Source organism: Methylobacterium sp. ap11 (genome assembly GCF_900110515.1).
Lineage (GTDB): Bacteria > Pseudomonadota > Alphaproteobacteria > Rhizobiales > Beijerinckiaceae > Methylobacterium > Methylobacterium ajmalii.
Genome location: NZ_FOEB01000019.1, coordinates 1 through 56,613 on the forward strand (window position 1 = coordinate 1; position 56,613 = coordinate 56,613).

Below are 56,613 nucleotides of genomic sequence, written 5' to 3' on the forward strand. Positions count from 1 at the left end.
AACCTCCACGGCTTGCACCACTGGTACCTGAAACCAGCGCGTCTACCAATTCCGCCACCTGGGCCCTAGAGCGTCGCCTTGGCGGCGCCCCGGTGTCAGTCGTGTAGTCGGCGGCGGAGCCGGCGTCAACGCCGAACTCCGCCGCTTCGTCGGAAGGGCTCAGAGGCCCGCCGGCCACTCGCGGATGTCGACGAAGTGGCCCGCGATCGCCGCGGCGGCCGCCATCGCCGGGGAGACGAGGTGCGTGCGGCCCTTGTGGCCCTGGCGGCCCTCGAAGTTGCGGTTCGAGGTCGAGGCGCAGCGCTCGTGGGGCTTGAGGCGGTCGGCGTTCATGCCGAGGCACATCGAGCAGCCCGGCTCGCGCCAGTCGAAGCCGGCGGCGATCAGGATCTTGGCCAGACCCTCCTCCTCCGCCTGCTGCTTCACCAGGCCCGAACCCGGCACCACCATGCCCGACACGTTCGGGTGGATCGTCTTGCCCTCGACCATGCGGGCGACGATCCGCAGATCCTCGATCCGGCCGTTGGTGCAGGAGCCGATGAACACCTTATCGAGGGCGATGTCGGTGATCTTCTGGCCCGGGGTCAGGCCCATGTAGGACAGGGCCTTCTCCTTCGACACGCGCAGGTTCTCGTCCTCGATCGAGGCCGGATCCGGCACCCGGCCCTGGACCGAGACGACGTCCTCGGGCGAAGTGCCCCAGGTCACGATCGGCGGGAGGTTTGCGGCATCGAGCCGGATCTCGCGGTCGAAATGCGCGCCCTCGTCGGACACGAGGTTGCGCCAGTAGGCGAGGGCGCGCTCGAACGCCTCGCCCTTCGGTGCCTTCGGCCGGTCCTTGATGTAGGCGAAGGTGGTCTCGTCCGGGGCGACCATGCCGGCGCGGGCGCCGCCCTCGATCGACATGTTGCAGATCGTCATCCGGCCCTCCATCGAGAGCCCGCGGATCGCCTCGCCGGCATATTCCAGCACGTGGCCGGTGCCGCCGGCGGTGCCGATCTCGCCGATGATCGCCAGGATGATGTCCTTGGCCCCGACGCCGGCGGGCAGGCGCCCGTCGACGACGGCGCGCATGTTCTTCGCCTTCTTCTGGATCAGCGTCTGGGTGGCGAGCACGTGCTCGACCTCCGAGGTGCCGATGCCGTGGGCGAGCGCCCCGAAGGCGCCGTGGGTCGAGGTGTGGGAATCGCCGCAGACGATCGTCTGGCCCGGCAGGGTGAAGCCCTGCTCCGGCCCGATGATGTGGACGATGCCCTGCCGCTTATCGAGGGCGTCGTAATACTCGATGCCGAACTCGCGGACGTTCTCGGCCAGCGTGTCGATCTGCGTGCGGCTCTCGGGATCCTCGATGCCGAAGCTGCGGTCCGAGGTCTGGACGTTGTGGTCGACCACCGCCAGCGTCTTCTCCGGGTGGCGCACCCGGCGCCCGGCGAGACGAAGCCCCTCGAAGGCCTGGGGCGAGGTGACCTCGTGGACGAGGTGACGGTCGATGTAGAGGAGGCAGGTGCCGTCCGGCTGACGATCGACGACGTGGTCGTCCCAGATCTTGTCGTAGAGGGTGCGGGGGGCAGTCATCGGAGTGTTTGCCTTGTCACGAAGACCTGACGGTAGGGCCGGGCGCGTGGCGTGCGCACGCGGCGGACCCGTCATGTAACCGCCTGGACCGCCGACGGGTAGACCCCGCGGCGCCGCAAGGGGATGCGGGGCTCGCAAGGGGATGCAGGCGTCGCAAGGGGCGCCGAGACCCGACCGCCATCGTCGGCCGCGCGGCCTCTCGGGGCCCCGGCGGCGTTGGAGCATGCTTGGCCGCTGGCAGGTTTCGTCCCGCCTACATCCTCATCCCGAGGTGTCGGTCGATCGACGATCGACTGACCTCGAAGGAGGCCTTCCGACGTCTGTGCGCTTTCTGGAGGCCTCCTTCGAGGCTCCCTTCGGTCGCACCTCAGGATGAGGTCGCGGGTGGGACGGAGCGTATCCTGCGGTGCATCCTTCGCATGTCGAACGGAGTCTTACTCCTTCACCGCCCCGGTCATGGCCGAGACGTAGTGCTCGACGAAGAACGAGTAGAGGATCACCAGCGGCAGCGAGCCGACGAGGGCGCCGGCCATCAGCGAGCCCCAGCGGTAGATGTCGCCGTCGACGAACTCGCTCACCACCGCCACCGGCACGGTCTTGTTCTGGGTCGAGGACAGGAAGGTCAGCGCGTAGATGAACTCGTTCCAGCAGAGCGTCAGCGAGAAGATGCCGGCCGAGATCAGCCCTGGCACCGCCAGCGGCAGGATGATCTTGACGAGGATCTGCCAGCGGCTCGCCCCGTCGATGAGCGCACACTCTTCCAGCTCGTAGGGGATGGTCTTGAAGTACCCCATCAGGAGCCAGGTCGAGAACGGGATCAGGATGGTCGGGTAGACCAGCACCAGGGCGAAGGGCGAATCGTAGAGCCCGTAGGCCTGGATGATGGTGGCGAGCGGGATGAACAGGATCGAGGGCGGCACCAGGTAGGCGAGGAAGATCGCCGCGCCGACCGCCACCGCGCCCTTGTAGCGGATCCGCACGATCGCGTAGGCCGCGAGCACGCTGGCGAACAGCGACAGCGCGGTGGCCGCCACCGAGATCATCATCGTGTTCCAGAGCCACAGCGGATAGTTGGTCTGGAACAGCAGTTTCGCGATGTGCTTGAGCGTCGGCGAGACCACCCAGAACGGGTTGTAGGTCTCCATGTCGATGAGCTGGTCGTCCGGTTTGATGGCGGTGAGCGCCATCCAGTAGAACGGGAAGAGCAGCACCACCAGGATGACGAAGAGCGGCAGGTAGACCGTGACGACGCGCTTGGGCAGCGTGTCGAGATAGGCCATGCCTTCGCTGTCGTCGGAGGTGTGGGCGGTCGTGGTCGCGGCCATGGGTACTTGATCCTTCTTGTCAGCCGGTCTGCCACTTGCGGTTCTGGAGGCCGAACCACGAGATCCCGATGGCGAAGATCAGGAACGGCACCATCGCGGTGGCGATGGCCGCGCCCTCGCCGAGATTCCCCGACAGGATGCCGCGCTGGTAGGACAGGGTCGCCATCAGGTGGGTGGCGTTGACCGGGCCGCCGCGGGTCATCGCCCAGATCAGCTGGAAGTCGGTGAAGGTGAACAGCACCGAGAAGGTCATCACCACGGCGATGATCGGGGTGAGGAGCGGCAGGGTGATGTGGCGGAAGTTCTGCCACGGGGTCGCGCCGTCGATCGTCGCCGCCTCGTAGAGCGAGGGCGAGACGGTCTGAAGGCCGGCCAGCAGCGTGATGGCGATGAACGGCACGCCGCGCCAGATGTTGGCGAAGGTCACGCAGATCCGCGCCATGGTCGGATCGCCCAGGAAGTCGATGTTGTGATCGAGCAGGCCGAGATGGCGCAGCGACCACGAGATGATCGAGAACTGGCTGTCGAAGATCCACCAGAAGGCCAGCGCCGACAGCACGGTCGGCACGACGAACGGGATCAGCACGATCGAGCGGATCAGCGCCTTGAACGGCAGCCGCTTGTTGAGCAGCAGCGCCAGGTAGAGGCCGATGCCGAACTTCGCCACCGAGGCGAAGCCCGTATAGACCAGCGTGTTGAACACCGAGAGCCAGAAGACGCTGTCGTCCCACAGCCACTCGTAGTTCTCGATCCCGACGAAGTTGCCGCCGCGTCCGATGCGGGTGTCGGTGAGCGAGAGCCAGATGCCCTTCGCCAGCGGATAGGCCAGGAACAGCAGCAGGATCGCGGCCGCCGGCAGCATGAACCAGAAGCCCAGCCAGCCGCGGCTCGTCCGCAGCCGGCTCCAGGCCGAACCGGTCGTGGACGCCGCCGCGGCGGGGCGGGCGAGGGCGATGTCGGCCACGGGGAGCCTCCTCCGGGTGTGTTTTTTGGTTAGGGGCCACCCCTCTCGGGGGACGCACTCTCGCCTCTCCTTTGTGGGAGAGGGGTTGGGGGTGAGGGTGGCACGCTTCCGTGTGAAGCTCAGACCGTCGTGCTGGCAGCGGGACGGTTCGGCCTTGTTGCGGCGCCGTCTCCACCCTCACCCCTAGCCCCTCTCCCACAAGGGAGAGGGGGACGTGCTCGATCGAGAGAAGGAGTCGTCAGGCCGACCGGAAGATCCGCTGGGCCTGCTTCTCCGCCGTGCGGATCGCGCCCTTCAGGTCCTCGCGGCCGGTGCAGTAGGAGGCGAACATGTCGACGACGACGAAGTCGGCGAGCACGGCGGCCACCTTCTCGCTCACCGGGGCGAGGCCGCCGGCGGCGAGCGTCCGGGTCGAGGCTTCGCCGAACACCTTGTTCTTCGGGTCGGCGGTCCAGATCGGGTTGTTGGAATACGCCCGCAGCGGATGGCAGAGGTAGCCCTGCGCCGATTCGAGCCAGGCGTTGTAGTTCTGGGCCTCGAGCGCGAAGGCCATGAAGGCTTTGCAGGCGTTCGGCGCCTTGGTGTAGGTGTAGGCCAGGATCGGGAAGGCGAGCTGGAACTCGGTCGGCTTGCCGGACTTGCCGACCGGGTAGGCGGCGTGGTCCATGTCCGCCGCGATGTCCTTCTTCTCGTTCTTGGCCGCGGCGTAGATCGAGATGCCGTTGTTGGTCAGGTACAGGTCGCCCGACAGGAACGCCTTGTTGTTGGACGAGTCGTTCCACGACACCGTGCCGGGCACGAAGGTCTCGTAGAGCGCCTTGACGTATTCGAGCGCCTTGGCGGTCTCCGGCGAGTTGATGATGATCTTCTCGTTGGCGTCGACCAGGTTGCCGCCATGCGACCACAGCGCCCAGTGGATCCACGAGTTGGCGTCGCCAGTGGCGTGGCCGAGCGCGAAACCCGCCGGGGTGTTGTTCTTCTTCATCGCCTTGCAGAGTTCCAGGAAGCCGTCGAGGTCTTCCGGGAATTTCTGGAAGCCGGCCTTGTTCATGGCCGAGATGCGGTAGTTCAGATAGCCGCCGTTGAACGCCATCGGGATGGCGATCCACTCGCCCTTCACCTTGCCGTAGGCCTCGGCGGTGGGCAGCCAGCCGCCGTACTTCTTGCCGAGATAGTCCGCGACGTCGCCGACCTTGAGGCACTTCGACGGGAAGAGGGCCGGGAAGGAGTAGAGGCCCCAGACCATGTCCGGGCCCTGGCCGGTATTTGCCGCGACCGAGGCCTTGGGCTGGATGTCGTCGAAGGATTCGCTCGTCACGCTCACCGGCACGCCGGTGGCCTTGGTGAAGGCGTCGACGAGGCGCATGAAGGCCTCGTCCTCGGACGGAATGAAGCGCTTCCAGCGCAGGAGCTTGAGCGAGGCGCCGGCCTCGGGCTTCCACTGGCTCTCCTGGGCCCAGGCGCGGGCGAAGCCCTCGAGGCCCGCGGCGGAGGCGAGGCCGAGCGCGGCACCCGCCTTGAGGATCTGGCGACGATCGAAGGCTGACATCGTGGCGTGTCTCCCGGGATTGTTCTGATCGTTGATCGGTCGCGGCCGGCGGCGGGATGGCGTCCCGCCGCCGGCCGGTAGACGTGTCCTCAGTTCAGCCGCCGTCCGTTCTCGGCGTCGAACAGGTGGACGAGGGCGGGATCGGCCGTGATGCTGATCCGCTCGCCCGGGCCGGCGCCGATCCGGTCGCGGAACACGCAGGCGATGTCGCGGGCGACCTCGTTGGCGATGGCCTGGGTGCCGCCGCCGGGCGGGCGCACCAGCACCATGGTCTCGGAGCCGGTCGGCTCCACCACCGCCACCTCGACCGGCACGCCGCCCTCGGCCAGGCGGACATGCTCCGGCCGCAGGCCGTAGACCGCCGGCATGCCGTCGGCGGGACGCGCGCCGCGGGTCGGCAGCGGCAGGGTCAGGCCGCTGTCGCTGCGGAACGAATCGCCCGCCACCTTGCCCTTCAGGAAGTTCATCGACGGCGAGCCGATGAAGCCGGCGACGAAGATGTTGTCGGGCCGGTCGTAGAGTTCGAGCGGCGCGCCGACCTGCTCGACCACGCCGTCATGCATCACCACGATCTTGTCGGCCATGGTCATCGCCTCGATCTGGTCGTGGGTGACGTAGACGGTGGTGGTGCGAAGCCGCTGGTGCAGCTCCTTGATCTCGGCCCGCATCGCCACGCGCAGCTTGGCGTCGAGGTTGGAGAGCGGCTCGTCGAACAGGAACACCTGCGGGTCGCGCACGATCGCCCGGCCCATCGCGACGCGCTGGCGCTGGCCGCCCGAGAGCTGGCGCGGATAGCGGTCGAGGAGTTTTTCCAGGCCCAGGATCGCCGCGGCGCGCCCGACCCGGCTCTCGATCTCCTCCTTGGCGGCCTTCCTCAACTTGAGCGAGAAGGCCATGTTGTCCTTCAAGGTCATGTGCGGGTAGAGCGCGTAATTCTGGAACACCATGGCGATGTCGCGCTCCTTGGGCGGCACCGCGTTGACGACGCGCGAGCCGATCCGGATCTCGCCCGCCGTGATGTTCTCCAGCCCCGCGATCATGCGCAGCAGGGTCGATTTCCCGCAGCCCGACGGGCCGACCAGGATCACGAACTCCCCGTCCTGAATGTCGATCGACACGCCGTGCAGGATCGGGGTGGCCCCGAACGACTTGCGCACGTTCCTGATTTCCAGCCCGGCCATCGGCTCCTCGTGGTCGTGTCTATGAGAATAGGGTCGCGCGCGGCGCGCGGACCGAAACGGCAGCGCTGCCACAGGCAGACGACGAACACACGACAGGCGGGCCCCGATCGGGGTGTCTGGCGCTCATTGGGGTGTTTCCTCGACCCGTCGAACGGGGCGACCTGTCTTGCCGCCTCTCGTGTTGGCGGCCATCATCGGGCGCGCGGGGCGCAAGATCAAGCGCCCTCGCCATGCGCCCATCGTCGGATGGCCAGAAAAGACCGGGAGACAGGCTTGAAGTCCACAGATGTTCTGATCATGCGGCCGATGTCGCCGCTCGTGACCGAGAGCCTGGAGAGGCATTTCACCCTCCACCGCGGCGACTTGGCGGAGGACAAGGAGCGTTTCCTCGACGAGGTCGGGCCGAAGATCCGCGGCATGGCGGTGAGCCATGTCCATGTGAACGACGCGCTGCTCGACCGGCTGCCGAAGCTCGAGATCGCCGCCAATTTCGGCGTCGGATACGATACGATCGACGCGGCGGCCTGCGGCCGGCGCGGCGTGATGGTGACGAATACGCCCGACGTGCTGACCGACGAGGTCGCCGATCTGGCGGTCGGCCTGCTCCTCGCCACCGTGCGGCAGATCCCGCAGGTCGACCGCTACCTGCGCCAGGGCAAGTGGCTGGAGAAACCCTATCCGCTGACCGGCACGCTGCGCGGGCGCAAGGTCGGCATCCTGGGGCTCGGCCGCATCGGCCGGGCGATCGCCCACCGCCTCGTCGCCTTCGGGCTGCCGATCGCCTATCACGGCCGCACCAAGCAGTCGGACGTGCCCTACGAGTACTTCCCCTCGCTCATCGAGATGGCGAAGGCCTGCGACGTGCTGATGGTGGTGGCGCCCGGCGGTCCCGAAACGAAGAACATCGTCGGCCGCGAGGTGCTGGAGGCGCTGGGGTCTGAGGGCGTGCTGGTCAACGTCGCCCGCGGCACGCTGGTGGACGAGGACGCGCTCGCCGCGGCTTTGGCCGACGGCACGATCCAGAGCGCCGGCCTCGACGTCTTCGCCGAGGAGCCGAAGGTGCCGGACGCCCTCATCCGGCAGGAACATGCGGTTCTTCTGCCACATGTCGGCTCGGCCTCGCACCATACGCGCAACGCGATGGGCCAGCTCGTCGTTGATAACCTGACCTCCTGGTTCCAGGGCAACGGTCCGGTGACGCCGGTGGCCGAGACACCCTGGAAGGCCTGACGAACCCGAGAGCCACGCCATGCGCCTGCGCCGCCTCCTCCCCGTCCTCGGTTTCCTCACCTGGGCGGGATGCGCGGCGGCGCAGGACGTGAGCCCGCCCCCGGACGCGGCGGGGCCGTGGGAACTGGCGCTGGACGGCAGCTTCCGCCGCTGCGGCCTGATGCTGGGAGCGGAGCCCGGGAGCGTGGGCCGGGCCCTGCGCTTCCCCGCCGGCTGCCGGCGGGCGCTGCCGCTGATCAACGGCATCGTCGGCTGGCGCCAGGACGGGGAGATGATCCAGCTCCTCGACCGGGAGGGCCAGCCGGTGCTGGCCTTCGCGGGCCCCGAGGGCGACGGCCCGCGCAGCGCCGAGACCCCGGGCGGCGAGCGCTACAGCCTGGCTCAGGCGGGCACGATCCCGCTCAACTCGCGGCCCGCGGCGCCGCTGGTGACGCAGGCCGCGCTGACGACCCCGCCGAGCCTGCCCGGAGCATCCCCCGAGACCTGGGCCGGCGCCCCCTCGACGCCGGGCGCGGTGGCCGGGCTCTACACCCTGGACCGCTTCGTCGAGAAGGACGTCTGCCGGGTGGTGCTCCGGGCCGATATCGCCCAGGTGCAGGAGGGCTGCCGCGACCCCGGCCTCGCCCTGTTCGATCCCACCGCCTGGCACTACGAGGCCGGCCGCCTCACCCTCGTGGCGCGACGCGGCCACAGCGTCGAGCTGATCCCGGTGGGGGAGGGGCGCTGGCGCCGCGACCCCGAGATCGGAACCACCTTCCTGTTGCGGCGCGTGGAGCCGTGAGGGCGCTTCAGAAGTTCCCCTGGTGCACGCCGACGCTCAGGGCCGTTCCTTTGAATGGGCGATCCTGTGCACCGTGCTGGCCGTGCCCGACGCTCCAAGAGCGAGGCCAATGGATGCCCTCGACGCCTGTTGCCGTAGCGGACGAGAACGAGGTCCAGGCTGCGTCGCCGTGATTCCGATAGAGGAGACCCCCAGGTCCCATATCCGGATAGAACGCGACGTGAATGTCGAACGCGACGTCGGCGGGCATGTCGGGGCCGAGCCAGTAGGATGGGCTCCGCCCGGGCTTTCTTCCGACGACGAGAGTCAGGGTCTGCGCTGCGCCGCGCAGTCCGAGCCAGATCGGAGCGATCGTCTCCGGCGAATGCGCCGTGAACAGCGTCTGCTCCGGAGCCCAGGCCCGCGCCGCCGTTCTGCCGGAGATGCGGAATTCGACGACGGCTCCGGCATCGACAGGTCCAGTCAGGAGCGCGTCCGATCGGCCTGCCTCGACGCGTCGCCAAGTGGTCGAGTCGTCGGCAAATACTGGCGGCCACCGCAGGCGTTCGCGTGCGATGCCATCCGTATCCAGCACCTGATAGCGTAACCCGTCTCGATCGAGAGCCGCCTGGATACAGTGGAGATACTCGACGCCGTCCGGCATCCTGTGCGCCGTGCCGGCTCCCGCGGTGCAGATCTGAAGCACACCGCGATGCACCTGCGCATCGTAGGCCAGGATGTGGCTGCAGATGTAGGCCAGGACGCGAGCGTCCACCAGGATCTGCCAGAACTCGTCCGTGTGTTCGGAGCCGATCTCACGTTGGTACCGGCCGGAGAACCCGTTGATGGGGTAGACCGGATGGTGCCCGAGCACGATCTTGTGCGTTGCGTCGGCGTGCCGGGCGAGGGTCGACCGAAGCCACTCGGTCTCCACGTGTCCCTCCCCGCCGAGGCCGGTCCAGAGGGTGTGGACGAAGACCATCAGCAGGTCGCCGCGGCGGACCCAGTAGGACAGGCCTTTCTGGCCGTCCGGCCCGTTGTCCGGAAGTTGTAGGACGTCGCGAAACACGTCCTCGCTCATGGTGTCATACGCCGTGTGATTGCCGGTCGTATGCCACACCGGGATCGTCTGGCGATCGAGCCAAGCCATCTCGACGTCGAACCAGTGCGCCCATTGCGCGCGCAACGCGGTTAGGTCGGGCGTCAGGCCGATGATCTCGTCGCCGGGGAAGAGGATGAAGTCGGGCTGTGGCGTGAGGCGCCGCACGATCGCGTTGACGCTCGCGAATGTCTGCTCATGCAGGGCGCCGGGCACGCCCGAGCAGGAGTCCCCATACATGACGAACTGATGCCCGGGCGAGCTTGGAACAAGCGCCGGAATTTTATCCTGCGGTATATCCATGGGGCGCACTCAATATCAATAATTTATTAACGCAAGATCTTCTTTGACGCAACGGCGTCTTTCGGTTGGTTCATCGAGAGTGTCGGACGCCGCGATGGTGCCGGGCTCATGCCCAGGGCTCCATCACCGTGCCGGCCGGTCGAGCCGTGGTCGTCCTCGCCGCCAACGTTCGCGGTCCCGCCATGCCGTGAGGGCCGGCCATCCCGGGACGGGGCCGGCCTACCGCGTCCCGAACCCGGCATCGGCGCCGATCGCCGTCAGCCGCTCCGGGTCGCGCTCCTTGCGCTCGCTGTAGCGGTCGACGAGGTAGTCCGACCGCTCGCGCACGAGCAGCGTGAACTTCATCAATTCCTCGCACACGTCCACCACCCGGTCGTAGAGCGGCCCGGGCTTCATCCGGCCGGCCTCGTCGAACTCCTTGAAGGCCATCGGCACCGAGGACTGGTTGGGGATCGTCACCATCCGCATCCAGCGCCCCAGCACCCGCAGGGCGTTGACGGCGTTGAAGCTCTGCGAGCCGCCCGAGACCTGCATCACCGCGAGCGTGCGCCCCTGGGTCGGGCGCACGCTGCCCTCGCTGAGCGGCAGCCAGTCGATCTGGCTCTTCATCACCCCGGTCAGGGTGCCGTGCCGCTCCGGCGAGACCCAGACCTGGCCCTCGGACCAGATCGACAGTTCGCGCAGCTCGCGCACCTTCGGGTGGTCGGCGGTCGTGTCGTCGGGGAGCGGCAGCCCGTCGGCATGGAATATCCGCATCTCGCCGCCCATCGCCTCGAGCAGGCGCGCGGCCTCGTAGGCGAGGAAGCGGCTGAACGAGCGGTCGCGCAGCGAACCGTACAGGATCAGGAAGCGCGGCGGATGGGCGAAGGGCTCGGCCACCGCGAGGCGCGCGGTACTCGGACTCTCGGCATGCGCCGCGCTCAGGTTCGGGAATCCGTCGCGGGCGGACGGGACGGGCGGGGGCTTGTCCATGCGGGCCTTCCCTTCTACATTTCAACGAATATCGATGTATTGGCGGAGCGATGGACGAACGACAAGCCCTCGCGGCCTTCGCGGCCCTCGGCCAGGCGCATCGCCTGCGGGTGGTGCGCGCCCTGGTCGCCGCCGGGCCGGACGGAATGGCGGCCGGCGCCCTCGCCGACGCGGTCGGCGTCGCCGGCAACACCCTGTCCTTCCACCTGAAGGAACTGTCCCATGCCGGGCTGGTCGCCTCCCGGCGCGAGGGACGGTCGGTGATCTACACGGCCGCCTATGCCGGCCTGTCCGACCTGATCCGCTTCCTGATGCGCGATTGCTGCCAGGGCCATCCGGAGGTCTGCGCCCCGGCGGTCGAAGCCCTCGCCCTCGCCGCCTGCTGCCCCGCCGGAGACCGCCCGTGACCGAGGCCTTCGACGTCGTGATCTACCACAACCCGGCCTGCGGCACCTCCCGCAACGCCCTGGCGATGATCCGCAATGCCGGGATCGAGCCGCACGTCGTGGAGTACCTGAAGACCCCGCCGACCCGGGAGATGATCCGGGCGCTGGCGCGGCGGGCCGGGCTCCCCATCCGGGCGCTGCTGCGCGAGAAGGGCACCCCCTTCGCCGAGCTCGGCCTCGGCGATCCGGCCCTGAGCGACGACCGGCTGCTCGATGCCGTGGCGACGCATCCGGTCCTGCTCAATCGCCCGCTGGTGGCGAGCCCGAAGGGCGTGCGCCTGTGCCGGCCGTCCGAGGCGGTGCTGGACCTCCTGCCGGCGCAGCAGGGCGCGTTCGCCAAGGAGGACGGCGAGGAGGTCGTCGACGCGCGCGGCCGCCGCGTCGCTGGCGCCTGACGTCGCGAGACGCCTCCCGATGCTCGCGCTCGCCATCTTCCTCGTCACCCTCGTCCTCGTCATCTGGCAGCCGAAAGGGCTCGGAATCGGCTGGAGCGCGCTCGCCGGCGCCGCCGTCGCGCTCGCCACCGGCGTGATCCAGCCCGGCGACATCCCGGTCGTCTGGCACATCGTCTGGGACGCCACCTTCACCTTCGTCGCGCTGATCGTCATCTCGCTCGTCCTCGACGAGGCCGGGTTCTTCCACTGGGCGGCCCTGCACGTCGCCCGCTGGGGCGGCGGGTCGGGCCGTCGGCTGTTTCCCCTGGTGATCCTGCTCGGCGCCGCCATCGCGGCCTTGTTCGCCAATGACGGCGCGGCGCTCCTGCTGACCCCGATCGTGCTGGCGATCCTCACCCGCCTCGACGTCAAGCCCGCGGCGGCTTTCGCCTTCGTCGTCGCCTGCGGCTTCGTGGCGGATTCGACCTCCCTGCCGCTGGTAATCTCGAACCTCGTCAACATCGTCTCGGCCAACGTCTTCTCCATCGGCTTTGCCCGCTACGCCGCCGTGATGGTGCCGGTGAACCTGGTGTCGCTCGCCGCCACGCTCCTCGTGCTGGGGTGGTGCTTCCGGCGCGCGGTGCCGGCCGCCTATCCGGTCGACGTGCTGGAGCCCCCGGCCGGCGCGATCCGCGATCCGGCGGTGTTCCGCGCCGCCTTTCCGCTCCTCGGCCTGCTGCTCGCCGCCTATTGCGTCACCGCCCCGTTCGGCGTGCCGGTCTCGGCCGTCACCGGTACGGGGGCGGTGCTGCTGCTCGCCCTCGCCATCCGCGGCCGGGTCGTCCCGGTCCGCAGGGTACTGGCCGGGGCGCCCTGGCAGATCGTGCTGTTCAGCCTCGGCATGTACCTGGTGGTCTACGGCCTGCGGAATGCCGGCCTCACCGACGGGCTGGCGCGAGGCCTCGTGTGGCTCGCCGGCTACGGGCCCTGGATCGCCACCCTGGGCACGGGCTTTTCCGCGGCGATCCTGTCCTCGGTGATGAACAACATGCCGGGCGTGCTCGTCGGCGCGCTGGCGATCCAGCAGGCCCCGGACCTGCCGCCGCTCACCCGCGAGCTGATGATCTACGCCAACGTCATCGGCTGCGACCTCGGCCCCAAGCTCACCCCGATCGGCAGCCTCGCGACCCTGCTGTGGCTGCACGTGCTCGCCGCCAAGGGCCAGCGGATCACCTGGGGCCAGTACATGCGGATCGGCCTCGTCGTCACGCCGCCGGTGCTGCTGGCGGCGCTCGTCGCGCTGGCGGCCTGGCTGCCGGTGCTCGGGCCCGGATAGGCCGACGGCTATCCGAGCACCGGGAGGCCGCCTTCAGTCCCGATCGGTCGACCTTGCCGGCCGGCCGGGATCGTCGGCGGGGGCCGGCTCGGCCCGGGCGGCTTCGGCCGCCAGGGCGTCGACGACCGCCTCGGGATGGCGATGGATCGTCCAGATCAGGGTCATCGCCGTGGCGTTCGGCTTCGACTTGCCCTGCTCCCAGTTCTTGACCGTGGCTTCTTCCAACCCGAACCGCAGCGCGAACTGGGCCTGCGAGAGGTGCAGGGCTTCCCGCACTGCCCGCACGGAGATCGGGTTCGGTCCATGCCGGCGGACCTCGATGCCGATGGCGCCGAGTTCCGCCTGCAGACGGCCCAGGTTCTCGACCTTCGGAACTTCGACATAGGCCTCACCCACGTCAAACAGTTCGGTCATGACCGCGTGCGCGGCCTTCGGCGGAAGGTGCCTACGGATCAGGAGGCGGGCCGCCGCCACCGTGTCGAGGAGGGCGTCCGGCCGTCGCTTGAGGCTGAGGCGCTCGGCGGAGCCGTCGGGGACGGGGTTCGCGTCGCGGATGAGCACCCGTGGTCCGAACTCCGCCAACAAGCTGGATCTCGTCGACATCCAGTTCCTCCATGACGCCCTGTGCGACGTCTCGAAGCGCTGCCGCGCCCCATCGTTTCGATGCGTCGCCGCCGATATGCATCCCGTCCAACCGGAGCGAGCGTCCCTCGAGCGTGACTTGCGCCATCACGTCGAGCGTTCCCCACGGCGTCCGCAGTTCGACGGTGAAGATCGGATCGTCGCTGGCGGCGTCATCGACCACGATGCTGACCTTGCAGACCGCCACGTCCCTGATCCTATACGCAGCTTGCTGATAGGTTGCGGCGAATCCGCCTCACGTCAAGGGTTGGATCCGCCCTCCCGGGTTCTTGCCTGGGCTCGGCCGCCGTCGGACAATCGGGCGACCAGCCACAGCGACGGACCATCCCATGCAGGCCTACCGCGCCCTCGAAGCCACCTTCGCCCGCATCGGCGCCCTCGAGGATGCGTCCGGCATCCTCGGCTGGGACGCGCAGACGCTGATGCCGGACGGGGCGGCGGAGGGGCGGGGCGACCAGATCGCGGTTTTGCGTGGCCTCGCCCACGACCTCCTGACCGATCCCGCCACCACCGACCGTCTCGCCGCGGCCGAGGAGGAGGGCGGGCTCGACGACTGGAGCCGGGCGAACCTTGCCGAGATGCGCCGGGCCCACACCCACGCCGCGGCGGTGCCGCGCGACCTCGTGGAGGCCGGTTCCCGCGCCGTGTCGCGGGCCGAGATGACCTGGCGCGAGGCGCGCCGCGCCTCCGATTTCGCCCTGCTGCGGCCCGACCTCGCCGAGGTGCTGGCGCTCCAGCGCGAGATCGGCCGGGCGAAGGGAGAGGCCCTCGGCCTCTCCCCCTACGACGCCCTCCTCGACAGCTACGATCCGGGCCTGCGGCAGGCCGCGATCGACCCGGTCTTCGCGGTGCTGGAGGCCGAGCTGCCCGGCCTGATCGCCGAGGCGCAGGACCGCCAGGCGGCGGCCGGCCCCGCGCCGGTCCCGGAGGGGCCGTTCCCGGTCGAGGCCCAGCGCCAGGTCGGGCTCGCCCTGATGCGGGCGGCGGGGTTCGACTTCCGGCGCGGCCGGCTCGACGTCAGCCTGCACCCGTTCTGCGGCGGCGCCACCGACGACGTGCGCATCACCACCCGGTACGACGAGGCCGATTTCGCCCGCGCCCTGATGGGCGTGCTGCACGAGACCGGGCACGCCCTCTACGAGCAGGGCCGCCCCGCTTCCTGGCGCCGCCAGCCCGTGGGCGCGGCCCGCGGCATGAGCCTGCACGAGAGCCAGTCGCTCACCCTGGAGATGCAGGCCGGGCGCAGCCGCGAGTTCGTCGCCTACCTGGCGCCGCTGGTGCGCGAGGCCTTCGGCGGCACCGGCCCGGCCTGGGAGGCCGACGCCCTCCACCGCAACTACACCCGGGTCGTACCGGGCTTCATCCGGGTCGATGCCGACGAGTGCACCTACCCGGCCCATATCCTGCTGCGCTATCGCCTGGAGCGGGCGCTGATCCGCGGCGAGATGGAGATCGGCGACCTGCCGGGTGCCTTCGACGAGGGACTGCACCGTCTCCTCGGGCTGACCGTGCCGGACGACGCCCATGGCTGCCTGCAGGACATCCACTGGCCGGGCGGCGCCTGGGGCTACTTCCCGACCTACACGCTGGGCGCGATGATGGCGGCCCAGCTCTTCGACGCCGCCTGCACGGCCGAGCCGGACCTGCGCCCCGGCCTCGCCCGGGGCGACTTCGCCCCCCTCGTCGGCTGGCTGCGCACCCACGTCCACGCGAAGGGCAGCGCGGCCGGCACGCAGGAGATCCTCGCCGCCGCGACCGGGCGACCGCTCGATGCGGGGGTGTTCCTCGGCCATCTGCGCCGGCGCTACCTCGATGCCTGACCCGGTCCGCCCGGTCTCGGATCGACTTGCCTTCGTCGTGCTTGACCAGTCGAGCGAAGTCGTGACAGGAAGCAGGAATAAATCTGTCGAATTGACGATCCGCTGTCATCGGATCGTCATAAAATTAAAAGATTTATATTAGACGGATAAATTTAATACTGTGTAAGGCTCTGGCGACGTATGGGCCCGCCATCCGCTTCTGCGTTGGTGCATCCCATGCGTTTCACCCTGGGCAAGAAGCTCGGCCTCCTGGTCGGGCTGCCGATCCTCGTCGCCGCCGGCATCGCCGCCTTCGCGGTCTCGCTGTCCCACAACGAGCAGCGGCGCGCTGGCGCCGTGGAGGCGGCCTGGGAGGCGGCGCTCCACACCCGCAACCTCGCGCAGGCCATTGAGCACGTCGTGGTGACGGTGCAGACCCTGGTGGCGGCCGAGGACGTCGCCGAGGCCCGGCAGAAGTTCGGCGCCCTGCGCACCGCCCTGGAGGCGCTCGAGGCCGAGCGCCCGGCCTTCTTCGCCTCCCTCCAGCCCTATCTCGACGAGGACGAGGCCCGAAAACTCTCGCTCACCCTCCAGGAGTTCCTGGCCTACCAGCGCGACACGGCGGAGCTCGGCCAGACGCTGTCGCCGAAGGCCGCGCAGATCCAGGCCGCCGACGAGGCGACGATCAAGAGCCGCGAGCGGATGGTGGCGCGGATCCTGAAGCTCGGCGACGCGGTGCTCGAACGCCTCCAGGAGGAGCGCGAGGCGGTGGCCCAGGCGCGCCGGCGCGAGGCGGTGTCCCTCGTCGCGGTGCCGATCCTGGCCCTCCTCCTCACGGTCGCCGGTGCCGTCTGGGTCAGCCTGACCCAGCTGCAGCGCCCGCTCCACGCCCTGCGCCGCACGATGCAGGCCCTGACCGACGGCGACCTCGCGGTGGCGGTGCCGTTCACCCGGCGGCGCGACGAGATCGGCGAGATGGCTTCCTCGATCGCGGTGTTCCAGGCGGCCCTGCGCGAACAGGGGGCGACGCAGGCGGCCGAGCGGGCCCGCGCCGAGGTCGAGCGGCAGCGGGCCGAGCGGCTGGAGGAGGCCTGCCGGGCCTTCGAGGCCCGGGCGGGGCAGGCGGCCGAGGCCCTCGACGCCTCGACCCGCGAGATGGAACTGACCGCCGACGTGCTGTCGCAGGCCGCCCACGAGGTCGAGCAGCAATCGGGCGCGGTCACCGGCGCCTCCGGCGTCGCCGCCCGGGCGGTGGCCGAGGTCGACGGCGCCTTCCGGCACTTCTCGGAATCGGCCGTCGGCGTCGGTGACCGGGTCGGCCGGACGAGCGAGATGGCGAGCGCGACGCTCGCCCGCAGCCGGGCCACTGCCGCGACGGTGGAGCGGCTGGTCGCCGCCTCGGCCGAGATCGGCGAGGCCGCCGACCTGATCCGCACCATCGCCGACCAGACCAACCTGCTCGCGCTCAACGCCACGATCGAGGCGGCCCGGGCCGGGGTGGCGGGGCGCGGCTTCGCGGTGGTGGCCTCCGAGGTCAAGGCGCTCGCCGGCCAGACCGCGGCGGCCACCGACCGGATCGGCGCCCAGATCGCCGCGATCCAGGGCGCGACCCGGCACACCGCGGAGGAGATCGGCGCGATCACCGACGCGGTGGCGGAGACGAGCCGGCTCGCCGAGGAGATCCGCGGGGCGATGCAGGACCAGGCGGTGACGAGCGCCGGCATCGGCCGCAACATCGACCGTGCCGGGACCGAGGCCCGCAGCGTCGCCGACAGCATCGAGCAGGTCCGTGCCGCCTCGCTCGCCAGCGCCGCCCAGTCGGACCAGGTGAGGGCGGTGGCGGGTGTGCTCGCGCAGAACTCGGCCCTGCTCGCCGAATCGGTGACGGCGTTCCTCGGCGAGGTGCGGGCGGCGTGAGCCGTCGGTCTCCGGAAAAGCCGAATCGGGGCGAGGATCGCGCCTGCCGTAACCGACGACCGCCGCCTGCCCGGCCCCGAGACCTTGGCGGGCAGTGATCCGGAAAAGGCCGCCGACGTGAGCGGCGGCCCTCAGGCCGCCTTCCTGAACCCCGCCGCGTCCGCGCCGAGCATCTGGATGGGCTGGCCCGGGCGGGCGATCAGCGTACCGCCCTTCGGCACCTCCGACCAGCCGGTGCGCAGCCCGTCGATCGGCTCGGAGACGACCGCGAGGCCGGTCGCGGTCTGCCGCCAGTACAGGCTCGGCGGGCGGCCGTCGCAGGCCCAGCGATAGGCGGTCAGGCTCTCGCCGTCGGTGAGCACGGCGGTGAAGCGCAGGGGCTCGTCCACCCCGGCCTCGTGCATCAGGCCGCGGGCCGCCGACAGGCTCGCCGCCATCGCGCCGACCGGGTCGCGGTCGAGGCCGTGCGCGAGAGCCAGCAGGAAGAGCGCCTCCGAATCGGTCGAGCCCTGGCGCGCCTCGTAGAGCGCGTCCGGGATCAGCGCCTCGAGCCGCCGGCGGATGCGCGCGTAGCCGCCGATCTGGCCGTTATGCATGAACAGGTGGCGGCCGTGGGCGAAGGGGTGGCAGTTCGCCCGGGTGGTCGCGGTGCCGGTCGAGGCGCGGACATGCGCGAAGAAGGTGCGGGCGCGGATCTGCCGGGAGAGGCTGCGCAGGTTCTCGTCGGACCAGGCCGGCCGCACGTCGCGGTACAGGCCGGGCTCGGGCCGCTCGCCGTACCAGCCGATGCCGAAGCCGTCGCCGTTGGTCTCGGTCTGGGCCTCCGTCGCGTGCAGCGACTGGTGCACCAGGGAGTGGGTCGGCGCGCAGACGAGTTCGTCGAGATAGACCGGGTCGCCGTGGTAGGCGAGGAAGCGGCACATCGGCTCTTCACCTCCCGCGGCGTGTGCCGGTCCCGCCCGGGACCGTGCCTCGTCCGCCGCCTTCATGGAACGGTAACATTCGGCGTCCGACGGTGAACAGTCCGTTAATGCGCCGCAGCATGCCCAAGGTTCCCGCACCTGCTCACGCGGCAGGCAATGGCGTTACGTCAGGAGCCGGCATGCGCGGGGCGCATCGGCCGTCGATCCGAACTGGACCTGTCGCCTGGATCAATGTCAGGATTGAGTCGTTGATAGCCGCGCAGGCGTGTTCGCGTAGCCGGCTTGCGTCCGCGTTCCCCCGGCTGGTGCCCCCTCTGGCGTGCCGTGCCGGGCCCGATCCCCGTCCCGTCGGTCGATCTCCGCCCTCGCACGGGCGGGCTCGCGCGTCGTCGGGCGCCGATCGATCCGTCCATCCTCCCGAGCACTCACGAGGACCCGGGACCCCGACGCCACTCACATAAAACAAACAGGAGGCCTTATGGGCAGAGCAGCACCCACCGCTCCGATCGCCGTCGTGGTGGAGGATGACGAATCCGTCCGGGATTTCGCCGCCGCGATCCTCGAGGAGACCGATCTCGACGTCATCGCGTGTCGCAGCGCCGCCGACGCGCTGGCGGTGATGCGCGAGCACGGCTCCGAGGTCGCGCTGCTGTTCACGGAGGTGCAGCTCGCCGGCGAGATGGACGGGGCCGCGCTCGCCCGCACGGTGGAGCGGGACTGGCCCGACGTGCGCCTGGTGGTGACCTCGCGGCCCGGCGCGGCCCAGGCCGTGCCCGACCACGCCGTCTACATGCAGAAGCCCTGGCGGCCCCTCGACGTTCTGGTCGAGGCGGAGCGGGCGGCCCATGCGTCGGCCTGATCCTGAGTCGGCCTGATCCGGAATCGGCCTGATCAATGAGGAAGAGCCCGCACGCCTCGCGGCGTCGGGCTCTCGGGATGGCCCCACCCGGAAAGGTGGGGCTTCTTGATACGGCCTCCGGGGAGGCCGGCCGGCCCTTAGGCCGAGGCGGCCGGAGCGGCGGCCGGGGCGGCAGCCGACGGGGCCATGCCCGGACGACGCGGGCCGCCGACGCGGGGCTTCGGCTTCGGAGCGGCGATCAGACCCTCGCGGATGGCGGTCTTGCGGGCCTGCTTGCGGGCGCGGCGCACGGCCTCGGCCTTCTCGCGAGCCTTGCGCACCGACGGCTTCTCGTAGGCCTTGCGCTGCTTCATCTCGCGGAAGATGCCCTCGCGCTGCATCTTCTTCTTGAGGACGCGGAGGGCCTGATCGACGTTGTTGTCCCGAACGAGTACCTGCAAGGGTGTGTGTCCTTTTTGTCTAAATCCGAAAACGTGGCCGACCTTGCGCGGAACGCGCCCGGATGGCTGCCTGCCCGACCAACCGAAATGCGCCCCGCGGCCCGGACCTCGCGGACCGGGAGGGGCTTGGGTCGCATCACGGTCGCACCGGAGCCCGGCGCAAGCTGTCGGCGCACGGTATGCGCCTGATCGCGGCCTTACACCACTCCGCTACCACTTCCAACCGCGGAGTGCTCGCCTGACCGAAATTTGAGCGGGTGCGGGGCCTCACGGGCGCCGCCGCGCAGGCTCCCATACCTAAGCCGGACCTGGGCCGGATCAAGCGTTGGCCTGGATGAAGCTGCGCACGAGCGGATAGGTCTGGGCTTCCCACTTGCGGCCCGAGAACACGCCGTAATGGCCGACGCCGGCCTGGAGGTGGTGGCGCTTGCGGAAGGGTTTCAGGCCGGCGCAGAGATCGTGGGCCGCCACGGTCTGGCCGACGGCGCAGATGTCGTCGCGCTCGCCCTCGACCGTCATCAGGGCGGTCTTGCGGATCGCCCTCGTGTCGATCGGCGCGCCCCGGTAGGTGAGCCGGTTCTGCGCCAGCGTCGCCTCCTGGAACACGGTCTTGACCGTCTCGAGGTAGAACTCCGCCGGCAGGTCGAGCACCGCGAAATACTCGTCGTAGAAGGTCTCGATCTGCGCCGCCTTGGCGGCCTCCCCGTCGGCGAGGTGCCAGTAGAGGTCGAGGTGGCCGTGCATGTGGCGCGCGGCGTTCATCGACATGAAGGCCGAGACCTGCATGAAGCCGGGATAGACCCGCCGCCCGGCGCCGGCATGACGGCGCGGTACGGTCGCGATCAGGTTCTTCTCGAACCAGTCGATCGGGCGGGACGTGGCGAGCTCGTTGACCTTGGTCGGGTTGACCCGGGTGTCGACCGGGCCGGCCATCAGGGTCATGCTCGCCGGATGCGCCGCGTTGCGGCTCTCGGCCATCACGGCGGCGGCCGCCAGCGCCTGCACGCAGGGCTGGCACACCGCCACCACGTGGGCGCCCGGGCCCATCGCCTCGAGGAACTGCACCAGGTGGGCGACGTAGTCGTCGAACCCGAAGCGGCCGGCGCTCACCGGCACGTCGCGGGCGTTGTGCCAGTCGGTGATGTAGACGTCGTGGTCGGCGAGCAGGGTGCGCACGGTGCCGCGCAGCAGCGTGGCGAAGTGGCCCGAGAGGGGGGCCACCACCAGCACCCGGGGCTGCTCGCTGGCGATGTCCTTGCGGAAGCGCAGGAGCGTGCCGAACGGGGTCGCGAGCACCCGCTCCTCGGTCACCGGCGTCTCGCGGTTGCCGACCCGCACCGACTCGATCCCGTAGGCCGGCCGGGCATGGGTCAGGCCGGCCCGCATCATCATCCGGGCGGCGGCCGACACCCAGCTCGCCGGGGCGCCGTAGCCGGCCCGCATCCAGGGCTCCGTACCCGCCTGCAGCGCATGGCCCCAGGCGCGGGTCGCGCGCGCCATGTCCGACTGGACCTCGAAGGCATCGTAGAGCATCGGCGCTCGCTCTCCCTCACGGACACGCGCGGGGAGCGGCCCTTTCGCCGAGCGTATGGCAAGGCTCCGTCCCCCGCGACCGGACTTTCGGTGAAGGGCGGCCGGCGCCGCTCCGTCCTCGCGCGATGCGATGAGCATGCCAACGCGGCGCGCGGCCGATCTCCCGCGGGTCTTCGACCTTCGGGCGGCGCGGCGGCGGCCGGCACGAGTCTTGGATCCCGCCCGGGACCGCGACGGGAAGGCGGGTCGGCGTCCCCGGCCCGGGGGAGGACCGGATGGCCGAGGCGACGCTGACGATTTCGAGCCGCAACTACTCGTCCTGGTCGCTGCGGGGCTGGCTGCTCTGCCGCATGGCGGGGCTCGACCTCGCGGTCGAGGTGCTGTCGGGCGATCCGGCGAGCCGGGCCGAGCTCCTGCACCTCTCGCCCTCGTTCCTGGTGCCGCGCCTCACCCACGGGGACGTGCGGGTCTGGGACGTGCTCGCCATCGCCCAGTACCTCACCGAGGTGCGGCCGCAGGCCGGGCTCCTGCCCGGCGACCTCGCCGCCCGCTCGTGGTCGCGCTCGATCTCGGGCGAGATGCATGGCGGCTTCATCAACCTGCGCTCCGCCCTGCCGATGAACCTGCGCGCCCGCTACAGCGACTTCACGCTCTGGGGCGGCGCCCAGGCCGACATCGCCCGGGTGGTCGAGATCTGGCAGGAGGCGCTGCGCGCCCACGGGGGTCCGTACCTGTTCGGCGCGCGCCCGGTGGTGGCGGACGCGATGTACGCCCCGGTCTGTACCCGCTTCGTCACCTACGGCGTGGCCCTGCCGCCTGACTGCGCCGCCTATCGCGACACGGTCATGGATTGGGACCTGATGCGGGACTGGATCGCCGCGGCGGAGGACGAGCCGGAGGAGATCGAGGAGCTGGACATGGAGTTCTGAGGAGCCCTTCGGTCTCTCCCCCGCGGGACGCTGGACGGAGCGCCGGACCATCCCGCGCCGTCAGATCGCCCCCGCCAGCCTCAACCCCACCCCCGCCGCCGCGCAGGCGCCCAGCACCGGGATCATCCCGGCCCGGAAGCGGAAGACCGCCACGGTCGCCGCCAGTGCCAGAACCAGTGCCCAGGGGTCGAGGCTCGCGGCGACCGGCACGTCGAGCCGCAGCGGCCCGAAGGCCACCGGGCGCACCGCGCGAAACAGGGTGTGGAGCGAGAACCAGACCGCGAGGTTGAGGATCACCCCCACCACCGCCGCGGTGATCGCCGAGAGCGCGCCGGCGAGCGCGGCGTTGCCGCGCAGCCGCTCGACGAAGGGCGCGCCGACGAAGATCCAGAGAAAGCAGGGCGCGAAGGTGACCCAGGTGGTGAGCAGACCGCCCAGCGTGCCGGCGGCGAGCGGCGCGAGCGCCCCGGGCGCCCGGTAGGCGGCAAGGAAGCCGACGAACTGCGTCACCATGATGAGCGGGCCGGGCGTGGTCTCGGCCATCCCGAGCCCGTCGAGCATCTCGCCGGGTTTCATCCAGCCGTACCGCTCCACCGCCGCCTGCGCCACGTAGGCGAGCGCCGCGTAGGCGCCGCCGAAGGTGACCAACGCCATCTTGGAGAAGAACACCGCGATGCGGGAGAAGACGTCGTCGGGCCCGAGCACGAGGAGGAGGGCGGCGACCGGGGCGAGCCAGACCGCCGCCCAGACCGCCAGGGTGAGAAGCGTGCTCCGCCAGGACGCCCGTTCCCGCGGCCCCGCCTCGTCGCCGAACAGGTAGGAGCCGTTCCCCGCCGCCGCGGCGTGGCCGCCCCCGGGGCGGAAGGCCGGATGCCCGGCCCGGCCGCCGAGGAAGCCGACGATCCCCGCCGCCGCCACCACGACGGGGAACGGCACGTCGAGGAAGAACAAGGCCGCGAAGGCGGCGGCCGCGAGCGCGGTCATCGCCGGGCCGCGCAGCGCCCGCCGGCCGATGCGCTGCACCGCCTCGAGTACGATGGCGAGCACCGCGGCCTTGAGGCCGAAGAACAGCCCGGCCACCGGCCCGGCCTCGCCGTACAGCACGTAGATCCAGCTGAGGCCCATGATGGCGAGGAGCCCCGGCAGCACGAACAGCCCGCCGGCGAGAAGGCCGCCCCGGGTCCCGTGCATCAGCCAGCCGACATAGGTGGCGAGCTGCTGCGCCTCCGGCCCGGGCAGCAGGGTGCAGAAGTTGAGGGCGTGCAGGAAGCGGTTCTCGGAGATCCAGCGCTTCTCCTCGACCAGCACCCGGTGCATCACGGCGATCTGCCCGGCCGGCCCGCCGAAGGACAGGGCGGCGATCCGGGCCCAGACCGGCAGGGACCCGGCGAGGGTCACGGGCGGCGGGGCGACCCGGTCGCGCGCGGCGGGCTCGGTCGTCGTCACGGGCGTCGGCTCTCCGGCTCGGGGGAGCCGGAAAGTAGCGCGATCGGTCGCGTTGTGCGACAGAACCCAGCGAGTACATCCGGCGAACGGGGCCGCCGGCCTCGCGCCGCCGACACGAGCCACGCGCCAGGTTCCGCTTGAGCAAGCAGCCCAAAGCCCTCCTCACCCCCGAGCGCCACGAGGACGACACCGACGCCTCGATCCGGCCGCTCAGCCTCGCCGACTTCACCGGCCAGAAGGCGGCCCGCGCCAACCTCCAGGTGTTCATCGACGCGGCGAAGAAGACCGGCCAGGCCCTCGACCACGTCCTGTTCGTCGGGCCTCCGGGCCTCGGCAAGACCACGCTCGCCCAGATCGTCGCCCGCGAGCTCGGGGTCAACTTCCGCTCGACCTCCGGCCCGGTGATCGCCAAGGCCGGGGATCTCGCGGCGCAGCTCACCAATTTGGAAGAGCGCGACGTCCTGTTCATCGACGAGATCCACCGCCTCAACCCGGCGGTGGAAGAGATCCTCTATCCGGCGATGGAGGATTACCAGCTCGACCTCATCATCGGCGAGGGCCCGGCCGCCCGCTCGGTGAAGATCGAGCTGCCGAAATTCACGCTCGTCGCCGCCACCACCCGGGCGGGGCTCCTGACCACGCCGCTGCGCGACCGCTTCGGCATCCCGGTCCGGCTCGAATTCTACGACATCGACGAGCTCGAACTCATCGTCAGCCGCGGCGCCCGGGTGCTCGGCATCGGCATGGCGCCGGACGGCGCCAACGAGATCGCCAAGCGGGCACGCGGCACGCCGCGCATCGCCGGGCGGCTGCTGCGGCGGGTGCGCGACTTCGCCATCGTCGAGGACGCCCCCACCATCACCCGGGCCATCGCCGACCGGGCGCTGCGCCTCCTCGACGTCGATCCCGCCGGGCTCGACACGATGGACCGCAAGTACCTCACCATCATCGCGCATTCGTTCAGCGGCGGGCCGGTCGGGGTCGAGACCATCGCGGCGGCGCTCTCCGAGCCGCGCGACGCGATCGAGGAGATCATCGAGCCCTACCTGATTCAGAAGGGCTTCGTGCAGCGCACGCCGCGCGGCCGGGTGCTCACCGCCCACGCCTTCCGCCATCTCGGCCTGCCGGAGCCGAACCGCGACCCCACCGTGCAGTTCGGCCTGTTCACCGGGGACGAGGATGCGTGAGGAGGGGAGGGGGTACCGCCTCTTCACCCGTCGCCGCGTGCTCCAGGGGGCGGGCCTCGTCGTGCTCTCGGGCGCGACGACCGGCGCCTACGCCACCGGGATCGAGCCGTTCCGCCAGGTCGTGACCCGGTACGCGATCAGGCCGAACCCCGCCGCGCCCTGGCCGGCGGGCCTGACCTTGCGCATCGCGGTGCTGACCGACATCCACGCCTGCGACCCCTGGATGAGCCTGGAGCGCATCGCCGGCATCGTCGAGGCCACCAATGCGCTGCAGGCCGACCTCGTGGTGCTGGTCGGCGACTTCATGGCGGGCCAGCGCTACGTCACCCGGTACGTCCCAGCCTCCGAATGGGCACCGGTGCTGGGCCGGCTCGCGGCGCCGCTCGGCGTCTACGCGGTGCTCGGCAACCACGATTGGTGGGAGGACAAGACCGCGCAGAAACGCGGCGCCGGGCCGACCATCGCCGGCACGGAACTGACCCGGAACGGCATCCGTGTCCTGTCGAACGAGGCGGTGCCGCTCGCGACGAAGGCCGGCCCGGTCTGGCTCGCCGGGCTCGAGGACCAGCTCGCCCTGCTGCCCTCCGCCAGACGCCACGGCCACAAGCGGGTCGGCCTCGACGACCTGTCCGCCACCCTGGCGGCGGTGCCGGACGGCGCGCCGATGATCCTGCTCGCCCACGAGCCCGACATCTTCGCCCACGTGCCGGCCCGGGTGGCGCTGACCCTGTCGGGCCACACCCATGGCGGGCAGGTGCGGCTGTTCGGCTGGTCGCCGGTGGTGCCCTCGCGCTATCCGCGCCGTTTCGTCTACGGCCATGTCCGCGAGGCGAGCGACCTCGTGATCTCCGGGGGCCTGGGCCTCAGCATCGCCCCGGTCCGGTTCGGGGTGCCGCCGGAGATCGTGGTGGTGGAGCTGGGGGCTGATGCCACCGTCTGACAGACGGCTTGACGTGATCGTCTGCTCGACGCGCATTTCTCGCCCTCTCTACGCCCCATCCCATCCACGACCTCATCCTGGGGTGTCAGTCGATCGGAGATCGACTGACCTCGAAGGAGGGCTCCAGGGATCGCCGAGGCTTCTGGAGCCCTCCTTCGAGGTCAGTCCATCGTTGATGGACTGACACCTCAGGATGAGGTGGAGGGTGGGACAGCAGAATTCTTCGCAAATCCTCGCAAGGGGAGCACACGTTGAGCAAGAAGGATGGTCGCCGCGTGACCGAAACCCTGCCCCCGGACGCCCACGCCCTTCCGGTGCGCGTCTACTACGAGGACACGGATTTCTCCGGCTTCGTCTACCATGCGAGCTACCTGCGCTTCATGGAGCGGGGGCGGACCGAGCTGTTGCGCGGGCTCGCCGGCGACCAGTCGGAGCTGCACCGGGAGGCGGACGGCCTCGTCTTCGTGGTGCGGCGCATGACCCTCGACTACCTCAAGCCCGCCCTCATGGACGACGCGCTCACGGTGCTCACCGCCACCCGCGAGCTGCGCGGCGCCTCGATGCATCTCGACCAGGAGGTGCGCCGCGGCGACGAGGTGCTGGTGCGGGCCGAGGTGGTGGTGGCCTGCGTGCGCGACGGCCGGGCGGTGCGCCTGCCGGAGGCCCTGCGCCGGCGCCTCGGCCGACGCTAAAGCATCCCGCTCACCATTCCTTAACCCTGCCGGGGGCTTAACTCGCAGCGGGCGAGCGCTCCGTCGCAGGGCGCGGCCCATACTTTCGACAGATTCGGGCGCGATCGAGACACGATACGACAAGCCCCGATCCCGGTTGGAGTGCCAGCGGTCCGTTCCTCGGCCCGCGACGCGAGGAAAGCCGCATGAATCCCGCCGACGCCGCCCAGGCGATGCCCGTGGCCGAGATCACGATGTTCGGCCTGTTCTGGCAGGCCCATTTCGTCGTCAAGGTGGTGATGCTCGGCCTCCTCGGCTCCTCGATCTGGTGCTGGTCGATCATCGTCGACAAGACGCTGCTGTTTCGCCGCACCAAGGCGGAGATGGACGCCTTCGAGGAGGAGTTCTGGTCCGGCCGGCCGCTGGAGGAGCTCTACCGCGCCTACAACGATAAGCCGGCGAGCGGGCTCGCCGCCCTGTTCGTCGCCGCGATGCGCGAGTGGCGCCGCTCCTACGAGGGCTCCGGCCGTTCGATCCGCAGCCTCGGCCAGCGCATCGACAAGGTGCTCGACGTGACGATCCAGCGCGAGGTCGAGCGGCTGGAATCGCGCCTGCTGTTCCTCGCCTCGATCGGCTCGGCGGGCCCCTATATCGGCCTGTTCGGCACGGTGTTCGGCATCATGACCGCCTTCACGTCGATCGCGGCCTCGAAGAACACCTCGCTCGCGGTCGTGGCGCCGGGCATCGCCGAGGCGCTGTTCGCCACCGCGATCGGCCTGTTCGCGGCGATCCCCGCGGTGCTCGCCTACAACAAGCTCCAGGCCTCGGTCGCCAAGGCGCAGGGACGCCTCGAGGGCTTCGCCGACGAGTTCTCGGCGATCCTGTCGCGGCAGATCGACGAGCGCATGGCGCTGGCGGCCTGAGCCGGCGCGCGTCCCCCCTCTCGGACAGGGATCGAACCCAATGAGCATGGCCACCGGAGCGGCCCAGGGCGGCGGGCGCCGTCGGCGCGGCCGGCGGGGCGGCGGCGCGATCAACGAGATCAACATGACGCCGTTCATCGACGTCGTGCTGGTGCTCCTGATCATCTTCATGGTGGCCGCGCCGATGATGACGGTGGGCGTGCCCCTGGACCTGCCGCAGACCAAGGCCGCGCCGCTCAACCAGGATTCGAAGCCCGTCACCCTGTCGATCCGCCAGACCGGCCAGGTCTTCCTCGGCGAGGACGAACTGACCGACGACACCATCGTGGCCAAGCTCTCGGCCACCGCCAAGGACGGGTTCGAGGAGCGGGTCTTCGTGCGTGGCGACAAGCGGGTCGATTACGGCCGCGTCGCCCAGGTGATGGCGATCGTGACGGGCGGCGGCTTCAAGAAGGTCGCCCTCGTGACCGAGCCCGACCAGCGATAGCAGGACGGGGTCCGCCGTGGTGTTTCCCTTCGACAGGTCCGAGCCCGGCGTCTGGGTATCGGCCGGCGCGCACGTGGTGCTGATCGGGCTGGCGCTGTTCGCCGCCGCCTCGCACGTGCTGCCGCAGGCCGAGGAGGGCGTGCCGGTCGAGGTCATCACCGAGAACCAGTTCTCGGAGCTGACCAAGGGCCAGCGCGACGGCGACGCCCCGGCCAAGAGCCCGCGCGCCGACCGCGCCGCCGACAAGCAGCGCGAGAACGACCCCGGCGAGGCCAAGGCCGATGTGCCGACCCCGCCGACGCGCCCGCCCGAGATGAAGGTCGCCAACGCCGAGGAGATGCCGGCGCCGCCCCTGCGCCCGGCCCTCGAGCAGCCCGAGCCCGCCCCGATGCCGCCGGCCCGCCTCGACACCGCCAGGGCCGATGCCGAGAAGGCCGCCGCCGCCGCCGCGAAGGCCAGGGCCGACGCCGAAGCGCGCGAGGCCAAGGCGGAAGCCGAGCGCGAGGCCAAGGAAGCCGCCAAGGAGGCGGCAAAGGAAGCCGCGAAAGCCGCCGCCAAGGAAGCTGCCAAGGAGGCAGCCAAGGAGGCTGCAAAAGCTGCGGCCGAGAAGGCTGCCGCGACCGCCGCCAAGGCCGCCGCCGAGAAGGCGGCTGCCGAGAAGGCCGAGGCCGAGGCGATCCGGCGCGAGGAACTGGCCGAGGCCAAGGCGGCCGAGAAGGCCGCCGCCGAGAAGGCCGCGGCGGACAAGGCCGCCGCGAAGGCGAAGGCGGAAGCCAAGGCCCGCGCCGAGGCCGACGCGAAGGCCAAGGCCGAAGCCAAGGCGGAAGCGGAGGCGAAAGCCCAGGCCGAAGCCGAGGCGAAGGCCAAGGCGGTCGCCGATGCCAAGGCGAAGGCGGAAGCGAAGGCCCGCGCCGAGGCCAAGGCCGAGGCGGAAGCGAAGGCCCAGGCTGAAGCCGAGGCGAAGGCCGAGGCCAAGGCGGAAGCCGAAGCCAAGGCCCAGGCCGCCGCGGACGCCAAGGCGAAGGCCGAGGCCGCCGCAAAAGCCAAGGCGGTGGCGGATGCCCGTGCCAAGGCCGCCGCGGAGGCCAAGGCCAAGCGCCAGGCCGAGCTCGCCGCCAAGTTCAATTCGGGCTCGATCCGCGACGTGCTGGCCTCGCACGGGCCGTCGCAATCGACCGGAGCCACCGGCCGCGAGGTCCAGCGCACGGCGGCGCTCGGCGCCGCCACCGGCACCTCGCAGCGGCTCAACCCGAGCCAGCGCGACGCCCTGGTCGGCCTGCTGCAGCAGCAGATCGAGCGCTGCTACTCGGCGCCGCCCGGCGCCGCGCAGGGCATCGTGCTGCCCCAGCTCGACATCCGCCTGAATCCGGACGGCTCGCTCACCACCGATCCGCGCATCCTGCGCGCCGGCGGCAGCGCGGTCGACCGGTCGATCGCCGAGGCGGCGGTGCGGGCGGTGCGGCGCTGCGCGCCCTTCCGCATCCCGTCCCAGTTCGCGCCGTTCTACAACGACTGGCGGGTCATCAACGCCGAGTTCGAGCTGCCGCGGGCTTGAAGAAGCCCCCGGCCGCCTGCCTCACCCCACGATGGACGTCCCCTCCATGCCCTCCCCCTCGCGACTGCGTCCCGCGCTCGCCGCGCTCCTGTGGCTGTGCCTCGCCGCCGGCCTGATGCCGGGCTTCGCCACGCCGGCCCAGGCCCAGCTCAACCTGCGCATCGGTCCCGGCGGCGCCTTCCAGCCGATGCCGATCGCCATCGCGGACTTCTCCGGCGATCCGAGCCTCGGCCCGACGCTCTCGGGCATCGTGACCAACAACCTGAAGCGCTCGGGCTACTTCACGCCGGTCGAGAAGGCCCGCTTCCCCGAGAGCCCGAACTTCGACGCCGCGCCGAACTTTTCCGCCTGGAAGGACATCGGCGTGCAGGGCCTCGTGACGGGCCGGGTCACCCGTGACGGCACCGGCAAGCTCAAGGCCGAGTTCCGGCTCTGGGACGTGCTGTCGGGCCAGCAGATGGTCGGCCAGCAATATGCCGGCGACGGCGCCAACGCCCGCCGGATGGGCCACCTGATCTCGGATGCGGTCTACACCAAGATCACCGGCATCGCCGGCTTCTTCGACACCCGCGTCGCCTTCGTCGACGAGTCGGGCTCGAAGGAGAACCGCCGCAAGCGCCTCGCCATCATGGACCAGGACGGCGCCAACGTGCGCTACCTGACGAGCGGCGAGGCCTCGGTGGTGGCGCCGCGCTACTCGCCCTCGACCCAGGACATCACCTACATGTCGCAGGTCACCGGCCAGCAGCCGCGGGTGCAGGTGATCAACCTCGCGACCGGCTCGCGCCAGGTGATCCCGACCAACGCCGAGATGAGCACCAGCCCGCGCTTCTCGCCGGACGGGCGGCGCCTGGTGATGAGCGACCAGGACGGCGGCAACGCCAGCATCTACGTGATGGACCTCGCCTCCAAGGCGCAGACCCGGATCACCAACGCCAACGCCATCGACACCTCGCCGTCCTTCTCGCCGGACGGGCGCGAGATCGTGTTCGAATCCGACCGCGGCGGCCAGCAGCAGGTCTACGTCATGGGCGCCGACGGCTCGAACCCGCGCCGCCTCTCCTTCGGCGACGGCTCGGCCTCGCAGCCGGCCTGGTCGCCGCGGGGCGACTACATCGCCTTCACCCGCCAGCGGAAGGGCTCGTTCTCGATCTGCATCATGAAGCCGGACGGCAGCGGCGAGCGGGTGCTGACGGAAGGCTTCCACAACGAGGGCCCGACCTGGGCGCCGAACGGCCAGTACCTGATCTTCTTCCGCGACCCCGGCGGCCAGGCCGGCGGCAAGCTCTACATGGTCGACATCACCGGCAAGGTCGAGCAGCCGGTCCCGACCCCGTCCTACGCCTCCGACCCGACCTGGTCGCCGCTGATCGACCCGCAGCGGTAAGGCAGAGCGGCCGGCCCGGGGACGGGCCGGCCCTTTCATTCCATCGCGCCTTAGCGGCGGCGCCCGTTCGGGCTTGGCCCGGCGCCTTCGAACGAATCCGCTCGAAGGCGCGGCGGTCTCACACCCCGATTGCCGCCTTCACCAGTTCCGGCCGCATCGGCAATTCGCGCAGGCGCACGCCCGCGGCCTGCCGGATCGCGTTGGCGAGGGCCGCGGCGGTCGGGCCCTGGGCAACCTCGCCGGCCCCGAGGAACGGCGCGCCCGGGCGGTCGATCAGGTGCACGTCGAGGCGCTCGGGAATGTCGGGGAAGCGGGCGATCGGGTAGGTGCTCCAGTCGCGGCTCGTCGGGCCGGTCGCGTCGTGCGCCACCGCCTCGAACAGGCTCCAGCTCATCGCCTGGATGATCCCGCCCTCGATCTGGTCGCGAAGGCCGTGCGGGTTGACGATCTCGCCGGCATCGAGCGCCGCCTGCGCCCGCACCAGCCGGACCCGGCCGCTCTCGCGCTCCACCGCCACCTCGACCGCGACCGCGCAATAGCCGGCGAGGTTCTTGTAGCGGGCGAAGGCGAAGCCGGCGCCGCGGCCCTTCGGCAGCGCCGCCCCCCAGCCGAACCGCGCGGCCGCCGCCTCGATGACGGCGCGGGCGCGAGGATCGTCGAGATGGCCGAGCCGGAAGGCGACCGGATCGGCGCCGGCCGCCTCCGCGGCCTCGTCCATCAGGCTCTCGATCGAGAACACGTTCATGTAGGCGCCGAGGCTGCGCAGGGCCGAGACCCGGAGCGGCATCGCGGCGACGAAGTCGTGCGCCACCCGCGCCCGGGCGAACCGGTAGAGCGGGATGGCGTTGCGGTCGCCGCCGCCCTCGGGCTGCGGCAGCGCCTTCGGGGGCGGGGCCGGGAACGGCCTCTCCAGCATCCGGGCCGAGAGCAGCTGGCCGGCGCCCGGCGGGCGGGTGAGGTGGGTCGGGCTGCGCACCGCGTAGTCCCAGTCGGCGATGCGCCCGTCCGGCCCCAGCACGGCGGAGGCCTGCGTCATCATCGCGCCGCCATAGGGCTCCCACAGATGCTCCTGCTCGCGGGTGTACTGCACCCGCACCGGCCTCCCCGGCAGGGCGTGGGCCAGCAACGCCGCGTCGCCCGCCGCATCGTCGGCGCCGTTATGGCCGTAGCAGCCCGAGCCCTCGGCGTGGATGCAGCGCACCTGGACTTCGGGCAGCGCCAGCATCTCGGCCAGCGCCTTGCGCAGGGGGAACATCCCCTGCGCGTGCGACCAGACGGTGAGGCGCGTGCCGTCGAACTCCGCCACCGCGCAGGACGGGCCGATCGAGCCGTGCATCTGGTAGCGCCGGCGGTACTGCGCGGTGATCGTGCGCCCTGCCGGCACCGGCGTTCCGGCGCCGGCCTCGTGGATGACCGTGCGCTTCGCCTCCCGCCCGGCGAGGTCGGCAAACAGCGCATCGGGCTCCGGCACCGGCGTGCCGCCCTGCCAGACCGCGTGCGCGGCGAGCGCCCGCATCGCGGTCACGGCGGCGTATTCCCGCTCGGCCACCACCGCCAGGAAATCGCCATCGCGGTGGACCCGGATCACCCCGGGCCGTGCCGTCACGGCCTCGGTATCGAGCGCCACGAGGCGGGCGCCCGGTCGGGGCGGGCGCACGATCCGGGCATGCACCATCCCGGGCGCGCGGATGTCCTGGACGTAGGCCGGCCCGCCCGCGACCTTTGCGGGGATGTCGATCCGGGGCAGCGGCCGGCCGACGAGCGTGCGGGCGGCGGATTCACGCAGGGCCGTCGCCTCGGGCACCGGTGCGTCGAGGTCGACCTCGGCGGCGAGTTCCGCAAAGTGCAGCCGGCGCCCGTCCGGCGCCGCGACCGCGCCGCCCGCCACGCTCAAGGATTCGGCCCGTGCACCGAGCCGGAGCGCGGCCGCCTGGACGAGCAGCGCCCGCGCGGCGGCGGCGGCGAGCCGGATCGCGGTGGCGGAATCCTGCATCGAGTGGCTGCCGGCGGTGTAGCCCTCGTCGGGGGTCAGCTCGGTGTCGGCGGTGATCAGGCGCAGCGCCGCCGGATCGAGGCCGAGCTCCTCCGCGGCGACCTGGATCAGCGCCGTCTTGATCCCCTGGCCGAGCTCGGCCTTGCCGGTGAGGACCGTGACGCTGCCGTCCGGATCGAGGCGGATCCAGGCATCGATCCGCGGCGCCTCGGCGAGGCTGCCGGGCAGCGCCGCCCGGGCCGGACCGATCCCGACGAGGAGCGCGCCGCCGACCAGCAGCGCCCGGCGGGTGAGCGCGGTCACGACCCGCCTCCCGCGACCGGGCCGGGCCGCCCGGCGGCCCGCCGCACCGCGGCGAGGATCCGCATATGGGTCCCGCAGCGGCACAGGTTGAGCCGCAGGGCGGCCCGGATCTCGTCCTCGCCCGGATGCGGGTTTTCGCGCAGCAGGGCGTGGGCCCGCATCACCATGCCGGCGATGCAGTAGCCGCACTGCGCCGCGTTCTCGGCGATGAAGGCGGCCTGGAGCGGCCCGGGCGCCTCCGGCGAGCCCAGGCCCTCGACGGTGGTGATCGCGCGCCCCTCCAGCACGCCGATCGGGGTGAGGCAGGAGAGGACCGCCCGGCCCTCGACCTCCACCGTGCAGGCGCCGCACTGGCCGAGCCCGCAGCCGAACTTGGTGCCGTTGAGCCCGAGCTCGTCGCGCAGGACGTAGAGCAGCGGGGTGTCGGGCTCGGCCGCGACCGTCCGGGCCCGGCCGTTCACCGTCAGGGTCGGCATCGGCGTCTCCTCCTCACCGTGTCGCCTCCGCCCGGGCGCCGGATCGGGTCGTCTCGCCCATCAGCCGGCGCACCGTTCCGTCGAGGTCGGGCCACGGCCCGTCCGGGCTGAATCGGGCACGCAGGTAGGCGGCGAGGTCGGTCGTCTGGGACGGTGTCAGCATCGTGCCGTAGGCCGGCATGATCGGGCCCGGCGCGTGGTCCCGCGGGGCGATGCCGTCGCGCAGCACCAGGATCAGGTTGCGCGGGTCGGGCGCCCGCAGTGTGGTGCGGTGGCCGAGCGAGGGCGTGGTGTAGGGCACCCCGCCCGCCGCGCCGCCGCCGCTCTCGTGGCAGGTCGCGCAGGCGCCGGCATAGGTCGCCGCCCCGCGGGCGAGCGCCGGATCGTCGCCCGGAACCGCCCGGTCGACCGGGCCGGTGCGGCTGCCGGCGGCGCCCGGGCCGTAGAGCGTCGCCACGTAGGCGGCGAGGGCCCGGATCTCGCCCGCCGGCACGGTGCGGTGCGCGTCGACCACCGGGCGCATCGGGCCGGCGGCGCCACCGTGCTGCGGATCCCACTCGGCGAGGTAGCGGGCGAGGTCGGCCTCGCTCCAGGCCAGCGGGGAGGGCGACGAGCGGTCCAGCGGCGGAACCCACCAGCCGTCGGCCTCGCCGCCCGCATAGGCCTTCGAGCGGATCTCGGCGCCCAGCAGGTTGCGCGGGCTGTGACAGGCGCCGCAATGGCTCAGCGCCTCGGCGAGGTAGGCGCCGCGGTTCCAGTCCGGCGAGCGGCGCGGGTCGGCCGGGATCGCCGGAGCCTGCGCGAACAGCAGCTTCCAGCCGGCGATCAGCGGGCGCCACGACAGCGGCGCCGGCAGCGCGTTCGGCGTCGCCGCCTGCCGCACCGGCTCGCGGGTCATCACGAAGGCGTAGAGGGCGGCGATGTCGGCGTCGGCCAGGCCGGCATAGTGGGTGTAGGGAAAGGCCGGGTAGAGGTGGCGCCCCTCCCGGTCGACCCCCTCGCGCATCGCCCGGGCGAAGGCGGGTAGCGTGTAGCGGCCGAGCCCGGTGTCGGGGTCGGGCGTGATGTTGGTGGAATAGATCGTGCCGAACGGCGTCGCGACCCCGCGCCCGCCGGCGTACGGCCGGCCTCCCTCCGCCGTGTGGCAGGAGGCGCAGTAGCCCAGCGCGGCGAGGACCGCGCCCCGGGCCACCGGCTCGGCCGCGACCTCGCCCGCGGCGGGGCCGCCCGGCGCGATGGCGGAACGCCACGCGGTAATCCCGAAGCCCGCGACCCCGGCGAGGACCGCCGCTCCCAGCCAGACGGCGATCCGGCGACGCCTCACGGCCCCTCCCGCGACAGGATTCCGATGGAGGGCGGACCCTCCGGCACGCGGGACAACCGGGGCTTCCCGTCGAGGTTCCGCGCAGGACCCGGCCGCGCCGCGGCGGCGGTGACGCGGGCGAGACGACTGCCGGGGTTGAGACCGCACGGTCTGCCGCAAGGTCTTGCCGCAATCCTGCGAAACAATGCTATCGTCCGGGCTGTTGCGGCGATCCCCGTGAGGCTCGGCCGTCATGGATCGGCGGCGGAGCCGCGCCGCGGTCCCGTCGTGCGGACGATCCCTCGCCCGCCCGGCCTGCCGGTCCCGATCTTGCCGATCCCGCGGGGCCGACGGGCGATTCTCTCCGGGATCGTGTCCGGATGCGGCGTCCCCGCACGAGGCCGACGCCGCACGGCTCGGCAGCATCTCATGGCCCGTCAGAATTTCATGGCCCGTCAGAATTTCATGGCCCAGCAGAGTTTCCAGGCCCGCCCCGGGCCACCGCGGATGAGCGAGGACGACGCGGCCTGCCGCGCCTGCTGCGGCCAGATGCGCGCGCAATGGCAGGAGCGGCCCCATGCCCGCCTGATGGTGGTGGCCTCGACGCCGGTGGTCGAAGCTTTCGGCGGCGGCGTCGAGACCCGCTACCTCTGCCTCGATTGCGGGCATACCCTGCTGCATTCGACCGGCCGCTTCGGCCAAGGCTGGCATTGAAGCAAAGTCTGGCATTGGGTCAAAGCCGGGTATCGGGCGGCCTCCGACCTCGGCTCGCGCCGTGGGGCGGGCCCGCGTACCGGCGATGCCGATGATCGTCGCCACGTCCGAGCGGCCCGACCTCGCCGCCATCACCGCGCGCTGGCGCTGGGAGGCGTTTGCGCGGGGCCGGGGCCGCAGCCTGTCCGAGGTCGCCGCCGCCGAGGCCGCGACCGCCGCCGGACCGGGCCCGATGCCCCGCACGCTGGTCCTGCTCGCCGGCGGCGAGCCCGTCGGCATGGCGAGCCTGGTCGCCCACGACCTCGACCCGCGGCCTGACCTGACCCCCTGGCTCGCCGGCGTCTACGTTCCGCCCCACGCTCGCGGCCGCGGCCACGCCGCCCGACTCGTCGCCGCGATCGAGGCCGAGGCGGCGTCGTCGGGTGTCGCGACGCTGTGGCTCTACACCCGCACCGCCGAGCCGCTCTACGCCCGGCTCGGATGGCGGACGGTCGAGCGCTTCGCGTACCGGGACAAGCCCTACGCGCTGATGCGGCGCGACCTCCCGTGAGCAGCGTCCGGCTCCGCCCGCGTGGCCGGGATTGACGGCCGCAGGCCCTCGACAGGCGGCGTACCCATCCCGCATGGCCATCCCGCTTCCCATCTGCAGGGCGCAAGGCCCCTCACGACCTCACCCGAGACCGCACCTCATGACCGACGCCCCCGGCCGCCCGACGCCGATCCCGCTCACGATCCTCACCGGCTTCCTCGGCGCCGGGAAGACCACCCTGCTCAACCGGCTGCTGCGGGCGCCCGAGCTCGCCGACACCGTGGTGATCGTCAACGAGTTCGGCGAGGTCGGGCTCGACCACCTGCTGATCGAGACCGTGGACGAGGGCATGATCCTGCTCGGCGCCGGCTGCCTGTGCTGCACCGTGCGGGGCGACCTGATCGCGACCCTCGAGGACCTGCTGCGCAAGCGCGACAACGGCCGCATCCAGCCGTTCCGCCGGGTGGTGATCGAGACCACCGGTCTCGCCGACCCGGCGCCGATCCTGCACGCGATCCTGTACCACCCCTACGTGGCGATGCGGTACGCGCTCCAGGGCGTGGTGACGGTGGTGGACGCGGTCAACGGCGCCGGCACCCTCGACGCCCACCCGGAAGCCCTGCGGCAGGTCGCGGTGGCCGACCGGCTGGTTCTGACGAAGGCCGACCTTCCGGGCGCCGAGGCGCAGGCCCTGCGCGCGCGCCTGGCGGCGATCAACCCGGGTGCGCGGATCCTGGCGCCGGACGCACGGCCGGACGAATTCCTGGGTGGCCTGTTCGACCTCGACGGCAAGGTCGCCGACGTGCGGGACTGGCTCGGCGCCGAGATCCACGACCACCACCATCACGGTCATCACCACCACGACGTCAACCGGCACGATGCGGCGATCCGGGCCTTCCATCTGGTGAGCGACGCGCCGGTGCCCCGCGCCGCGTTCGAGATGTTCCTCGACCTCCTGCGTTCCGCCCACGGGCCGAAGCTCCTGCGGCTCAAGGGGCTGGTGGCGCTCGCCGACAATCCGGGGCAGCCGGTCGTGGTGCACGGGGTGCAGCACGTCGTCCACACCCCCGCGGTGCTGCCGGCCTGGCCGGACGGCGACACCCGCTCGCGGCTGGTCCTGATCGTTCGCGACCTCGACCCGGCCTTCGTACGCCGGCTGTGGGATGCCTTCCTGGGGCGGCCCGCCGTGGACGCGCCGGACGCCGCCGCGCTGACCGACAACCCGCTGGCGATCCCCGGCGGGTAGGGCGGCCCCGGCACGGGTCTTGAAACGGGGTGCCCGGCACGGCCGCAGGGGCAGCGCCCTCGTCCCGTTTCGGGACGGATTGACCCGGAACGAGGCCGCGATGAACACTTCCTTCACGCTGATCCAGGGCGGGCTGACCGGTGCGGTGCCCCTGCGGGCGGAGCTGCGCCATCCCGCCTCCCTGCGGGAGCCGGAGGTCGAGGCCTGGCGCAGCCTGATGGCGCGGGCGCTCGAGCCCAGCGTCTACGCCGATCCCGATTTCGCCCTGACGATGGCCCAGCACCTCGCCGACGGGCAGACGCTCGCGGTGCTGCTGGTCTGGCAGGACGGGGCGCGGGCCCCGATCCTGCGCGGGGCGCTGCCGCTCCGGCTGCCGGCGCGCCAGGCGCTCGCCGGCCGCGCCCGGCTCTGGCGCCTGCCGCTCGCCGGCACCGCCGAGGCGGCGATCGACGCCGACCATGCCAGCGCGGTGCTGCGGACCGCCCTCGATCACCTGCGCGGGTCGCCCCTGCGCCTCGTCGATCTGCTGTGGCCGGACCTGCGGCCCGATTCGGCCCTGGCGGTCGCGCTGGGCGCGGCGGCGGGCGGCACCGGGCGGCATCTCGCGCTCGCCGAGCAGGCCGCCGCGCCCGAGGTGGCGCCGGCGCCCCTGACCCTGCCGGCCGGCCGGACCTCCCTGGAGCGGGTGCGCGACACGGCGCGGCTGCGCGACGCCGTCGAGCATTTCCTGGTCCTCGACGCCCGGCGCGGCGCGGACAGCCTGCTCGCCGACCCGGCGACGGCCACGGCCTTCCGGGTGGTGACCCGGCGCTTCGCCCACCGCGGGCAGGCCTGCGTCGATCTCGTGCGGCGCGACGGCGAGGTGGTGGCGGCCGCGATCCACCTCGCGACCGGACGGCACGACACGATCTGGCGCCAGGCCGGCCTGTGCCTCGCGCACGTGCCGTCGCAGGCTCCCGCACCGGCCCGCGTCGAGGCGGTGGTGACGGTGGAGCGGGCCGGCGCCGTCCGGGCGCCGCGGGAGCGGACGGATCTCCGCCGGCTGCTGCGCCTGCGCGCCTGACCGGGCGGGTCCCCCGCTACTCGTCCTCGCCGAACCGGTTGGCGAGCAGGGCGGTGATCGCCTCCATGCAGGAATCCTGGTCGGGCCCGAGGGCGGTCACCCGGATGCTGGTGCCCTGCGCGGCGCCCAGCGTGAGCAGGCCCATGATCGAGCGCCCGCCCACGGTCTCGCCGCCCCGGCTCACCGTCACGTCGGAGCCGAATTTCTCGACCGTCTGGACGAACTTGGCGGAGGCCCTGGCGTGCAGGCCGCGTCGGTTGATGATGGGAAGGTCGCGGGCGCTGGCGCCCTCGGGAACCGGCGGCAGCTCGCCGTCCTCGTCGTCTGTGTCGGCAAAGGGCGTCATCGATCGGGGCACCTGCTCGGAACCGGTGGGACCGGCTCACAGGCCCGTCGTCCGGCTCTCGCGCGTGTTGAGGAAGTCGGCTCCACCAGGGTAACCGGGCCGACGCAGAAAGCTAGGGCGCACGACCGGCCCGGCGAGGATCCGGGATCTCTCGACGGTCCTACGTCCGGCGCGGGCGGAGCGGCCCGTAGAAGCCGCTCCATTCCATGCCGAGCGCCCGGGCTCGACCGGCGATCACGCCGGGCACCGACGGCAGGCTTGCCACCGGGGAGGCCAGGATGTCCGGGTCGTTCAGGAGGTGTCCGACCCGCCGTCCCCGCCAGCGGAGCAGCCCGTACAGCAGGACGAGCATCGCCATGAGGCCCCAGGTCGTGAGGGTCTGGCCGAAGACGTAGAGGCCGTAGGGCGGCGAGAGCGCCGTGCCGAGCCGGGACAGGCCGACGCCGACGACCGGCAGCAGGATCAGGAAGCCCAGGAGTTCCAGCGGCAGCCGGCGAAACACCCGGAGGGCGGCGTCGAGGTCCTCGACCGGGACGTGGTCGAGCGACAGCCGCGCGTCGGTCACAGCATGCTTCATGACGTCTCCCGGCATCGGTGCCGCCTGCGAGCGCGGCGGCCCTACCGTTCTAGGACGTCGTGTCCGGGACACACGGCCCGTGGGGAAAACCCGCCCCGGCCGCCAACCGTTACTTGCCGGCCAGGACCCGCGAGGCGACGTTGATGTACTTGCGTCCCGCCTCCTGGGCGTGGAGGACCGCCTCGCCGAGGCTCTCCTCGTCGCGGACGCTGGCGAGCTTGATCAGCATCGGCAGGTTGATGCCGGCGACGACCTCGACCGAGCCGCCGTTCATGCAGGAGAGGGCAAGGTTCGAGGGCGTACCCCCGAACATGTCTGTCAGCACGACCACGCCCTCGCCGGAATTCACCCGGCACACCGCCGACATGATGTCCTTGCGACGGACCTCCATGTCGTCCTCGGGGCCGATGGTGATCGTCTCGAGCTGCTCTTGCGGCCCGACGACGTGCTCCAGCGCGGCTTTGAATTCCGTCGCGAGCAGGCCGTGGGTGACGAGCACCATTCCAATCATCGACACGAGTTCCGACGCCCCGTTGGAGCCGAGCCGCCATTTTGTGCAGCGCGAAGGCGAGCGCAAGAGCAATGCGGCGAAATCCGCATCAATCGGTCATCATCATGACACGGAGGCGGCGCCAATGCCACAACACCGTTTCGGCGCGGCCGGGCCCTCGCGACAGGATCATCCTGGGGAGCCGGACCCCGCGGAGAAGGACCGTCTCCGCGCCCTCCTCGGGCATCCGCGGCGCCTCCTCGGCGAGGTCGACGACGAGGCGCAGGATCGCCGAAGGCGCCGTCGCGTCAACGGCTTGCAGCCCGAGCCCGCGCACCTCGACGAGCCCGGCGAGCGCCGGATGCGGGGCCGCCACCAGCCGCCCGTGACGATGCGTCAGGATCACCCGGTCGTCGCCCACCAGGGCGGCGAACGTCCCGTATCTGGCGCCGAGGTCGAGAAGGTCACGGGCCAGGGTCGATTTGCCGCTCCCCGCCTCGCCCCGCACCAGGATCCCGCCCTCGCCGACGACGACGCAGCTCGCATGCACGGTCCCGGAGGACGGCGCCCGCGCCGTCACCGGCTCTGGGCCGGGACGCGGACGATGAAGCGGGCGCCGAGCACGGTCGGCTCGCCGTCCTCCCCGGCGGGGCCCAGCCGGTTCTCCGCCCGGATCGTGCCCCGGTGGGCCTGGACGATCTGGCGCGAGATCGAGAGGCCCAGCCCCGAATTCTGCCCGAACCCCTGCTCGGGCCGGTCGGTGTAGAAGCGCTCGAAGATCCGCTCCAGGGCGTGGTGCGGGATGCCGGGGCCGTCATCCTCCACGGTCAGCTCGACGGCGTTGCGCCGCCGCCGCAGGGCCACCCGGACGCTGGCGCCCTTGGGCGAGAACGAGCGGGCGTTGTCGAGGAGGTTGTTGACGACCTGGCCGAGACGGCTGTCGTGGCCGAGGATCGCGAAGGCGTCCTCGACGCCGGCGGGCGCCGGCTCGACCGTGAGGTCGATCGCCGCGTCGCCCCGGCGCCGGCGCTCGTTGGCGACCGACACCACCGTGGTGATGAGCTTTCTCAGGTCGACCCGGCCGGCCTCGGCCCGGGCGAGCTCGGCGTCGAGGCGCGAGGCATCGGCGATGTCGCTGATCAGCCGGTCGAGGCGCTTCACGTCGTGCTGGATGACCTGCAGCAGCCGGCCGCGCGATTCGTCGGTCTTGGCGAGCGGCAGGGTCTCGACGGCGCTGCGCAGCGAGGTGAGCGGGTTCTTCAGCTCGTGCGAGACGTCGGCGGCAAAGTTCTCGATCGCGTCGAGGCGGCGGTAGAGCGCCTGCGTCATGTCGCGCAACGCCCCCGAGAGGTGGCCGATCTCGTCGGTGCGCCGGGTGAAGTCGGGGATCTCCTGGCGCGACTTGATGCCGGTGCGCACCCGCTCGGCGGCCTCCGCCAGGCGCCCGACCGGCCCGACGATCTGGCCGGCGACCAGCATCGACAGGACCACCATCACCAACGCCGCGATGATGAAGACCTGCAGCAGCGAGAAGCGCTCGGCGGCGATGATCTTGTCGATGTCGCCTTCCTGGGTCGAGAGCAGCAGGGCACCCCGCACCGTGCGGCCGCGCTGGATCGGCACCGCCACCGACACGATGGTCTCGCCCGGGCCGTTGCGGCGCACCAGCGTGCCGCGGGCTCCCGTCAGCGCCCGCTGCACCTCCGGCAGGGTCCGTCCGTCGGCCGGGCCCGGCTCGTCGGCCGCGCTCGAGCGGCCGAGCCACGGCAGGGCGCTCCGCACGGCGTTCCAGGCCTGCTCGACGAAGCTCGACCGGTCCTTGCGCAGCGGCGGCGGATCGCGGCTGAGGTCGCCGCGGATGTAGAGGCCGCGCGAATCGATCAGCATCGTGCCGTCGCGGTCGTAGACCCGGGCGCGGGTCCCGGTCGGGGTGATCAGGCGGCGCAGGAGCGGCGCCACCCGCTCCGGGTTGAGGGAGAATTCGAGGCCCGAGGGCGCCTCGTCGGCGAAGGACCCGCCCTCGCCGGCCTGGAGCTGGAGCAGGCGGTCGGGGTCGATGGTGATCGCGTCGGTGTCGACGGTGGCCGAGGCCGCGATCGCGCCCGCGATGATGTCGCCCTGGGTCAGCAGGCTCTGGACCCGGGCCTCGATCAGGCCCTGGCGGAACTGGTTGAGGTAGAGGAAGCCGATCAGGAGCGCGATCAGCCCGGCGAGGTTCAGGACCACGATGCGCCGGGTCAGGCTCGAGGCGAAGCGCTGCGCCACCCAGCGGCGGACCGAGCGCCAGCCGAACGGCTCGCGCGCGGACTCGGCGTCCGGATCGATCTCGCCCGGGGGTTTCGGGGCGTGCGCGGTCCGGGCGGAAGGATCCCGGTCCCGGACGCGGCCCGGGCCGCGCAGGCGGCGCCCGGTGCCTTCGAGGAGGCGGCCGGGGCCGCCCAACAGGCGGCGCACGGCGCCGGGGGGCGAGCCTTCGCTCACGCGGTCGTCACTCCGGCGGTCAAGTCGCTCACATTTCCTTGAAGCGGTAGCCGACGCCGTACAGCGTCTCGATCATGTCGAAGCTGTTGTCGGTGACCTTGAACTTCTTGCGCAGCCGCTTGATGTGGCTGTCGATGGTGCGGTCGTCGACGTAGACCTGGTCGTCGTAGGCCGCGTCCATGAGCGCGTTGCGGCTCTTCACGACGCCCGGGCGCTGGGCCAGCGCCTGCAGGATCAGGAACTCGGTCACCGTCAGCGTCACCGGCTCGCCCTTCCAGGTGCAGGTGTGGCGCTCCGGGTCCATCATCAGCTGGCCGCGCTCGAGCGAGCGGGCGGCGGCGGCCTCCGCCTCCCGGGCCGAGGCGCCCGGCCCCGCCTCCTTGGCGGCGAAGCGGCGCAGCACCGCCTTCACCCGCTCGACCAGCAGGCGCTGCGAGAACGGCTTCCGGATGAAGTCGTCGGCGCCCATCTTGAGGCCGAACAGCTCGTCGATCTCCTCGTCCTTCGAGGTCAGGAAGATCACCGGCAGGTCGGATTTCTGGCGCAGGCGACGCAGGAGCTCCATCCCGTCCATGCGCGGCATCTTGATGTCGAAGATCGCGAGGTCGGGCGGCGAGTGCTTCAGGCCGTCGAGGGCCGAGGCGCCGTCGGTGTAGGTCTGGATCCGGTAGCCTTCGGTCTCCAGCGCGATCGACACGGAGGTCAGGATGTTGCGGTCGTCATCGACGAGGGCGATGGTCGGCATGGGCATTCCCTGGGGGCAAGCTTCGCTCGCCAGGACACAACGGTCCTGCTGAACGTCGCCCGACTGAAAACCGTTTCGGGCGCGGCGTGCCTCGACCCGGTCGATCTCGGGTGTCGCCGCCTCCCGTCCAGCCCGGCTCTCGCCGAAAAGACTGGACAGTGGCTGCGGCGCCACGATTCCGACACCCTTAAGGCCATCCCGCCGAAAAAGCGAGCATCCGCGATACGGGTTCAACCGGTGCGACGGATCCCCGGGGACGGGGCCGGCGCGCCGGGGTGCGGCCTCGGGAACGCCGCGGCGTCGCGCGGCCTGGACGGGCCTTGCGGAGGCCGCCAAGGTGCGGCGCTGCCACCGAGGGGCGAGGGGGGAATAGACCATGGCGGATGCAGACGGGAAGCAGGCCGCGCCGCTGCCGGCCGCCGAGGCGCCCTTCGACGCGATCGGGCTCGCCCACTCGCTCCTGCGCCGGACGCGCTCGGGCGCCCTCGCGACGCTGGAGCGGGACGGGGGGGCGCCCTTCGCCTCCCTCGTCACCGTCGCGACCGACCTCGACGGCACGCCGCTGCTGCTCCTGTCGCGGCTCTCGGCCCACACCCTCAACCTCGAGGCCGACCCGCGCTGCTCGCTGCTCCTCTCCCAGGGCGGCAAGGGCGATCCGCTGGCCCATCCGCGCCTCACCGTGGCCGGCACGGTCGCGCGCAGCGACGAGCCGAGGGTCCGGGCCCGCTTCCTCGCCCGCCACCCGAAGGCGGCGCTCTACGCCGACTTCCCGGACTTCGCCTTCTTCCGCCTCGTCGCCCGGGCCGGTCACCTCAACGGGGGCTTCGCCCGGGCCGCGACGCTGACCGGGCCGGAACTCCTCACCGACCTGTCGGGCCACGACGCCCTCGCCGAGACCGAGCCCGGCGCGGTCGCCCACATGAACGAGGACCACCTGGATGCCGTCGCGCTCTACGCCACGCGGCTCGCCGGCGAGGAGCCGGGGCCTTGGCGCCTGACCGGGTTCGATCCGGACGGGCTCGACCTCGTCGCCGGCGAGCGCACCGCCCGGGTCCTGTTCCCGGAGCGGCTGGCGAGCCCCGCCGCCCTGCGCCCGACCCTGGTGGCGATGGCCGCCCAGGCCCGCGGGCTGCCCGGGGCATGACATAAAGTCGAGCTTGTCACCGTTGGATACCGCGAATTCGATTGAACCGGGAAGTTTCGCCGCCTACTACGGCTGCCCACCGAGGCCGTCGGAGAACGGTCGCGGACCGTCGCGCTTGACCGGCTTGCAAGTCCTTGACCGGCTCGCAAGTCCAAGCAAGGTCTTCGCGCCGGACTTGAGCAGTCATTCGGCCCGATTCGGACCGGCAGCCATCCGGCTTTGCCCGGGTCGGTGCCAGGAGGATCGGGCGTGAACGACATCGGCGTATTCAACGAGGCGTTCGGCGCCGACAAGATCGGCTTCCGCAACCTCAAGCGCGTCAACTGGAACCTCGAGGCCCCGAGCCTCTACGAGCACGCCCTGCAGCGCGGCGAGGCCCAGCTCGCCGCCGGCGGCGCCCTGGTCGCCGAGACCGGCATCCACACCGGCCGCTCGCCCAAGGACAAGTTCGTCGTCCGCGACGCCGACACCGAGAACGAGGTGTGGTGGGAGAACAACGGCGGCATCACCCGCCCGCAGTTCGAGACCCTGCTCGAGGACTTCCTGGCCCATGCCGAGGGCAAGGAGCTCTTCGCCCAGGACCTGTTCGGCGGCGCCGAGGTCGGCCACCGCGTCCGCGCCCGCGTCTTCACCGAGTACGCCTGGCACTCGCTGTTCATCCGCAACCTGCTGATCCGCCCCGAGCGCGAGGCCCTGGCCGGCTTCACGCCCGAGCTGACCATCATCGACCTGCCGAGCTTCCGCGCCGACCCGGCCCGGCACGGCTGCCGCACCGAGACCGTCATCGCGGTCGACTTCTCGCGCAAGATCGTGCTGATCGGCGGCACCTCCTACGCCGGCGAGATGAAGAAGTCGGTCTTCACCTACCTGAACTACGTGCTGCCCAAGGCCAGCGTGATGCCGATGCACTGCTCGGCCAACGTCGGCCACGAGGGTGATTCGGCGCTGTTCTTCGGCCTGTCGGGCACCGGCAAGACCACCCTGTCCTCCGATCCCAACCGCGTGCTGCTCGGCGATGACGAGCACGGCTGGAGCCCGAAGGGCATCTTCAACTTCGAGGGCGGCTGCTACGCCAAGACGATCCGCCTGTCGAAGGAGGCCGAGCCCGAGATCTACTCCACCACCGAGCGCTTCGGCACCGTGATGGAGAACGTCGTCATCGATCCGGTCACCCGCCTGCCGGACTTCGACGACGCCTCGCGCACCGAGAACACCCGCTGCGCCTACCCGCTGCCGTTCATCAGCAACTCCAGCGTCACCGGCCAGGCCGGGCACCCGAAGAACATCGTCATGCTGACCTGCGACGCCTTCGGGGTGCTGCCCCCGATCGCCAAGCTGACCGGCGCCGAGGCGATGTACCACTTCCTCTCGGGCTACACCGCCAAGGTGGCCGGCACCGAGAAGGGCCTGAAGGGCCCGGAGGCGACCTTCTCGACCTGCTTCGGCGCGCCGTTCATGCCGCGTCATCCGTCGGTCTACGGCAACCTGCTGCGCGACCTGATCGCCCGCCACCACGTCGATTGCTGGCTCGTCAACACCGGCTGGACCGGCGGCGGCGTCGGCACCGGCCGCCGCATGCCGATCCGGGTCACCCGCCGCCTGCTGACCGCGGCGCTGGACGGCTCGCTCGCCAAGGCCGATTTCCGCCGCGACCCGTATTTCGGCTTCGCGGTGCCGACCTCGGTGCCGGGCGTCGAGCCGCACATCCTGTACCCGGTCAAGACCTGGCAGGACAAGGCGGCCTTCGCCGAGACCGCCAAGAGCCTGGTCGAGATGTTCCGCAACAACTTCAAGCGCTTCGAGGCCCATGTCGACGCCGACGTGCGCGCCGCCGAGCCGACCATGTCGATCGCCGCCTGAGCCTGACGGCGCGACGGAAAAAGAGGGCCCCTCTCCCCGGAGAGGGGCCCTTTTTCGTTGTACAAGCACCCCCGTGGATACGGAGAGGGAGGAGCGGCCGATGATGGTGCTCGTCGTCGGTGCCGGGGTGGTCGGCCTCGCGATCGGTCGGGAGCTGGCCCTGCGCGGCCACGAGGTGATCGTGGCGGAGGCGGAGGGCGGGATCGGCACCGGCGTGTCCTCGCGCAATTCCGAGGTGATCCATGCCGGGATGTACTACCCGACCGGCTCGTCCCGGGCGCGCCACTGCGTCGAGGGGCGGCGCCGGCTCTATGCCTTCTGCGAGAGCCACGGGGTGCCGCATGCGAAGATCGGCAAGCTGATCGTCGCGGCGACCGAGCTGGAGGGCGGCAAGATCGCGGCGATCCACGCGCAAGGGATCGCGAACGGGGTCGAGGGCCTGTCGCTCCTCGACGGTGCCGAGGCCCGGCGCCTCGAGCCGAACCTGACCTGCCACGCCGCGCTCCTCTCGACCGAGACCGGCATCGTCGACAGCCACGCCCTGATGCTGGCGCTGCAGGGCGACATCGAGGGGGCGGGCGGCGCGCTCGCCTTCAATACCCCGATCTCCCGCCTGACCCGCTCGCCCGAGGGCTGGGTCGCGCGCTTCGGCGATGCCGAGGAGATCACCGTCGATGCCGTGGTCAACGCCGCGAGCTTCGGGGCGCAGAACCTCGCCCGGGCGACCGAGGGTTACCCGGAAGCGCGCGTGCCGCGCCTCGTGCTCGCCAAGGGCAACTATTTCGGCTGCACCGGGCGGCCGGCCTTCTCGCGGCTGATCTACCCGGCCCCGGTCGAGGGGGGATTGGGCATCCACCTCACCCTGGATCTCGCCGGGCGGATGCGCTTCGGCCCCGACGTCGAGTGGATCGACGCGCCCGACTACGAGGTCGATCCCGGCCGCGGCGGCCTGTTCTACGCCGCGATCCGCCGCTACTGGCCCGCGCTCCCCGACGGGGCGCTGGTGCCCGATTACGCCGGCATCCGCCCCAAGCTGTCCGGGCCGGGGGAGGGGGCCGCCGACTTCCTGATCGACGGCCCGGCCGAGCACGGCCTGCCGGGGCTGGTGCACCTGTTCGGCATCGAGAGCCCGGGGCTGACCTCGAGCCTGTCGCTGGCGGAGGACGTGGCGGACCGGTTGGGGGCTTAGACCTTATCCCGCGTTCCCATAGTGGAGCGGAACGGACTCGAACCCTCGATGTCATCCTGGGGCTCGCCGAAGGCGAGAACCCGGGATCCATAACCGCTGACGGTCCAGGATAGGACGGCAGCGTTCCGCTTCATTCTGCATCGTCAGCGGTTATGGATCCCGGGTTCCGCTGCGCGGCCCCGGGATGACGCGGAGGGTGGCACGCCGTCCAGAGCACGTGATTGGCGTATCTCCCCGATCTGACGATCGATCGCCGATCCGACCACCCCCACCAAGAATCGCGTGCGTCCGGCCGCCGTCTTGGCGCGGCGGGGTGCCGCTGCTATCTCCCCTCCACCTCTTCCTTCACCGCCGTGCGCCACGCGCATCGCCGCGCCTGCGCGCCGGAGACAGCCCCACGATGACCGCGTCCCCCATCGACAACATCCGCAACTTCTCGATCGTCGCCCATATCGACCACGGCAAGTCGACCCTCGCCGACCGGCTGATCCAGATCACCGGGGCGGTCGCGGCGCGCGACATGAGCGAGCAGATGCTCGACTCGATGGATATCGAGAAGGAGCGCGGCATCACCATCAAGGCGCAGACCGTGCGCCTGGAATACAAGGCCCAGGACGGGCGCGACTACGTCCTCAACCTGATGGACACGCCCGGCCACGTCGATTTCGCCTACGAGGTCTCGCGCTCGCTCGCCGCCTGCGAGGGCTCGCTCCTCGTCGTCGACGCCTCCCAGGGCGTCGAGGCGCAGACGCTCGCAAACGTCTACCAGGCGCTCGACGCCAACCACGAGATCGTCCCGGTCCTCAACAAGATCGACCTGCCGGCGGCCGAGCCCGACCGGGTCAAGGACCAGATCGAGGAGGTGATCGGCATCGACGCCAAGGACGCGGTGCCGATCTCGGCCAAGACCGGCATCAACATCGAGGCGGTGCTGGAGGCGATCGTCACCCGCCTGCCGCCGCCGAAGGGCGACCGGAGCGCGCCGCTCAAGGCGCTGCTGGTCGATTCCTGGTACGACGTCTATCTCGGCGTCGTGGTGCTGGTGCGCATCGTCGACGGCGTGCTCAAGAAGGGCATGACGATCCGCATGATGGGCGCGGACGCGACCTACGGCGTCGAGCGCCTCGGCGTCTTCCGGCCCAAGATGCAGGACATGGCCGAGCTCGGCCCCGGCGAGGTCGGCTTCTTCACCGGCTCGATCAAGGAGGTGGCGGACACCCGCGTCGGCGACACCATCACCGAGGACAAGCGCCGCACCAAGGAGGCGATGCCGGGCTTCAAGCCGGTGCAGCCGGTGGTGTTCTGCGGCCTGTTCCCGGTCGATGCCGCCGACTTCGAGAACTTGCGCGGCGCGATGGGCAAGCTCCGGCTCAACGACGCCTCGTTCTCCTACGAGATGGAGACGTCCGCCGCGCTCGGCTTCGGCTTCCGCTGCGGCTTCCTCGGTCTCCTCCACCTCGAGATCATCCAGGAACGGCTGGAGCGCGAGTTCAACCTCGACCTGATCTCGACCGCGCCGAGCGTCGTCTACCACCTCAACATGTCCGACGGGGAGAAGAAGGAGCTCCACAACCCGGCCGACATGCCCGACGTGATGAAGATCGAGACGATCGAGGAGCCGTGGATCCGCGCCACGATCCTCACGCCCGACGAGTATCTCGGCGGCGTGCTCAAGCTGTGCCAGGACCGCCGCGGCACCCAGATCGACCTCAACTACGTCGGCAAGCGCGCCATGGTCGTCTACGACCTGCCGCTCAACGAGGTGGTGTTCGATTTCTACGACCGCCTGAAGTCGATCTCGAAGGGCTACGCCTCGTTCGACTACCACATCTCGGATTACCGCGAGGGCGACCTCGTGAAGATGTCGATCCTCGTCAACGCCGAGCCGGTCGACGCGCTCTCGATGCTCGTGCACCGCACCCGCGCCGAGCATCGCGGCCGCGCGATGTGCGAGAAGCTGAAGGACCTGATCCCCCGCCACCTGTTCCAGATCCCGGTCCAGGCGGCGATCGGCGGCAAGATCATCGCCCGCGAGACCATCCGGGCCCTGTCGAAGGACGTCACCGCCAAGTGCTACGGCGGCGACATCTCCCGCAAGCGCAAGCTCCTCGACAAGCAGAAGGAGGGCAAGAAGCGCATGCGCCAGTTCGGCAAGGTCGAGATCCCCCAGGAGGCGTTCATCGCCGCCCTGAAGATGGACAGCTGAAGGCCGGCCCCCGGTCCTCCCGCCAAAGCGAGAAGGCGCGCCGCCCGGCCCGGGCGGCGCGCCTTCTTCGTTCGGGGACGGCCGACGCCGTTCCCTCCCGCGCCGCTCTACATGCCCGCCTCGTCCGGGCCCGGACCGCGGCGGCGGCGGGATTGCGGGGCGGCAGCGCCCGCGGGCCGCATCGTGGCGATCACCGGGTTGGGCTCGTGATCCATGGCGGCGCCCGTATAGGCGTCGACGCCCATGCCGATCAGGCCGCCGGCCAGCACGTTGCCGGCGAAGCCCGCCGCGCCCTTGCCGACCACCTTGGTGCGCACCGGGATCGACTGCGGGTGGAAGCCGGGCTTGGTGAAGGTCGCCACGAACTCGTCCGAGCGGTCGACCTCGAGGGTGCACGGCGTCGTCGGGCAGGCGTACTTCTTGTCGGTGGTCATCGCGGCGCCCGACGGGACCGAGACGAACGAGACCGGCTCGGTCGTGCCGCGCACGATGCTGCCGCACGCGCCGACACTGGCCGCGACGACGATCGCGGCCGAGATAGACTTGAATGACATTGCGTCCCCCACATCGCCACGTTGGACGATGGCGTTTTTTAGGCACGAACCGCGACGCATGGGCAAGCGATGATGAAATGTTTCCGTGAGTGTCTTATAAAAGTTGCATTTATAGCACGGTCATGACGGGTTAAGATCTAACAAACTCGATTTCAGATCTATGATCGACGATCGGGGCGGGCCGGCGGCTGGGGCGCTTGCCCGAATTCTCGTTCGTGCCGGGCCGGCACGCGCGACGTACCGTACCGAGGTTGATCATCGTAAAAATAGATGTTCGCTCCGTCCTGTCGCAGCGAAAGAAGGGGTGATTGCCGCGAAATCGAACGGCTGACGCAAGGGTGATCTTAACAATTCGCGGCGACTGGTCTGACCGATGATGTGGGGCGGGCCGGGGACGATGATCGGACGTGGGTGGTGCCGGCGGTCCGCGTGCCGGGTCGACGAGTCGGGAAACGTCGCGCTCCTCGTCGCGCTCCTCGCGCCCGTGCTGTTCGCCCTGGTCGGGGTCGCGGTCGATTACGGCACCTGGACCCTTCAGCTCGCCACGCTGCAGCGGGCGGCGGACGCCGCCGCCCTCGCGGTCGTCTCCGACATGCAGGTCTCCGGCGCCGATGCCCGCCGCATGCAATCGCTGGCCGAGGCCTACATGCAGGGCGGCGTGAAGCTGCGCTTCGGCGACGGCCCGGTCGCCGTCGCGACCAAGCCCGTGACCCGCGAGCGTCCGGGCGGCCCCTTCGTCGATGCCGGCGGCCGGACCGGGCGAACGCCGACCGGCGTCACCGTGACCCTGACGCAGCGCAAGTCGGCGATCATGAGCCGGCTGGTGACGCCGCAGCTCACCGACATGACCGTGACGGCGACCGCGGAGGCGGTCGGCGGCGCGAGGCTCTGCGTCGTCGGTCTCGCCCCGTCCGGCCGGCACGGGATCCATCTCGAGGACCAGGCGCGCATCGAGGCCGGGGATTGCGCGGTCTATGCGATGTCGTCGAGCCCCAGCGGCCTCGAAGGTGGCGACCAGAGCGTGGTGTCGGCGGCGACGACCTGCACCGTCGGCGGCTATGCCGGGCGCCCCTTCAACTTCCGGCCCCAGCCGATCACCGGCTGCCCGACGCTGAAGGACCCGCTGGCCGCCCGGCCGGCCCCGCCGGTCGGTCCCTGCCTCAAGCAGGACCTCGTCCTGCGCGACGGGTCGTTCACGCTCTCGCCGGGAACCTATTGCGGCGGGATCAGGATCGAGGAAACGGCGGACGTCAAGATGCTGCCCGGCATCTACGTGATCAAGGACGGCGCCCTCGTCGTCGGTCCCGACACCGACATGATCTTCCTCAAGACGGACTGCCTGAACCCGGTCGACCATGTCATGAAGGACGCGTGCCACCACGCGAAGTCGATTCACCTGATCGGCACGCTGAAGGGAGACGGCGTCGGGTTCTACTTCACCGGCGAGGTCCCGCGGAACAAGGCCGGCGGCACCCAGCCGATGGTCTTCCTGCCGCGCTCGCTCGTCGAGCTGACGGCGCCGCGGACCGGCGACATGGCCGGGCTGCTCTTCTTCGAGGACCGCCGGTCGCCGGACGGGCGCAACTTCGACATCCTGAGCGACGGCGCCCGGCGCCTGGTCGGGACGGTCTACCTGCCGCGCGGGACCTTCTCGGTCCGGGCGATGCAGGTCGTCGCCGACCAGTCCGAATACACCGCCGTCATCGCCCACCGCATCGCGCTGAGCCGCCAGCCCCGCCTCGTCATCAATGCCCGCTACGGCGACACCGACGTGCCGGTGCCGCCGGGAATCGGCCCGAAGAGCGGCCAAGTCGGGCTCGCACGGTAGATCCCGGGCTCGCACGGTAGATCCCGGGCTCGCGCGGGAAGAACGGGAGAACCGGGGTCGCGCGCCGGGTCGTCGTTCGGCGGCTTGTCGCGGCTCGCCGGGCCGTGGCATGACGGGGATCCGCCCATACGCCGCCCGGATCGCCCATGGCGACGGCGGCCGGATCGCCGCCCGGAGAGGGCGGCCAGGATGACGACCGTGTCCGTGACCAGCCTGAAGCCCCGCCCCGAGGACGTCGACGCGCTGATGCGCGAGATCGGCCGGCGCGCCCGCGCCGCCGCCCGTCGGATGGCGCTGGTCCCGGGCCCGGTGAAGGACGCGGCCCTGCGGGAGGCGGCGGCCGCCCTGCGCCAGGCCGCCCCGGCCATCCTGGCGGCCAACGCCGCCGACCTCGACGAGGGCCGGGCCAAGGGCCTGACGGCGGCCTCCCTCGACCGCCTGGCGCTGAACCCCGCCCGGGTCGAGGCGATCGCGGAGGCGCTCGAGAGCATCGCCGGCCTGCCCGATCCGGTCGGGCGCGCGATGGAGTCCTACGCGCGGCCGAACGGCCTCCGGATCGACCGGGTGGCGACGCCGCTCGGCGTCGTCGGGGTGATCTTCGAGAGCCGCCCCAACGTCACCGCGGATGCCGGCGCGCTCTGCCTCAAGGCCGGCAACGCCGCCATCCTGCGCGCCGGCTCGGAGAGCCACCGCAGCGCCAGCGCCATCGCGCAGGCGATGAGCGAGGGCCTGTCCCGCCACGGCCTGCCGGCCGACGCGATCCAGCTCGTGCCGACGCGGGACCGCGCGGCGGTCGGCGCCATGCTCACCGGGCTCGACGGCGCCATCGACGTGATCGTGCCCCGCGGCGGCAAGAGCCTGGTGGCCCGGGTCCAGGACGAGGCGCGGGTGCCGGTCTTCGCCCACCTCGAAGGGATCTGCCACGTCTTCGTCCACGCCGCGGCCGAGCTCGGCATGGCCCGCGCGGTGGTACGCAACAGCAAGCTGCGCCGCACCGGCGTCTGCGGCGCCGCCGAGACTCTGCTGGTCGACCGCGCCTGCGCGGCCACCCACCTGGCGCCCCTGGTGACCGACCTCCTCGAGGCCGGCTGCGCCGTGCGGGGCGACGAGGCGGTGCAAGCGGTCGACCCGCGCGTGGCGCCCGCGACCGAGGCCGACTGGCGCACCGAGTACCTCGACGCGATCATTGCCGTGCGGGTGGTGGACGGGCTGGAGGCCGCGATCGACCACATCGAGACCTACGGCTCGCACCATACCGATTCGATCCTGACCGAGGACGGGGCGGCGGCCGAGCGCTTCCTCGCCGAGGTCGACTCGGCGATCGTCGCGCACAACGCCTCGACCCAGTTCGCCGACGGCGGCGAATTCGGCTTCGGCGCCGAGATCGGCATCGCCACCGGGCGGATGCACGCCCGCGGCCCGGTCGGGGTCGAGCAGCTCACCACCTTCAAGTACCGCATCCGCGGCACCGGGCAGATCCGCCCGTGACGGCCCGACGACGGGAGCCCCGGGCCGCGCGGCTCCCGTGATCGTGCGGCTTCCGGCCCTGGCGCCGGGCCTGCGGGTCGGCCTCTATGGCGGCTCGTTCAACCCGGCCCATGCCGGTCACCGGCACGTCAGCCGGCTGGCGCTGCGGCGCCTCGCCCTCGACCGGGTGTGGTGGCTGGTGAGCCCGGGCAACCCCCTGAAGGACCGCCGCCACCTGCCGGACGCCGCCGCCCGCGCCGCCGGCGCCCGGGCGGTGGCGGCCGATCCGCGGATCGCCGTGACCGACTTCGAGGCGGCCCTGGGCGTGCGCTTCACCGTCGAGACCATCGCCTTCCTGACCGACCGGCACCCGCAGGTGCGCTTCGTCTGGATCATGGGGGCCGACAGCCTGGCGAGCTTCCACCGCTGGCGCGGCTGGCGCGAGATCGCCGCCCGGATGCCCTTCGCGGTGATCGACCGGCCGGGCTACACCCTGACGGCGATGGCCTCGCCCGCCGCCCGGGCCCTGGCCTCCTCCCGCCTCGACGAGGCGGCGGCCCCGACCCTGGCCGAGCGGGCGCCGCCGGCCTGGGTCTTCCTGCACGGGCCGCGCAACGGCCTGTCCTCGACGGCGTTGCGGGCCGGCACGATCCCGCCCGCGTCCTGAGCCGGCCTTTGTCCGGGATTCGCCGTCGGCGCGCTTGAAAATCCGCCATCGGTTCGCCACTGTCGGATTCTATTGGCATCGGCACCGCGCATGCCGCGGGCAAGATCGTCTCGTGGCGCCATCGGGTGCCTTCATCGACAGGGGCCGGCACTGAACGACGCAATCTCTCACGAAGCTCAGGCCAACGAGCTTCCCGCTGAGGCCCAGGTGCAGGATTCCGGGCAAGAGTCCCGGGCCGACGCGCCCGAGGCCGCGGACATGAGGTCGGTTGCCCTCGCCTGCCTCGAGGACATGAAGGCCGAGGAGACGGTCGAGATCGACCTTCTCGGCAAGACCTCCATCGCCGACGCCATGATCATCACCTCCGGCCGCTCGCAGCGCCACGTCGGCTCGATCGCCGACAAGGTGATCCAGGAGTTCAAGAGCCGCGGCTTCGGCGCTCCCCGCGTCGAGGGCATGCCGGCCTGCGACTGGGTGCTGATCGACGCCGGCGACATCCTGGTCCACATCTTCCGGCCCGAGGTGCGCCACTTCTACAACCTCGAGAAGATCTGGGGCGCCGACCGTCCCGCCGATCAGACGGCCCACCGCCTCGCAAACTAAGTCCGCAACGCAGGAAACGGACACGCCGCCATGCGGCTCGCCCTCGTCGCGGTGGGCCGCCTCAAGCGCGGTCCCGAGCGCGACCTCGCCGACGAGTATCGCGGCCGCGCCGATGCGCTGGGCCGCGGCCTCGGCTTCTCCGCCGTGCAGATGACCGAGATCCCGGAGAGCCGGGCGCGCCGCGCGCCCGACCGCTGTGCCGAGGAGGCGGTCGCGATCCTGGCGGCGGTCCCGCCGGGCGCCGCCACGCTCGTCCTCGACGAGGGCGGCAAGGCGGTGACGAGCATCGACTTCGCCGCGCAGGTCGGCGCCTGGCGCGACGGCGGCCGGCCCGGTCTCGCGATCGTGATCGGCGGGGCCGACGGTCTCGATCCGAGCGTGCGGGCGCGGGCCGACCTGATCTTCGCCTTCGGCGCCGCCACCCTGCCGCACGGCCTCGTGCGGGTCCTCGCGTTCGAGCAGCTCTACCGCGCGATGACGATCCTCTCCGGTCACCCCTATCACCGCGGCGCCCCGTGATCCGGGCCCGCCTCCCGACCGCCGCCCGGGCGGGCCTGCTGTCGCTCGCCGTGACGCTCGTCCCGTCCCCCGGAGCGACGCCGGTCGTCGCGCAGCCGGCGGCGCCGCAGCCGGCCCAGCAGCCGGCGGCCGAGCCCGATCCGGTGGCGAGGGCCCAGGCCGAGAAGGAGCGCCGGGCCGAGAGCCTGCGGGCGATCGAGACCGCGCTCCAGGCCAGCGCCGAGACCAAGGCCAAGCTCGAGCGCGAGGTGGCCGAGATCAAGGGCGACGGCGCCCGCCTCAACCAGGCGCTGATCGACGCCGCCCGCAAGGCGCAGGAGGCCGAGGGACGCATCTCCGAGCTGGAGGCCCGGCTGCAGACCATGGCGGGCAGCGAGACGGCGCTCCGCCGGTCGCTCCAGGCCCGCCGCGGCGTCATCGCGGAGGTGCTGGCCGCGCTCCAGCGCATGGGCCGGCGCCCGCCCCCGGCGGTGCTGGTGCGGCCCGAGGACGTGCTGGCGGCGATCCGCACCTCGATGCTGCTCGGCGCCGTGGTGCCGGAGCTCCAGGGCGAGGCCGAGACCCTGGCCGGCGACCTCGCCGAGCTGGTGCGCCTGCGCGGCCTGATCGCCACCGACCAGGAGACCCTGCGGGCCGACATCAAGGGCTGGGGCGCCGAGCGCCAGCGCCTGGCCGCGCTCGTCGCGGCCCGCCAGGCCCGGCTCGGCGAGGCCGAGACCGGCATCGCCGCCGAGCGCGAGCGCGCCGCCGGCCTCGCCGGGCAGGCCCGCAATCTCAAGGACCTGGTCGACCGCCTCGACGGCGACCTGGCGAGCGCGCGCCGCGCCGCCGGGGCCGCCCGGGAGGCCGCGGAGGCCGAGACCCGGGAGACCCGCGAGCGCTTCGCGGCGGCCGCGCTGCGCGATCCCGCGCGCCTTGGCCCCAAGGTGCCGTTCCCCCAGGTGCGCGGCCTGGTGCCGCGCCCGGTGAGCGGCGAGGTCGTGCGGACCTTCGGCAGCCCCGACGGGGCGGGGGGCACCAGCCGCGGCATATCGCTCATGACGCGCCCGCGGGGCGTCGTCTCCTCTCCGGCGGACGGGTGGGTGGCCTACGCAGGGGCGTTCCGCTCCTACGGTCGTCTCTTGATCATCAACGCGGGCGACGGCTACTATCTCCTCCTGGCGGGCATGGACCAGATCAACGTCGAGGTTGGTCAGTTCGTGCTCGCGGGGGAGCCGGTCGCCGTGATGGGAGACACGGGCTCCGCACCTTCGGCTGGAGCCGGTGGGCGGAACGATCCCGTCCTGTACGTCGAGTTCAAGAAAGACGGTGGCTCCATCGACCCGGATCCTTGGTGGGCCAAAGGGTCAAGCGAGAAGGTTCGCGGATAATGCGCAAAGTTTCCCTCGTCCTGTTCGGAGCCGTTCTGGGCGCCGGGACGGCCACGGTAGCGACCCAGACCCACCTCCTCTCGAGCACGAGCGCCGTCGCCGCGTCGGCCGAGACGTACCGTCAGCTCAGCCTGTTCGGCGACGTGTTCGAGAAGATCCGCACCGACTACGTCGAGAAGCCCGACGAG

The 56,613-nt window shown here is 71.5% G+C and carries 53 protein-coding genes (1 of these 53 only partly in view); 31 read left to right on the forward strand and 22 right to left on the reverse strand.

From position 1 onward, the window contains the following. Positions 1-159 precede the first annotated feature (159 nt). The 5 genes from leuC to ugpC form a co-directional block, all read right to left on the reverse strand. Complete coding sequence (gene leuC / locus BMX97_RS22735) at positions 160-1,575, reverse strand: 3-isopropylmalate dehydratase large subunit (RefSeq protein ID WP_091753529.1); 1,416 nt, start codon at positions 1,573-1,575, stop codon at positions 160-162. 434 nt (positions 1,576-2,009) lie between these two features. Then, entirely contained in the window at positions 2,010-2,900 is an 891-nt protein-coding gene (locus BMX97_RS22740) for a carbohydrate ABC transporter permease (RefSeq protein ID WP_091753530.1), read from the reverse strand. Between the two features lie 19 nt (positions 2,901-2,919). Then, positions 2,920-3,864 carry a carbohydrate ABC transporter permease gene (locus tag BMX97_RS22745; RefSeq protein WP_060847299.1) on the reverse strand — a complete coding sequence of 315 codons (945 nt, stop codon included), beginning with the start codon at positions 3,862-3,864 and terminating at the stop codon, positions 2,920-2,922. Positions 3,865-4,102: 238 nt separating this feature from the next. After that, on the reverse strand, positions 4,103-5,413 hold the full coding sequence (locus tag BMX97_RS22750; protein ID WP_091753531.1) for an ABC transporter substrate-binding protein: 1,311 nt from the start codon (positions 5,411-5,413) through the stop codon (positions 4,103-4,105). 89 nt (positions 5,414-5,502) lie between these two features. Beyond that, positions 5,503-6,594, reverse strand: a complete 1,092-nt coding sequence (gene ugpC, locus BMX97_RS22755; RefSeq protein ID WP_091753532.1) for an ABC transporter ATP-binding protein — start codon at positions 6,592-6,594, stop codon at positions 5,503-5,505. Between the two features lie 273 nt (positions 6,595-6,867). Between ugpC and BMX97_RS22760 the strand changes: the two genes are divergently transcribed. Together BMX97_RS22760 and BMX97_RS22765 are read left to right on the forward strand one after the other, a co-directional pair. After that, the gene (locus tag BMX97_RS22760; protein ID WP_244538599.1) at positions 6,868-7,824 is read left to right on the forward strand and encodes a 2-hydroxyacid dehydrogenase; all 957 of its coding nucleotides are present in this window, start codon (positions 6,868-6,870) and stop codon (positions 7,822-7,824) included. 19 nt (positions 7,825-7,843) lie between these two features. Continuing rightward, positions 7,844-8,605: an AprI/Inh family metalloprotease inhibitor gene (locus BMX97_RS22765; RefSeq protein WP_091753534.1), complete on the forward strand. Its 762-nt coding sequence runs from the start codon at positions 7,844-7,846 to the stop codon at positions 8,603-8,605. A gap of 7 nt (positions 8,606-8,612) precedes the next feature. Here BMX97_RS22765 and BMX97_RS22770 read toward each other — a convergent pair whose 3' ends face one another. Continuing rightward, complete coding sequence (locus BMX97_RS22770) at positions 8,613-9,986, reverse strand: metallophosphoesterase family protein (RefSeq protein WP_244538600.1); 1,374 nt, start codon at positions 9,984-9,986, stop codon at positions 8,613-8,615. A gap of 219 nt (positions 9,987-10,205) precedes the next feature. After that, the gene (gene arsH, locus BMX97_RS22775) at positions 10,206-10,958 is read right to left on the reverse strand and encodes an arsenical resistance protein ArsH (RefSeq protein WP_091753535.1); all 753 of its coding nucleotides are present in this window, start codon (positions 10,956-10,958) and stop codon (positions 10,206-10,208) included. 50 nt (positions 10,959-11,008) lie between these two features. On the opposite strand from arsH, the gene BMX97_RS22780 reads away from it, so the two are divergent. The 3 genes from BMX97_RS22780 to BMX97_RS22790 are packed head-to-tail and all read left to right on the forward strand — an operon-like array spanning position 11,009 to position 13,114. Then, a complete protein-coding gene (locus BMX97_RS22780; protein WP_091753536.1) occupies positions 11,009-11,365 on the forward strand; it encodes an ArsR/SmtB family transcription factor in 357 nt (118 codons plus the stop codon). Then, positions 11,362-11,799, forward strand: coding sequence for an arsenate reductase (glutaredoxin) (arsC, locus tag BMX97_RS22785; protein WP_091753537.1), 438 nt, complete (start codon positions 11,362-11,364; stop codon positions 11,797-11,799). Before BMX97_RS22780 ends, arsC begins: the two co-directional genes overlap by 4 nt. Before the next feature lie 19 nt (positions 11,800-11,818). After that, positions 11,819-13,114, forward strand: a complete 1,296-nt coding sequence (locus BMX97_RS22790) for an arsenic transporter (protein ID WP_091753538.1) — start codon at positions 11,819-11,821, stop codon at positions 13,112-13,114. A 33-nt stretch (positions 13,115-13,147) separates the two neighbouring features. On the opposite strand, the gene BMX97_RS22795 is transcribed toward BMX97_RS22790, so the two are convergent. Next, positions 13,148-13,675: a helix-turn-helix domain-containing protein gene (locus BMX97_RS22795; protein ID WP_177202315.1), complete on the reverse strand. Its 528-nt coding sequence runs from the start codon at positions 13,673-13,675 to the stop codon at positions 13,148-13,150. A gap of 410 nt (positions 13,676-14,085) precedes the next feature. On the opposite strand from BMX97_RS22795, the gene BMX97_RS22800 reads away from it, so the two are divergent. Beyond that, positions 14,086-15,576, forward strand: a complete 1,491-nt coding sequence (locus BMX97_RS22800; RefSeq protein WP_091753540.1) for a carboxypeptidase M32 — start codon at positions 14,086-14,088, stop codon at positions 15,574-15,576. A 216-nt stretch (positions 15,577-15,792) separates the two neighbouring features. Continuing rightward, positions 15,793-17,472, forward strand: a complete 1,680-nt coding sequence (locus BMX97_RS22805; RefSeq protein ID WP_177202316.1) for a methyl-accepting chemotaxis protein — start codon at positions 15,793-15,795, stop codon at positions 17,470-17,472. 131 nt (positions 17,473-17,603) lie between these two features. Here the strand turns inward: BMX97_RS22805 and BMX97_RS22810 are convergent, their stop codons facing one another. Next, the gene (locus BMX97_RS22810) at positions 17,604-18,395 is read right to left on the reverse strand and encodes a class II glutamine amidotransferase (protein WP_060845623.1); all 792 of its coding nucleotides are present in this window, start codon (positions 18,393-18,395) and stop codon (positions 17,604-17,606) included. Between the two features lie 478 nt (positions 18,396-18,873). Here BMX97_RS22810 and BMX97_RS22815 point away from each other — a divergent pair, with 478 nt between their 5' ends. Further along, complete coding sequence (locus tag BMX97_RS22815) at positions 18,874-19,254, forward strand: response regulator (protein WP_091753542.1); 381 nt, start codon at positions 18,874-18,876, stop codon at positions 19,252-19,254. A 137-nt stretch (positions 19,255-19,391) separates the two neighbouring features. On the opposite strand, the gene rpsU is transcribed toward BMX97_RS22815, so the two are convergent. Together rpsU and phaZ are read right to left on the reverse strand one after the other, a co-directional pair. Next, positions 19,392-19,694 (reverse strand): 30S ribosomal protein S21, encoded by a 303-nt coding sequence (gene rpsU / locus BMX97_RS22820; RefSeq protein ID WP_048427999.1) that lies wholly within the window; start codon positions 19,692-19,694, stop codon positions 19,392-19,394. Positions 19,695-20,012: 318 nt separating this feature from the next. Beyond that, positions 20,013-21,227, reverse strand: coding sequence for a polyhydroxyalkanoate depolymerase (phaZ, locus tag BMX97_RS22825; RefSeq protein ID WP_091753543.1), 1,215 nt, complete (start codon positions 21,225-21,227; stop codon positions 20,013-20,015). Between the two features lie 275 nt (positions 21,228-21,502). Here phaZ and BMX97_RS22830 point away from each other — a divergent pair, with 275 nt between their 5' ends. After that, positions 21,503-22,156: a glutathione S-transferase family protein gene (locus BMX97_RS22830; protein ID WP_091753544.1), complete on the forward strand. Its 654-nt coding sequence runs from the start codon at positions 21,503-21,505 to the stop codon at positions 22,154-22,156. A gap of 60 nt (positions 22,157-22,216) precedes the next feature. Here BMX97_RS22830 and chrA read toward each other — a convergent pair whose 3' ends face one another. Further along, positions 22,217-23,602, reverse strand: a complete 1,386-nt coding sequence (gene chrA, locus BMX97_RS22835; RefSeq protein WP_091753545.1) for a chromate efflux transporter — start codon at positions 23,600-23,602, stop codon at positions 22,217-22,219. Positions 23,603-23,739: 137 nt separating this feature from the next. Here chrA and ruvB point away from each other — a divergent pair, with 137 nt between their 5' ends. From ruvB to tolB, 7 genes are all read left to right on the forward strand, one after another. Beyond that, positions 23,740-24,789: a Holliday junction branch migration DNA helicase RuvB gene (gene ruvB / locus BMX97_RS22840; RefSeq protein WP_091753546.1), complete on the forward strand. Its 1,050-nt coding sequence runs from the start codon at positions 23,740-23,742 to the stop codon at positions 24,787-24,789. Beyond that, positions 24,782-25,729 carry a metallophosphoesterase gene (locus BMX97_RS22845; protein ID WP_091753547.1) on the forward strand — a complete coding sequence of 316 codons (948 nt, stop codon included), beginning with the start codon at positions 24,782-24,784 and terminating at the stop codon, positions 25,727-25,729. The genes ruvB and BMX97_RS22845 overlap by 8 nt, the downstream gene beginning before the upstream one ends. Positions 25,730-26,004: 275 nt before the next feature. After that, complete coding sequence (gene ybgC, locus BMX97_RS22850) at positions 26,005-26,421, forward strand: tol-pal system-associated acyl-CoA thioesterase (RefSeq protein ID WP_091753548.1); 417 nt, start codon at positions 26,005-26,007, stop codon at positions 26,419-26,421. Positions 26,422-26,606: 185 nt separating this feature from the next. After that, positions 26,607-27,323 carry a protein TolQ gene (gene tolQ, locus BMX97_RS22855; RefSeq protein ID WP_048426904.1) on the forward strand — a complete coding sequence of 239 codons (717 nt, stop codon included), beginning with the start codon at positions 26,607-26,609 and terminating at the stop codon, positions 27,321-27,323. A 40-nt stretch (positions 27,324-27,363) separates the two neighbouring features. Further along, on the forward strand, positions 27,364-27,810 hold the full coding sequence (locus tag BMX97_RS22860; RefSeq protein ID WP_060845632.1) for an ExbD/TolR family protein: 447 nt from the start codon (positions 27,364-27,366) through the stop codon (positions 27,808-27,810). 16 nt (positions 27,811-27,826) lie between these two features. After that, a complete protein-coding gene (tolA, locus tag BMX97_RS22865; protein WP_177202317.1) occupies positions 27,827-29,365 on the forward strand; it encodes a cell envelope integrity protein TolA in 1,539 nt (512 codons plus the stop codon). Between the two features lie 115 nt (positions 29,366-29,480). Then, positions 29,481-30,752 carry a Tol-Pal system beta propeller repeat protein TolB gene (gene tolB, locus BMX97_RS22870; RefSeq protein ID WP_244538604.1) on the forward strand — a complete coding sequence of 424 codons (1,272 nt, stop codon included), beginning with the start codon at positions 29,481-29,483 and terminating at the stop codon, positions 30,750-30,752. Positions 30,753-30,870: 118 nt separating this feature from the next. Here tolB and BMX97_RS22875 read toward each other — a convergent pair whose 3' ends face one another. Genes BMX97_RS22875 through BMX97_RS22885 form a run of 3 tightly spaced genes read right to left on the reverse strand, consistent with a single transcriptional unit; the run spans position 30,871 to position 34,848 of the window. After that, on the reverse strand, positions 30,871-33,048 hold the full coding sequence (locus tag BMX97_RS22875; protein WP_091753550.1) for a xanthine dehydrogenase family protein molybdopterin-binding subunit: 2,178 nt from the start codon (positions 33,046-33,048) through the stop codon (positions 30,871-30,873). Then, complete coding sequence (locus BMX97_RS22880; RefSeq protein ID WP_091753551.1) at positions 33,045-33,524, reverse strand: (2Fe-2S)-binding protein; 480 nt, start codon at positions 33,522-33,524, stop codon at positions 33,045-33,047. Before BMX97_RS22880 ends, BMX97_RS22875 begins: the two co-directional genes overlap by 4 nt. A gap of 13 nt (positions 33,525-33,537) precedes the next feature. Continuing rightward, positions 33,538-34,848 carry a cytochrome c gene (locus tag BMX97_RS22885; protein ID WP_244538601.1) on the reverse strand — a complete coding sequence of 437 codons (1,311 nt, stop codon included), beginning with the start codon at positions 34,846-34,848 and terminating at the stop codon, positions 33,538-33,540. 426 nt (positions 34,849-35,274) lie between these two features. Here BMX97_RS22885 and BMX97_RS22890 point away from each other — a divergent pair, with 426 nt between their 5' ends. The 4 genes from BMX97_RS22890 (at position 35,275) to BMX97_RS22905 (ending at position 38,379) form a co-directional block, all read left to right on the forward strand. Next, complete coding sequence (locus BMX97_RS22890) at positions 35,275-35,541, forward strand: hypothetical protein (RefSeq protein WP_244538602.1); 267 nt, start codon at positions 35,275-35,277, stop codon at positions 35,539-35,541. Between the two features lie 91 nt (positions 35,542-35,632). Next, positions 35,633-36,091, forward strand: coding sequence for a GNAT family N-acetyltransferase (locus tag BMX97_RS22895; protein ID WP_177202318.1), 459 nt, complete (start codon positions 35,633-35,635; stop codon positions 36,089-36,091). Between the two features lie 139 nt (positions 36,092-36,230). Next, entirely contained in the window at positions 36,231-37,316 is a 1,086-nt protein-coding gene (locus tag BMX97_RS22900; RefSeq protein ID WP_091753554.1) for a CobW family GTP-binding protein, read from the forward strand. A gap of 100 nt (positions 37,317-37,416) precedes the next feature. Continuing rightward, a complete protein-coding gene (locus BMX97_RS22905) occupies positions 37,417-38,379 on the forward strand; it encodes a GNAT family N-acetyltransferase (protein ID WP_091753555.1) in 963 nt (320 codons plus the stop codon). A 16-nt stretch (positions 38,380-38,395) separates the two neighbouring features. Here BMX97_RS22905 and BMX97_RS22910 read toward each other — a convergent pair whose 3' ends face one another. The 6 genes from BMX97_RS22910 to BMX97_RS22935 form a co-directional block, all read right to left on the reverse strand. After that, a complete protein-coding gene (locus BMX97_RS22910; protein WP_060845639.1) occupies positions 38,396-38,725 on the reverse strand; it encodes an HPr family phosphocarrier protein in 330 nt (109 codons plus the stop codon). 160 nt (positions 38,726-38,885) lie between these two features. Continuing rightward, complete coding sequence (locus BMX97_RS22915) at positions 38,886-39,302, reverse strand: hypothetical protein (protein ID WP_091753556.1); 417 nt, start codon at positions 39,300-39,302, stop codon at positions 38,886-38,888. 109 nt (positions 39,303-39,411) lie between these two features. After that, positions 39,412-39,813 (reverse strand): PTS sugar transporter subunit IIA, encoded by a 402-nt coding sequence (locus BMX97_RS22920; protein WP_048430373.1) that lies wholly within the window; start codon positions 39,811-39,813, stop codon positions 39,412-39,414. An 88-nt stretch (positions 39,814-39,901) separates the two neighbouring features. After that, the gene (locus tag BMX97_RS22925; protein ID WP_177202319.1) at positions 39,902-40,372 is read right to left on the reverse strand and encodes an HPr kinase/phosphorylase; all 471 of its coding nucleotides are present in this window, start codon (positions 40,370-40,372) and stop codon (positions 39,902-39,904) included. Next, a complete protein-coding gene (locus BMX97_RS22930; RefSeq protein WP_091753623.1) occupies positions 40,369-42,117 on the reverse strand; it encodes a sensor histidine kinase in 1,749 nt (582 codons plus the stop codon). The genes BMX97_RS22925 and BMX97_RS22930 overlap by 4 nt, the downstream gene beginning before the upstream one ends. A 184-nt stretch (positions 42,118-42,301) precedes the next feature. Further along, the gene (locus tag BMX97_RS22935; RefSeq protein WP_048430384.1) at positions 42,302-43,018 is read right to left on the reverse strand and encodes a response regulator transcription factor; all 717 of its coding nucleotides are present in this window, start codon (positions 43,016-43,018) and stop codon (positions 42,302-42,304) included. A 376-nt stretch (positions 43,019-43,394) separates the two neighbouring features. Between BMX97_RS22935 and BMX97_RS22940 the strand changes: the two genes are divergently transcribed. The 4 genes from BMX97_RS22940 (at position 43,395) to lepA (ending at position 49,417) form a co-directional block, all read left to right on the forward strand. After that, complete coding sequence (locus BMX97_RS22940; RefSeq protein WP_091753557.1) at positions 43,395-44,162, forward strand: HugZ family pyridoxamine 5'-phosphate oxidase; 768 nt, start codon at positions 43,395-43,397, stop codon at positions 44,160-44,162. 249 nt (positions 44,163-44,411) lie between these two features. Next, the gene (locus tag BMX97_RS22945) at positions 44,412-46,022 is read left to right on the forward strand and encodes a phosphoenolpyruvate carboxykinase (protein ID WP_091753558.1); all 1,611 of its coding nucleotides are present in this window, start codon (positions 44,412-44,414) and stop codon (positions 46,020-46,022) included. A gap of 100 nt (positions 46,023-46,122) precedes the next feature. After that, positions 46,123-47,211 carry an NAD(P)/FAD-dependent oxidoreductase gene (locus BMX97_RS22950; RefSeq protein ID WP_091753559.1) on the forward strand — a complete coding sequence of 363 codons (1,089 nt, stop codon included), beginning with the start codon at positions 46,123-46,125 and terminating at the stop codon, positions 47,209-47,211. A 400-nt stretch (positions 47,212-47,611) separates the two neighbouring features. Further along, positions 47,612-49,417, forward strand: a complete 1,806-nt coding sequence (lepA, locus tag BMX97_RS22955; RefSeq protein WP_060845644.1) for a translation elongation factor 4 — start codon at positions 47,612-47,614, stop codon at positions 49,415-49,417. 107 nt (positions 49,418-49,524) lie between these two features. On the opposite strand, the gene BMX97_RS22960 is transcribed toward lepA, so the two are convergent. Then, positions 49,525-49,971, reverse strand: a complete 447-nt coding sequence (locus BMX97_RS22960; protein ID WP_091753560.1) for a translation initiation factor 2 — start codon at positions 49,969-49,971, stop codon at positions 49,525-49,527. 397 nt (positions 49,972-50,368) lie between these two features. Here BMX97_RS22960 and BMX97_RS22965 point away from each other — a divergent pair, with 397 nt between their 5' ends. From BMX97_RS22965 to BMX97_RS22995, 7 genes are all read left to right on the forward strand, one after another. After that, positions 50,369-51,799, forward strand: a complete 1,431-nt coding sequence (locus BMX97_RS22965; protein WP_091753624.1) for a pilus assembly protein TadG-related protein — start codon at positions 50,369-50,371, stop codon at positions 51,797-51,799. Positions 51,800-52,045: 246 nt separating this feature from the next. After that, positions 52,046-53,287 carry a glutamate-5-semialdehyde dehydrogenase gene (locus BMX97_RS22970; RefSeq protein WP_244538605.1) on the forward strand — a complete coding sequence of 414 codons (1,242 nt, stop codon included), beginning with the start codon at positions 52,046-52,048 and terminating at the stop codon, positions 53,285-53,287. A 70-nt stretch (positions 53,288-53,357) separates the two neighbouring features. After that, complete coding sequence (locus BMX97_RS22975) at positions 53,358-53,933, forward strand: nicotinate-nucleotide adenylyltransferase (protein ID WP_177202322.1); 576 nt, start codon at positions 53,358-53,360, stop codon at positions 53,931-53,933. 258 nt (positions 53,934-54,191) lie between these two features. Beyond that, on the forward strand, positions 54,192-54,536 hold the full coding sequence (gene rsfS / locus BMX97_RS22980; protein WP_091753625.1) for a ribosome silencing factor: 345 nt from the start codon (positions 54,192-54,194) through the stop codon (positions 54,534-54,536). Positions 54,537-54,566: 30 nt separating this feature from the next. Further along, a complete protein-coding gene (gene rlmH, locus BMX97_RS22985; protein ID WP_091753563.1) occupies positions 54,567-55,055 on the forward strand; it encodes a 23S rRNA (pseudouridine(1915)-N(3))-methyltransferase RlmH in 489 nt (162 codons plus the stop codon). Further along, positions 55,052-56,425 carry a murein hydrolase activator EnvC family protein gene (locus tag BMX97_RS22990; RefSeq protein WP_244538603.1) on the forward strand — a complete coding sequence of 458 codons (1,374 nt, stop codon included), beginning with the start codon at positions 55,052-55,054 and terminating at the stop codon, positions 56,423-56,425. The genes rlmH and BMX97_RS22990 overlap by 4 nt, the downstream gene beginning before the upstream one ends. Next, a protein-coding gene (locus BMX97_RS22995) for a S41 family peptidase (protein ID WP_091753564.1) crosses the window boundary here: on the forward strand, positions 56,425-56,613 show its beginning. 1,155 nt of this gene lie beyond the right edge of the window; only the first 189 of its 1,344 coding nucleotides appear in the window; the start codon lies at positions 56,425-56,427; the stop codon falls past the right edge of the window. Before BMX97_RS22990 ends, BMX97_RS22995 begins: the two co-directional genes overlap by 1 nt.

Coding starts and splice junctions, on each gene's coding strand:
- BMX97_RS22800 (WP_091753540.1), top strand. CDS start 14,086: ATGCAGGCCTACCGCGCCCTCGAAGCCACCTTCGCCCGCATCGGCGCC.
- rsfS (WP_091753625.1), top strand. CDS start 54,192: ATGAGGTCGGTTGCCCTCGCCTGCCTCGAGGACATGAAGGCCGAGGAG.
- tolQ (WP_048426904.1), top strand. CDS start 26,607: ATGAATCCCGCCGACGCCGCCCAGGCGATGCCCGTGGCCGAGATCACG.
- BMX97_RS22895 (WP_177202318.1), top strand. CDS start 35,633: ATGATCGTCGCCACGTCCGAGCGGCCCGACCTCGCCGCCATCACCGCG.
- BMX97_RS22750 (WP_091753531.1), bottom strand. CDS start 5,413: ATGTCAGCCTTCGATCGTCGCCAGATCCTCAAGGCGGGTGCCGCGCTC.
- BMX97_RS22765 (WP_091753534.1), top strand. CDS start 7,844: ATGCGCCTGCGCCGCCTCCTCCCCGTCCTCGGTTTCCTCACCTGGGCG.
- BMX97_RS22845 (WP_091753547.1), top strand. CDS start 24,782: ATGCGTGAGGAGGGGAGGGGGTACCGCCTCTTCACCCGTCGCCGCGTG.
- BMX97_RS22790 (WP_091753538.1), top strand. CDS start 11,819: ATGCTCGCGCTCGCCATCTTCCTCGTCACCCTCGTCCTCGTCATCTGG.
- BMX97_RS22915 (WP_091753556.1), bottom strand. CDS start 39,302: ATGAAGCATGCTGTGACCGACGCGCGGCTGTCGCTCGACCACGTCCCG.
- BMX97_RS22920 (WP_048430373.1), bottom strand. CDS start 39,813: ATGATTGGAATGGTGCTCGTCACCCACGGCCTGCTCGCGACGGAATTC.
- BMX97_RS22880 (WP_091753551.1), bottom strand. CDS start 33,524: ATGCCGACCCTGACGGTGAACGGCCGGGCCCGGACGGTCGCGGCCGAG.
- leuC (WP_091753529.1), bottom strand. CDS start 1,575: ATGACTGCCCCCCGCACCCTCTACGACAAGATCTGGGACGACCACGTC.
- BMX97_RS22900 (WP_091753554.1), top strand. CDS start 36,231: ATGACCGACGCCCCCGGCCGCCCGACGCCGATCCCGCTCACGATCCTC.
- BMX97_RS22815 (WP_091753542.1), top strand. CDS start 18,874: ATGGGCAGAGCAGCACCCACCGCTCCGATCGCCGTCGTGGTGGAGGAT.
- BMX97_RS22830 (WP_091753544.1), top strand. CDS start 21,503: ATGGCCGAGGCGACGCTGACGATTTCGAGCCGCAACTACTCGTCCTGG.
- BMX97_RS22940 (WP_091753557.1), top strand. CDS start 43,395: ATGGCGGATGCAGACGGGAAGCAGGCCGCGCCGCTGCCGGCCGCCGAG.
- BMX97_RS22910 (WP_060845639.1), bottom strand. CDS start 38,725: ATGACGCCCTTTGCCGACACAGACGACGAGGACGGCGAGCTGCCGCCG.
- ugpC (WP_091753532.1), bottom strand. CDS start 6,594: ATGGCCGGGCTGGAAATCAGGAACGTGCGCAAGTCGTTCGGGGCCACC.
- BMX97_RS22890 (WP_244538602.1), top strand. CDS start 35,275: ATGGCCCGTCAGAATTTCATGGCCCAGCAGAGTTTCCAGGCCCGCCCC.
- tolB (WP_244538604.1), top strand. CDS start 29,481: ATGCCGGGCTTCGCCACGCCGGCCCAGGCCCAGCTCAACCTGCGCATC.
- BMX97_RS22860 (WP_060845632.1), top strand. CDS start 27,364: ATGAGCATGGCCACCGGAGCGGCCCAGGGCGGCGGGCGCCGTCGGCGC.
- BMX97_RS22965 (WP_091753624.1), top strand. CDS start 50,369: ATGATCGGACGTGGGTGGTGCCGGCGGTCCGCGTGCCGGGTCGACGAG.
- arsH (WP_091753535.1), bottom strand. CDS start 10,958: ATGGACAAGCCCCCGCCCGTCCCGTCCGCCCGCGACGGATTCCCGAAC.
- rlmH (WP_091753563.1), top strand. CDS start 54,567: ATGCGGCTCGCCCTCGTCGCGGTGGGCCGCCTCAAGCGCGGTCCCGAG.
- BMX97_RS22780 (WP_091753536.1), top strand. CDS start 11,009: ATGGACGAACGACAAGCCCTCGCGGCCTTCGCGGCCCTCGGCCAGGCG.
- BMX97_RS22905 (WP_091753555.1), top strand. CDS start 37,417: ATGAACACTTCCTTCACGCTGATCCAGGGCGGGCTGACCGGTGCGGTG.
- BMX97_RS22810 (WP_060845623.1), bottom strand. CDS start 18,395: ATGTGCCGCTTCCTCGCCTACCACGGCGACCCGGTCTATCTCGACGAA.
- BMX97_RS22770 (WP_244538600.1), bottom strand. CDS start 9,986: ATGGATATACCGCAGGATAAAATTCCGGCGCTTGTTCCAAGCTCGCCC.
- BMX97_RS22950 (WP_091753559.1), top strand. CDS start 46,123: ATGATGGTGCTCGTCGTCGGTGCCGGGGTGGTCGGCCTCGCGATCGGT.
- BMX97_RS22740 (WP_091753530.1), bottom strand. CDS start 2,900: ATGGCCGCGACCACGACCGCCCACACCTCCGACGACAGCGAAGGCATG.
- phaZ (WP_091753543.1), bottom strand. CDS start 21,227: ATGCTCTACGATGCCTTCGAGGTCCAGTCGGACATGGCGCGCGCGACC.
- lepA (WP_060845644.1), top strand. CDS start 47,612: ATGACCGCGTCCCCCATCGACAACATCCGCAACTTCTCGATCGTCGCC.
- BMX97_RS22805 (WP_177202316.1), top strand. CDS start 15,793: ATGCGTTTCACCCTGGGCAAGAAGCTCGGCCTCCTGGTCGGGCTGCCG.
- BMX97_RS22960 (WP_091753560.1), bottom strand. CDS start 49,971: ATGTCATTCAAGTCTATCTCGGCCGCGATCGTCGTCGCGGCCAGTGTC.
- BMX97_RS22970 (WP_244538605.1), top strand. CDS start 52,046: ATGCGCGAGATCGGCCGGCGCGCCCGCGCCGCCGCCCGTCGGATGGCG.
- BMX97_RS22935 (WP_048430384.1), bottom strand. CDS start 43,018: ATGCCGACCATCGCCCTCGTCGATGACGACCGCAACATCCTGACCTCC.